We start from the raw sequence: 40,853 nt of genomic DNA, 5'->3' as shown, positions 1-40,853 counted from the left end.
CGGCCCCGCCTGGAGGCCGCCGCGCCCGGGGTGATGCGGGAGTCCCTACGCGGGAGTGCTTCCCTACGGGAAGCGGATGTACGCCGGGGTGGTCAGGAACTCGGAGTACTCGTCCGCGAGCGTGACCTCCTTGAACAGCGCCACGGCCTCGTTGAAGCGCGGCTCGTTGTAGGCGTCGCCCAGCTCGGCGCGGATGTTGGCGAGCTCCTCGTCCAGCAGCCGCTCGACCAGCTCGCGGGTGACCGTCTCGCCCTCCTTGAGCGTCACGCCGTTGCGGATCCACTGCCAGACCTGCGAGCGGGAGATCTCGGCGGTCGCCGCGTCCTCCATCAGGTTGTGGATCGCGACCGCGCCCGAGCCGTTCAGCCAGGTCGCGAGGTAGCGCAGCGCCACGTCGATGTTGTTGCGCAGGCCCGCCTCGGTGATGTCGCCCGGCGTCGCCTTGAAGTTCAGCAGGTCGGCCGCCGAGACCTTGACGTCCTCGCGGAGCCGCTCGCGCTGGTTCGGCCGGTCGCCGAGGACGCCGTCGAACACCTCGCGGCAGACCGGCACCAGGTCGGGGTGCGCGACCCAGGACCCGTCGAATCCGTCGCCCGACTCGCGCGTCTTGTCCGCCCGGACCTTCTCCAGCGCGACCTTGTTGACCTCGGCGTCCTTGCGGGACGGGATGAACGCGGCCATGCCGCCGATCGCGTGCGCGCCGCGCTTGTGGCAGGTGCGCACGAGCAGTTCGGTGTAGGCGCGCATGAACGGCGCGGTCATCGTGATCGCGTTCCGCTCGGGCAGCACGTAGTCGGCGCCCCGGTCCCGGAACTTCTTGATCACGCTGAACAGGTAGTCCCAGCGGCCCGCGTTCAGCCCGGCGGAGTGGTCGCGCAGCTCGTAGAGGATCTCCTCCATCTCGAACGCGGCCGGGATGGTCTCGATCAGGACGGTCGCGCGGATCGTCCCGCGCGGGATCTCCAGGGTGTCCTGCGCCAGGTTGAAGGCGTCGTTCCAGAGGCGGGCCTCCAGGTGCGACTCCATCTTGGGCAGGTAGAAGTACGGGCCCTTGCCCTTGGCGAGCTGGCGGCGCGCGCAGTGGAAGAAGTACAGGCCGAAGTCGAACAGGGAGCCGGACATCGGCTCGCCGTCCACCAGCAGGTGCTTCTCCTCCATGTGCCAGCCGCGCGGGCGGACGACGATGGTGGCGAGCTCGGCGTCGTCCTTGAGGGCGTAGGACTTGCCGCTCCTGTCGTCGGTGAAGTCGATCGTGCGGTCGAGGGCGTCCCGCAGGTTCAGCTGGCCCTCGATCATGTTCGTCCACAGCGGCGTGTTGGCGTCCTCGAAGTCCGCCAGCCACACCTTCGCGCCCGAGTTCAGGGCGTTGATCGTCATCTTCCGGTCGGTCGGGCCGGTGATCTCGACGCGGCGGTCCCGCAGGCCCGGCGCCGGGTCGGCGACGCGCCAGCTGTCGTCGGTGCGGATCTCGGCCGTCTCCGGGAGGAAGTCCAGCGTGCCGCCCGCCGAGAGCCGCTCCTGGCGCTCCTCGCGGGCCTTCAGCAGCTCCTTGCGGCGCCCGCCGAACTCGCGCTGCAGAGTGGCGAGCAGGCCGAGAGCCTCGGGGGTGAGGATCTCGTCGTAGCGCTCGCCCAGAGGTCCCCGGACCTCGACACCGTCGGTCATGGTGCCCGCCCTTCCGTGTGTTCGTACGTCTGCGTGTCGTGCGTCTGCGTGTCGTGCGTCTGCAATGTCGTGCGTCTGCGTGTCGTGCTTCTGCGTGTCCGTACGGCCGCGTGCCCGGCCGCGCCTCGCGGCCACCGCACCCGCCTCCGGGGTCGAATTTCGCCTGGCGAAATTCGACTTCTGTTATGTGGAGTACGCTACTCGCCGGTACGGATCCGGGTCAAAGCGGGGGTCTCTGGAGGAAACTCCCCCCGCCGGGGACGGGATAATCGGGTGACCTGCCGGAGCGCCGCGTGGGACGATCCCTCCGAAGCGCGCGGGAGGACCGCGGGAGCCGCCGGACGGCCCGGACGGGCACATCGCGGGGATGCCGTGGTGCAGCGCGGGTACGAGCCGTCGTGGGGAATCGATCGGGTTCCTACGGCGTTTGACAGAGGGCCTATGACTGAACCTTTCTCTGAACACCGCACCGACGACGTCCTCGACGACCTCGCCGGCCTCGACGCCCATGACGGGGACGAGCCCATGACCGGGGAGCTCGACCTCGAGGAGCGCCGGGCGCTGCGCCGTGTCGCGGGACTGTCCACCGAACTCGAAGACGTCAGCGAGGTCGAGTACCGGAAGCTGCGCCTGGAGCGCGTGGTCCTGGTCGGCGTCTGGACCGAGGGCACCGCCGAGGACGCCGAGAACTCGCTCCGCGAACTGGCGCTGCTCGCCGAGACCGCCGGATCGCAGGTCCTGGAGGGCCTCACCCAGCGCCGCTCCCGGCCGGACGCGGCGACCTACATCGGCTCCGGCAAGGCCCAGGAGCTGCGGGACGTCGTGATCGCCACCGGCGCCGACACGGTGATCTGCGACGGCGAGCTGGCCCCGAGCCAGCTGCGCCACCTGGAGGAGATCGTCCAGGTCAAGGTCATCGACCGCACCGCGCTGATCCTCGACATCTTCGCCCAGCACGCCAAGAGCCGCGAGGGCAAGGCGCAGGTCGAGCTCGCCCAGCTGAACTACCTGCTGCCGCGCCTGCGCGGCTGGGGCGGCAACCTGTCCCGGCAGGTCGGCGGGCGCGCCGCGGGCGGCGTCGGCATCGGCGGCCGAGGCCCCGGCGAGACCAAGATCGAGCTGGACCGGCGCCGGATCCGCACCCGGATGGCCAAGCTGCGCCGCCAGATCGCCGAGATGGGCAAGGCCCGCGACACCAAGCGCGGCGAGCGCCGCCGCAACATGGTGCCCGCCGTCGCCATCGCCGGCTACACCAACGCGGGCAAGTCGTCCCTGCTCAACCGGCTCACCGGGGCGGGCGTGCTGGTGGAGAACGCCCTGTTCGCCACCCTGGACCCCACCGTCCGGCGCGCCACCACGCCGTCCGGCCGGGCCTACACGCTCGCCGACACGGTCGGGTTCGTCCGGCACCTCCCGCACCAGCTGGTGGAGGCGTTCCGCTCCACTCTGGAGGAGGTCACCGACGCGCACCTGGTCGTGCACGTCGTGGACGGCTCCGACCCGAACCCCGAGCTCCAGATCGACTCGGTCCGCGAGGTGTTCCGGGAGATCGGCGCCGACTCGCTGCCCGAGCTCATCGTGATCAACAAGGCGGACGCGGCGGACCCGCTGGCCATCGCCCGGCTGCGCCGGCGCGAGCCGCACAGCGTCGTCGTCTCGGCCCGCACCGGGCAGGGCATCGAGGAGCTGCGGGAGGCCATCGAACGCGACCTCCCCACCCTCGCGCGCGAGGTCCGCGTCCTGCTCCCGTACGAGCGGGGCGACCTGGTGACGGCCGTGCACGAGCGGGGCGAGGTCCTCAAGCAGGAGCACGAGGCGGCGGGCACCGTCCTGCTGGCCCGCGTCCCGGAGGACCTGGCCGCCGAACTCACCCGCTACGAGGACCCGGTTCCCGCCTCGTCCTGACGACCCCTGAGGGCAGGCGGGCTCGGACCGCCTGGCCTCCGGGGGCTTGGTGAACGTTTCAGAGGACCCTCGGGGCAGATCATCGCCCCGAGGGTCCTCTGGCGTTTACGGACGCGAAGTTCTGCGCGGGGCGAGGGCCTGTTCGAGCGCCACGGCGAGCGCCGACCGGCGAGGGCCTGTTCGAGCGCCACGGCGAGCGCCGACCGCTAAGTGTCGGCGCTGGTGCCGACGGCCGGTGCCGACGGCGAGTGCCGACGGCGAGTGCTGACGGCGAGTGCTGATGGCCGGTTACGTCGGCGGCTTAGCTGAACGTTCGCTGGACGGCCCGGACCGTCCTCCGGCTGGTCCGGGCGTTGGAGCCGGGACGCGCGGACATCCGCGTTTGCGACCCGGCGCCCCTTCACGGAAAGCTTCACGAAGCACGGACTCGGAGAACGGGTGCGGTCGTACGATGGTGCGGTCGCACCCGTTCTCTGATCGTTTCCGGAGCCGTCCGGCCGCCGGCAGGTGACAGCTTCTCCATTCCGCTTGACGGGTCTGCCGGAATCCGTACGGTCGTAGGACTAAGGGTGGGGTGATGGCGGCGATGCGGTGCGTCCCGGTATTTGGCGGCTTATTGGATGTTGGGCGGGTTATGGCCGGATGCCAGTCATGGATGACCTGGTCCCACGTCCGGGAACGCCGTCGCCACCGGGGAACTTTCCGGCGGGGCGCGGCGTTGGCCGGGCGAAGGTTGTCCGCCGGGCCTTCAGTGCACTACCGTGACGAAACCGATATCTCCGGTCTCGTTGCTCAAGGTGATCCGCGGATCACCCCTTCCCCCAGAGATGAACCGCCGGCACCCAGTCGGCGTTCCGTATCGAGAGCAGGTGGCCCAGTCCATGGCGTCAGACCGCACGCCGCGCGGCGTTCCCACCCCCACCGGGCGGTGACCCCGTGACGGTCAGGCTGCTCACTAACATCGGACGTCTCTGGACGGGCACCGACGTCTGCAGCAACGCCGCCGTCCTGATCCACGACGACCGCATCGTGTGGGCGGGTCCGGCCTCCGACCTGCCGCAGAGCGTCCCCGGCATCATCGACGACATCGTCGACGTCGACCACGTGGAGAACCTCGGCGGCGGCCTGGTCACGCCCGGCCTCATCGACGCCCACGCGCACCCGGTCTACGCGGGCAACCGCTGGGCCGAACTCGCGATGCGCACCAGCGGCTCGTCCCATTCGGCCATCGCGGCGGCGGGCGGCGGCGTCAACTCCACCGTCACCGTGACCCGCGGAACCGACCCCTGGACGCTGTGCAACGGCGTCCGCGAACGGCTCCGGCAGTGGATCCTCGCGGGCACCACCACCGTCGAGGCCAAGACCGGCTACCACCTCACCCGCGACGGCGAGCTCGCCGACATCCGGATGCTGCGGTCGCTGGAGTCCGAGCCGTCCATGCCGCGCATCCACGCCACCTTCCTCGCCGCGCACATCCTGCCGCCGGAGTACTTCGGCCGCCGCCGCGACTACATCGAGGCCGTCCGCCAGTGGGCCGGCGACGCCGCCGTCGCGGGCGCCGACTCCATCGACGTGTACTGCGACGAGGGGCACTTCACCGCCGAAGAGGCCCGCATCCTGCTGCTGACCGGCAAGCGCAGCGGGCTCAAGGCGCGCATGCACGCCTGCGCCAACGAGCGCGTCGGCGCGGCGCAGGTCGCCGCCGAGGTCGGTTGCGCGTCCGCCGACCTGCTCACCCAGGCCAACGACGACGACGTGAAGGCCCTCGCGCACGCGGGTGTCACCGCGACCGTGTGCCCCGGCAGCTCCCTCAACTCGTCGCGCCCCGCGGCGCCGGTGCGCGCGATGCTCGACCGCGGCGTCACCGTCGCGCTCGGCACCGACCACAACCCCGGCCAGTGCGGCATCACCTCGATGCCGCTGGTCATCGGCCTCGCCGTCGCCATGTACGGCCTGTCGGTCACCGAGGCCCTCCGCGCCGCCACCCTCGGCGGCGCCGCCGCCCTGCGCGTCGGCGACCGCGGGTCCCTCGCCCCCGGCATGCTCGCCGACCTCGTCCTGTGGGACGCCGACCACGAGGGCGCGTTCGCCTGGGCCTTCGGTCTGCGGGCGCTCCGCGTGTGGCGCGGCGGCGTGCCCGTCCAGCCCTGACCGCCGACCGCGCGCCGGATACGGCTCCGGCGCGGTCGCGGTCTCCCGCCGTCCGAGCGCATCCGCTCCGGTTCGACGCTGTCGGACGGTTTGCCCTGTTTCGATCGGCTAGGGGCGGGTGTCCGGGGGTAGCCTCACCCCCATGGGCAGCGCGGTAGCGGTCGTCACGGACTCCTCGTCCCACCTTCCCCCGGACCTCGCCGACCGGCACGACGTCACGGTCGTCCCGCTGCAGCTCGTGATCGGCGGCGAGGTCCGCGACGAGGACCGGGCCGCGACCGCCGAGAGCGCGCGTGTGCTGCGCGAACGCCACCGCGTCACGACGTCCCGGCCGTCCCCGGAACGTTTCGCCTCGGTTTACCGGGCCGCCGCCGACGCGGGCGCCACCGCCGTCGTGTCGGTGCACCTGTCGGCCTCGATGTCGGGAACGGTCGAGGCCGCGCGCCTCGCCGCGACCGGATCGCCGGTGCCCGTCCACGTGGTCGACTCGGGCAGCATCGGCATGGGCCTGGGCTTCGCCGTCCTGTCCGCCGCCTCGGAGGCGCGAGGCGGGGGAACGCCCGCCGAGGTCGTGGCCGCCGCGCGCCGCCGCGCCGCCCTCACGCGCTCGCTGTTCTACGTCGACAACCTCGAACACCTGCGCCGGGGCGGACGCATCGGCGCTGCCGCCAACCTGCTGGGCTCCGCCCTCATGGTGAAGCCGCTGTTGGGCATCTCGGCGGGACGCATCGTGCCGTTGGAGAAGGTGCGCACGACATCCCGGGCGCTGGCCCGGCTGGCCGACCTCGCCGTTGCCGAAGCCGCGGACCGGCCGGTGGACCTGGGCATCCAGCACCTCGCCGCCGCGGCGCGCGCCGAAACGCTCGCCGCCGCACTCCGAACCCGCATCCCGAACGTGGTGGACGTCTACGTGGGCGAAGTCGGCCCGGTCATCGGCGCCCACGTCGGCCCCGGCATGATGGGCGTGGTGGTCGCCCCGCAGCTCTGACACCGAACTGCGTACCGGGGCCTGCCCCGCCATGTACTCCCGCTGTCAGCAGATAGGGGTCATATCGGGGGATTGCTCCGCTAAGCGCGCCTGACTCCGAACAATGAGCCGCATCACGCACACAGAGTCAGCGACTTGGCCAGGAAAAACACGGACGTCCGGAGTTGTGGTTCCGGTCGTCCGAAAAGGAATCCTGAGGCCGAGGAGATCGATCTCGATCGTACCGAGTGAGTAACTTCGCCACCAGGGAGAATGGCGGTTATCCACAGTTCGGGGCAGCGCTTTCACTGGACGCTCACAGCCTCCTAACGTCCTATGCATGGACGTTTTCGACACAGCGGCCCCACCGTCCGCTCACGTGCGCTCAGGCCCCACCCGCCCCGTTTTCCCCACGGCGTCAGACCAAGCCCTGAGTGATTTCTTTGCGACCGAGACGGCCCACGCCGGGGAAGAGGTCGCCGGTATCCACTCCGGCGCGAGCGAGCGTCCCGCCCGGTGGACGGAGGCAGCGGCCGAACCGGGAGCGGACGCGCTGAGGCCCCCGCGCCTGCGCCAGCTGGACGCCGAACCACCACCCGACGCCGCCCCGAGATCCTCGAAACGCCGCCCGGTCAGATCTCCTTCCGCAGTCCGCGATCACCATGACGGCTCTCACTCCGCCGAGCCGGTCTCCAAACGCCTCCTGACCCGCGCCAAGGGCCTCCTGGAGCGCGACCGCCTGGATCCGGGCATGGGCGGTGTACGCGCCCTCGTCATCGTCGGGGCCGTCGCGGTGCTGGTGGCGGTCGGCTACCTGTGGATGGCGCGTCCGCGCCCCGAACCGGTGACGACCGCCGCCGCCACAACACCCTCGTTGTCGGTGACGGCGAGCGGGCCGCCGTCCGGCGTCCCGAGCGGTGGCACCCAGCTGGTGGTCCAGGTGATCGGCAAGGTGCGCCGTCCGGGAGTGCTGACCCTCGCCGCCGGTTCACGGGTCGCGGACGCTCTCAACGCCGCCGGCGGTGTACGCGCAGGCGCCGACACGGGCGCCCTGAACCTCGCCCGCAAACTCATGGACGGTGAGCAGATCGCCGTCGGAATCCGTCCGCCCGCCCCCGCACCCGGGCAGGGCCCGGCCCCGCCCGGCGGCCCGACCTCCGGCGCCTCCTCCGGTTCGTCCGGAGCCTCCGCGTCCCCGCTGGACCTGAACACGGCGACGGCCGAACAACTCGACCAGTTGCCCGGTGTCGGCCCGGTCCTCGCCCGTCGCATCATCGACTACCGCACCCAGCACGGCCCGTTCCGCACCGTCGACCAGCTCCAGGACGTCCCCGGCATAGGAGCCCGCCGCCTGACCGACCTGAAACCCCTGCTCACCGCCCCGGGATGACTCCCTTCCAGAAAACACTCAGCCCCAGCCGCTCGCCCCCGGCGTCCCGCCCTTGACCAGCATCCCCAGGAAGGCTGGACGCGCGCTGTGCTTCAGCTCGGCTGTGCACGCCCAGTGTCCACGCCCGCATATCAACTACTCGCCGGAAGTTCGAGGAGGCCAGCCCGGCCGTACCTGAGCCCAGCCGTCTGCTCCAAGCGTCCATGCCCACGACCACCACTTGCCGGAAGACCCAGCAACCCATCCGGCGGGACCCAAGCCGAGCTGCCCGCGTGGCGCTCATCCCACGAGCCATCGTTCGCCGGAACTGCTGAGGACACCAGGCCGGTAGCGCTCAAGCTCAGCCGCGCCCCACGTCCATGCTCACGAAACCGCCCCTTGTCGGAAGGAGGAAGATGAGGTCACGCAACGAAGAGCCGCCGTCCGACGACCCACCTCTGTCATCCCCGGCAGTCGCCTCCGCCCCCAGGGACGCTTCCGCCTCCGGGGACGCTTCCGCCTCCAGGGATGTCTCCGCCCTGGGCGCCTCCGCTACGAGGGTTGGCTTCGCCTCCCGAGGCGGCTCGGTGACAGCTCGCGGGGTCGCGCTAGAGGAAGACGACCCGGCAGCCGAGGTCGATCTGCGCCTGGTCGCTCCCGCCTTCGGCGCGTGGGCTGGAGCCTTCGTCTGCCTCGGACAGGCCGCATCGACGTGCTACATCCTGGCCGTCGCCTGCGCCCTGGTAGCAGGCGGCCTCCTGCTCCGTGCCCGGCGGAGAGGGGAGAAGGGCAGGTCGCGCGTCTCTGGGAGCGGAGTCCAGAAGGAGCGCAACGTCCATGAGTCGCCATTCGCCGGAACTACCGAGGACGCGAACTCGGCAGCACACGAGTTCAGCCGCGTGCCCTCAGCATCCACCCCCGCTTCCGGGACTTGTGGGGACGGAGGGGGCAGGTCTGCCGAGAAGGAGAGGGAGAGGGATAGGGGCGGCGGTTGGCTCGCGGGGAGCGGCCGTCGTCTCGGTGGAAGGCGTAGGGGCGACTGGAGCGGGGTCTTGGGAGGCTGGGCGGTGGTCGGGGGAGTGGGGCTGCTCTGTGCGGCGGCTTCGGCCACCGGCGTCGGGCTCCGGACGTCCGCCGTGCGGTCGGGGCCGGTGTTCGCGGACGCGCGGGCGCATCGCAGCGCGGCGATGGTCGTCGCCGTGGCGGGCGATCCGAAGGTCAAGCGTGTCGGCGGGCGGGAACTGGTGATCGTCCGGGCGCGGGTCGAGCGCGTCGAGGGACGCGAGGGGCTGGTTCGGACGAGGGTCCCGGTCCTGCTGCTCGCGTCCGGACGGGAGTGGAGCAGGCTGATCCCGAGTATGAAGGTGAGGTGCGCTGGTCGCCTCGTTCCGCCCAAGCATGCGGAGCTGCTGGCGGGGGTCGTCCTTGTTCGGGGGCCGCCGTCCGTGGTCGGGGGACCGTCGGGCCTTCAGCGGACGGCCGGTGCCATCCGCGCGAAACTGAGGCAGGCGGCGAACGTCCTGCATCCGGACGCTCGCGGCGTGCTCCCCGCCATGGTCGTCGGAGACACCTCGCGCCTCGATCCGGACCTCGCCGAGGACTTCACGACGGCCGGACTGAGCCACCTGCTCGTCGTCTCCGGTGCGAACCTGGCGATCGTCGTCGGAGCCGTCCTGGCGCTCTGCCGGATGGCGGGCCTCGGCAGGCGCGGCGCGCCGATCATCGCCGGGCTCGCGGTCATCGGCTTCGTCGTGGTCGCCCGCCCCGACCCGAGCGTGTTGCGCGCGGCCGTCATGGCGACCGTCGGCCTTCTGGCCTTGTTCACCGGCCGGCCGCGCCAGGGAGTCCCCGCGCTGGCCGGGGCCGTGCTCCTGCTCGTCCTGGTCGATCCGGAGCTGAGCCGGTCGTACGGGTTCGCGCTCTCGGCAGCCGCGACCGCGGGCCTGCTCATCCTCGCGCCGCCCTGGCGGGAACGCCTGCGGCGCAGGCTGCCCGACCGGATCGCGGACGCCGTCGCGGTGGCGGTGGCCGCCGAACTGGCGGTGGCGCCGATCCTGGTGATGATGTCGGGCGAGCTGGGCGTGGTCTCGATCGCCGCCAACCTGCTCGCCGACCCCGCCGTGGCACCCGCCACGCTGTTCGGCGCCGCGGGCGCCGTGGTCGCGCCGTTCTCCCCGGGCCTGGCCGGGCTGATCCTCTGGCCGGCGGAGTACCCGGTCCGGTGGATCATCTGGGTCGCACGGACGGCCTCGGCGCTGCCCTATGCCACCCTGCCCTGGGCGAGCGGCGCGCTGGGAGCGGTCGGGCTGCTCACCGCGGGAGCCATCACCGTCGCGATGCTGCGGTCGCGACGTCTGCGCCTCCTGTTCGCCGCCGCGATCGCGGGGACTCTGGCGGGCGTCGTGTGCATGAACGTCCTCGCCCCCGGCTGGCCGCCTCCAGGCTGGCAGCTCGTCGCGTGCGATGTCGGCCAGGGCGACGGCCTCGTTCTGGCGGCAGGACCGGGAAGCGCGGTCGTGGTGGACGCGGGACCGGAACCCAGCGCCATCGACGGCTGCCTGCGCCGTCTGCGTGTCCGGGAGGTGCCGCTCCTGGTGTTGACCCATCCGCACGCCGACCACATCAACGGGGTGCCGGGCGTCCGGCACGGCAGGCGCGTCGGACTGGGCCTGGTCACCCCGCTGGGATTCGGCCGCGAGGCCCGGTTCGCGGGCGGCGTCCCCATACGTCCCGCTCAGCCGGGCGAGACGTGGCATCTCGGAGACCTCTCCCTGACCGTCCTCGCCCCGCCGGTGACCGGACCCCGCCTCACCGCGCAGGGCGACGGAACGATCATTAACAACGCGAGCATCGTCCTGGTCGCGTCCCGGCCCGGGTTCAGCGCGTTGCTGCCGGGCGACGTCGAGACGGAGGCCCAGGAAGCGCTGGTGCCGTCGTTGCCGCACGTCCAGGTCCTGAAGGTCCCGCACCACGGCTCCCGCAGCCAGCACCGCCCCTTCCTGGCCGCCGCCCACGCCTCCATCGGCCTGGTCTCCGTCGGAAAGGACAACGACTACGGCCACCCGTCCCCGCACACCGTCGGCCTCCTCCAGCACCTGGGTGTTCGCGTCCTCCGCACCGACCAGCAAGGAGACATAGCCGTAGTCCGAACCCGCGCAGGCCTGGCCACCGTCGCCCGCCACTGATCCCCCCAGCCGACCGGACGCCTGACGGTACCGAGGGGTGCGCCTTCGTAGGTTCGGCCGTACAGGCCAAGGACGCGCTGGATCTCGGCACGGAAGTCCGGGCCCCGAATGAAGATTCAGGTCTGGTGCTGCCAGCGCTTGAGCGCGTCCTGGCAGAGCCAGCGCCGCACGGTGGACGCCGAGACAGTGTCGGTGACGCGGCGCGCGGCCAGCTCGGCGGCCAGTTCCAGGCACGACCAGCGTGCCAGCGGCGTCCCGGTCTGGGCCGGGAGTTGTCGGGTGTGGGCGCTGAGGGGTGTCGGTGATGTCCTGCGTGCAGGCAGTTCGGCGGCCGGTTCCGGGCGCGTCCAGCGTGCCCGCGTCATCCGGGTCTGGGCCGGAAGTTGGCAGGCCAGGGCCTTGGCCTTGGTGGCCTGCGCGGGGGGTGAGGCGGGCCGGGCGTTCGCTGCGTTTGCTGTCGGGCCGGGCCGGCAGGCCACCGCTGGCGAACCGGTCCCGTCTGGCGCGCAGGGTGTCCGTGTGTGCGGAGTCCTGTGAACGTTGGTTGCCTTCTTCAGCCGTTGCCGGTCGGCGACGGGCAGCAGATGGAACGGCGGCAGGAGCAGGTGAGGCAGACGGGCCGATCGGCGGAAGTGGATCAATGTCATGGGGGGCTTGCTCATGCCGTGTCGTGGGGGAGGGAGTCCAGGGTGCTGAGTTCTTCCTCCGACAGGCGTAGGGAGCCGGCGCTGACGTTCTGGACTAGGTGGTCGAGGTCGCCGGTGCCGGGGATGGCCAGGACGTGGGAACCCTGGTGCAGCGTCCACGCCAGCCGGATCTGCGCTGGGCCGACGCCGTGGGCACGGGCGATCGTGCGCTCCTGCGGGTGGTGGTCGGTGGTCGCGCCGGCGGTGCGTCCGGCGCCGGCGATCGAGTAGAACGGCACGAACGCGATGCGGCGTTCACCGCAGAGGTCCAGGAACGCCCTCTGCTCGCGGGATGCGCCGATACCGTACATGTTCTGGACGCAGACCACCGGCGCGATGGCCTGGGCCTCGGCGAGGTGGTGAGGGCGGACGTTGGACAGACCCAGGTGACGGATGAGTCCGGCCTCGCGCAGTTCGGCGAGCGCGCCGAAGCGTTCGGCGATCGAGTCGGTGCCGACGATGCGCAGGTTCACCACGTCGAGGTGGTCGCGGCCGAGCCGGCGCAGGTTCTCCTCGACCTGGCCGCGCAGTTGCCCGGGGGTGGCGTGCGGCAGCCACCCGCCCGAGGGATCGCGGCCCGGCCCGACCTTGGTGGTGATGACGAGGTCGTCCGGGTAGGGGGCCAGCGCCTGGTTGATCAGTTCGTTGGCCGAGCGCAGCGCCGAGAAGTAGAACGCGGCGGTGTCGATGTGGTTCACGCCGAGCTCGACCGCGCGGCGCAGCACACGGATCGCCTGGTCGCGGTCGCGTGGGACGGCGTCGTCCGCGAACGCCTCACCGTGCTGCGGCAGGCGCATCGCGCCGAAACCGATCCGGTTGACCGTCAGGTCGCCGAGCTTCCAGGTGCCCGATGCCGCTGCGCTGATCGTCTGTGGGGTCATGGCGGGATGATCTCCGCACGGTAGGCTGACCCGCCATCCATTCGTACATGCCTGAATCTGTTGAGGGTGGTCGTCCTGGCGGAGCTGGCGTTCTCGACGAGCGATCTGGCGCAGGTGCGGTTCGCCGTCTCAGCGATGTGGGAAATCGCGCCCAGCTTCCGACTGCTGAGGTCCGGCACTCCGCATCCGGTCCACCGGCCCTGGGTCGACCAGGTACGGCCGCGCTGGGTGGCCGCCGGGCTGGACCGGGGATGGCTCTGCGAGCTGATCCCGCCCACCGCCGGCTACGTCCCCTACTTTCTCAACCCGGCTCCCGCCGGACCGGCCCCCACCCCGGCGGCGGAGCGGGAGGCGATCCTGGCCGCGTCCGCCGACCGGGTACGCCAGGACCTCGACCATCTGGCCCGCCACCAGGGAACCCTCGGCCGCCGGCTACGAGCCCTGCACAACGACCCACAGGGTCTCCTGGGCAAGGTCACAGAGGAGATCGAAACCTACTGGGAACTGGCACTCGCCCCCTACTGGGCCCGAATCCGGGCAGTCCTGGACGCGGACATCCTCCACCGGGCCCGGCTGGCCGCCGAGCGCGGCGCGGGCCACCTCCTCAACGACCTGCACACGTCGCTGAGCTGGGACGACAACGCGCTGCGGATGGCCCGCAGAAAGCAGCCACTGGTCCGCACGACGGCAGGCGCGGGACTGGTGCTGATCCCCTCCGCCTTCACCGGACCAGGGCTGCGCACCCGAACGACACCGCCGGATCCACCCCAACTCGCCTATCAGGCACGCGGTGTCGGCTCACTCTGGCAGGCACGGCCCGTCACACGAACCGACCCGCTCTCCGCCGTGCTGGGCCGCTCACGGACCCTGCTGCTGACCGAGTTGGAGATCCCGGCCTCGACCACGCAACTGGCCCGCCGCACCGGCCTTTCCCCCGCGGGGGTGTCCCAAAATCTCACCGCGCTGCGCAACGCGGGCCTGGTCAGCGCCCACCGCGTCGGCCGTTCCGTCCTCTACGCCCGCACTACCGCAGCCGAAACCCTCCTACAAGCGGCCTCCGCCTGACCTCACGTCGGCCCCCGAAGTCCTTTCAGAGCCGTCCACTCGGTTTTCGGCAAGCAGGCCAGGCTCCTCATCCTCCAAGCTCAACTCTTCACCCGCCATCAGGCGCCAGCAGCAGGTCCTTCCAGATGCCACCCGTGTCGAAGGCCGAGCAGGTCGGAGAGTTGGCGCGTCGTGGCCCCGTCCTGGGAGGGGAGACCGTGTTGGGTCCTGTTTGGGGGCGGGCGCGCGGGGGCCGCTCGTGTCAGAGGCCGGACGCGGCTGGGCCACGCGTGGTGGGGGACCGGGCAGGTGGGGAAAGGAGGTCAGCGGGTGGAGCGGGCGGCGACTATGTCTGACACCGCTTTCTCCAGTGCGTACGCGGGGTCGGCCGCGCCGCCCTTGACCTGGGCGTCGGCGTCGGCGACGACGGTCAGGGCTCGGGCCACGCCGTCTCCGGACCAGCCGCGCAACTGGCGCTGCACACGGTCGATCTTCCACGGGGGCATGCCCAGTTCCTTGGCCAGCGACGCACCCCGCGCCCCGCGAGGTGCACCGCCGACCTTGGCCAGCCCGCGCACGCCCTGCGCCAGCGCGCTCACGATCAGAACCGGAGCCACGCCCGTCGCGAGCGCCCACCGCAACTGTTCCAGCGCGTCCGCGAGCTGCCCCTCGATCGCCTTGTCCGCGACCGTGAAGCCGCTGACCTCGGCGCGTCCCCGGTAGTAGCGGGCGATCGCGGCGTCATCGACCTTCCCGCCGGTGTCCGCCACCAACTGGCTGGCGGCGGCGGCCAGTTCCCGCAGGTCGTTGCCGACCGCGTCCACCAGCGTCCGTGCTCCGTCGGCGGAGATCTTCCCTCCGTGCCGCCGGATCTCGGCACGCACGAAGTCGATGCGCTCGCCCACCTTGGTGATCTTGGGGCAGGCGACCTTCCGTGCTCCGGCCTTGGAGAGCCCGTCCGCCACGGCCTTGCCCCTGGCCCCGCCGGCGTGCACGGCGACCAGCGCGACTTCCGGCGCGGGGTTCTTCACATAGGCCAGGACCTCGGCCGCCAGGTCCTTGTTCAGATCCTGCGACGCCCGCAGCACCAGCACCTTCGCCCCGCCGAACAGCGAGGGCGACGTCAACTCGGCCAGCCGCCCCGGCTCCAGCCCGCCGGGCATCAGGTCGATGACCTCGGTCTCCGGATCGTCCGCCCGAGCCGCGGCGACCACGTCTCCGACCGCCCGCTCGATGAGCAGTTCCTCGTCTCCGACGATCAACGTGATGGCGTCCACTGGCACCCTCCAACAATGCCACACCCCTCCCGCCGCCCTGACCCAACAGCCAGAACGCCCGGCGGGCCGCCCGCGGCCCGTCGGACCAGTGACCAGCCGATCACCGGTGCGCGACGGGGCGTCAGTGGCTACTGGTGAAGGGTGGTGAGGAGGGTGGTGACGGCGGGGTCCTGGGCGCGGTCCGGGTGGTGGACGGTGTGGTACTCGACGGGCGGGAGGTCGGTGATCTCCCGGTGGACGAGGCCCGGAGGAGGCGGGACGCAGCCGTTCACGACGGCCGGTCCGGCGCCCAGGGCGACCAGGTGCAGGATCAGGGGCCAGCCGGACGCCTCGACCGCGACACTCCAGGGGACGTTCGCGGCCCGCAGCGCCCGTTCCAGGGACGTGCGGTGCGGGCCGTGCGGGGGCGGGACGACCAGGGCGCTTCCGGCGAGGTCCCGCAGGGTCAGGGTCCGGCGGGCCGCCAGGTGGTGGGTGGCGGGCATCGACAGGACCTGCGGGAACGTCGCCAGTGGGGTCGCGGTGAGGTCGGCGGGGAGGACGTCCAGGACGGCGACGCCGACGTCCGCGGCGCCGGTCCGGACGGCCGACAGGACGCGTGCGCGGTCGCCGTTGACGAGGCGGACGCCCGTGTCGGAGTGGAGGCGGCGGATGGCGGGGCCGAGCAGGTACAGGTAGGCGCCCTCGCCCGCCGCGAGGACGGGCACGCGGGTCCGGGACGCGCCGTCGAGGCCGGAGAGGAACGCCGACATGCGGTCGTCCAGTTCGCGGGCGAAGCGGGCGAGGCGCTCGCCGTCCGGGGTGAGGACGAGGGTGCGGCCCTGGCGGCGGTAGAGGGGGCGGCCCAGGTCGTCCGCGAGCTTGCGGATCTTGGTGTGCAGGGCGGGCTGCGAGATGTGGAGTTCCTCGGCGGCGCGGGTGAAGTTGAGGCGGGCCGCGAACACGGCGAAGGCGGCGAGCGCGTCGGTCGAGAGCCGATCCATAGGAACAAGCTATAGGAGAGGCGTCAAAAGATAGTTCTACTGGAGTTCTCCGGTCGGAACGCTGGGGGCATGGAACCCAGACTCGGCGTCGACTTCGGACGCGTGATCCAGGGCGGCCCGCTGGCGCCGGGAAAAGCCGACACCGCGTTCCTCGGCGGGACGATGCGCGACGCCCTCGCCTCCCCGCCCAACGAGGGGGCGTTCGAGGCGCTGGAGGAGCTCGTCCGGCTGTTCGGCGGACGCGTGTGGATCATCTCCAAGTGCGGTGAGCGCGTTCAGCGCAGGACCCTCGCCTGGCTCGACCACCACGATGTCGCCGGACGGACCGGGCTCCCACGGCGCAACATCCGGTTCTGCCGCAAACGGGCGCAGAAGGCCGTCCACTGCGCGGAACTGGGCATCACTCACATGATCGACGACCGGGTCGGCGTGCATCGCGCGCTGGCCGGGGTCGTCCCGCACCGCTACCTGTTCGGACCGCAGGACGGTCCCGTCCCCGACGGGCTGCCCAACCCGCTGTCCTGGCCGGAAACGGTCGCGCTCGTCCGCGCCGACTGCCGGGTCAGGTAGCGCACGGGGACGTGCCCGACGAGCCAGACGCCGTTCTCGCTGAGGTGGAACTCGTGGCCGTCCGCCGCCATCTCGGCGGCGGCGACGGCCAACACGACCGGTGCGCCGCGGCGCGCCCCCACGCGCTCGGCCGTGGCGCGGTCGGCGGACAGGTGGACGGCGTGCCGCCCCATCGGCAGCAGGCCCTCGCTCATGATCGCGTCGAGCGCGGGCGCGACCGTCCCGTGGAAGAGGACGGGCGGCGGGGCCGCGCTCGCCAGCCCCAGGTCCACCGGCACCGAATGCCCCTGGCTGGCGCGGATGCGGCGGCCGTCGTAGGCGTAGCGGCGCTTGTCGTTGGCCGCGACGACCTGCTCCAGCTCGGCGCGGGTGATCGGGAAGCCGTGGCGGCGGGCGGCGACGAGCAGTTCGTCCACGTCGGCCCAGCCGTCCGCGGTCAGGGTCAGCCCGATCCGGTCCGGGCGGTGCCGCAGGTGCTTGGCGAGATACTTCGAGATCTTCACCATGCGGCGGTCGTCCATACCCGCCACGGTAGCCGCGCCGCGCCGCCGGGTTCGACCCCCGGGGACGACGACGAGGCCGTCGTCCCCGGGGTGGGGACGACGGCCTCGTCGTGAAAGAGCCTGGGAGGCGGCCTTACTTGGCCAGCTCGGCGGCGCGCTTGGCGATGGCCGACTTGCGGTTGGCGGCCTGGTTCTTGTGGATGACGCCCTTGCTCACGGCCTTGTCGAGCTTGCGGGCGGCGTCACGCTGCGCGGCGACCGCGGCGTCGGTGTCGCCGGCCTCGGCGGCCTCGCGGAACTTGCGGATCGCCGTCTTCAGCTCGGACTTGACGGCCTTGTTCCGCAGGCGAGCCTTCTCGTTCTGCTTGTTCCGCTTGATCTGGGACTTGATGTTAGCCACGTCGTAGTGCCTCAGCCTTGGTTGCGATCCTGGTTCCCGGCGCACGACGGCCGCGCGCCCGAGATTGTACGAACGTTGAACGGGGCGGACGGTGCCCCTAGGCACGACGCTACGCCACACGCAGTCGCACAGCTTACCAATCCACCGCCTCCGCCCAAAACCGAGCCGGGAATCCCGGGCCGTCCGGGGCGGTGCACGGAGCATCCCCGGGGGCATGGGACCATGGAAGGCGGTAGCTGGAGTCTGCCATGTCCTGTCCACCAGTGAGTTTGCGAACGGATCCCGGTGCCTGCGCCTGAGCCCAACAAGACCGACCCCGCGATCATCCGCAACTTCTGCATCATCGCGCACATCGACCACGGCAAGTCGACCCTGGCCGACCGCATGCTGCAGCTCACCGGGGTCGTCGAGGAACGCCAGATGCGCGCGCAGTACCTCGACCGGATGGACATCGAGCGCGAGCGCGGCATCACGATCAAGTCGCAGGCGGTCCGGCTGCCCTGGCGCGGCCCGGACGGCACCGACTACGTCCTGAACCTGATCGACACCCCCGGCCACGTGGACTTCTCCTACGAGGTGTCCCGGTCGCTGGCGGCGTGCGAGGGCGCGATCCTGCTGGTGGACGCGGCCCAGGGCATCGAGGCGCAGACCCTCGCCAACCTGTACCTGGCGCTGGACGCCGACCTGCACCTCATCCCGGTGCTGAACAAGATCGACCTGCCCGCCGCGCAGCCGGAGAAGTACGCCGAGGAGCTGGCCGGGATCATCGGCTGCGACCCGTCCGACGTGCTCAAGGTCTCCGGCAAGACCGGCGAGGGCGTCGCCGAGCTGCTGAACCGCGTGGTCGAGACCGTCCCGGCGCCGGTCGGCGACCCGGACGGCCCGGCCCGCGCGCTGATCTTCGACTCGGTCTACGACACCTACCGGGGCGTGGTCACCTACGTCCGGATCGTCGACGGGCACCTGTCCCGGCGCGAGAAGTCGCTGATGATGTCGACCGGCGTGGCCCACGAGACGCTCGAGGTCGGGGTCATCTCGCCGGAGCCCAAGCCGGTCGGCGGGCTCGGCGTCGGCGAGGTCGGCTACCTGATCACCGGCGTGAAGGACGTCCGGCAGGCGCGCGTCGGCGACACCGTCACCGGCGCGACCCGGCCCGCCGCCGAGGCGCTCGGCGGCTACCAGGACCCCAAGCCCATGGTGTTCTCGGGCCTCTACCCGATGGACGGCGACCAGTACCCCGACCTGCGGGACGCGCTGGACAAGCTGCAGCTGAACGACGCCGCGCTGATCTACGAGCCGGAGACGTCGGCGGCGCTCGGATTCGGGTTCCGCTGCGGCTTCCTCGGCCTGCTGCACATGGAGATCGTCCGGGAGCGGCTGGAGCGCGAGTTCAACCTCTCGCTGATCTCCACCGCGCCGAACGTCGTCTACCGGGTGGTGATGGAGGACGGCTCCGAGCACGTCGTCACCAACCCCAGCGAGTTCCCCGAGGGCAAGATCGCCGGTGTGTACGAGCCGGTGGTGAAGGCGACGCTGCTCAGCCCGTCCGACCACATCGGCGCGATCATGGATCTGTGCCAGTCCCGGCGCGGCGTGCTGCTCGGCATGGACTACCTGTCGGAGGACCGGGTCGAGATCCGGTACACGCTGCCGCTCGCCGAGATCATCTTCGACTTCTTCGACCAGCTGAAGTCCCGCACCCGCGGCTACGCGTCGCTCGACTACGAGCCCGCGGGCGAGCAGGAGTCCGACCTGGTCAAGGTCGACATCCTGCTGCAGGGCGAGTCGGTCGACGCGTTCAGCCAGATCGTGCACAAGGAGAAGGCCCGCGAGTACGGCCTGATGATGACCTCCAAGCTGAAGGAGCTCATCCCGAGGCAGCAGTACGAGGTGCCCATCCAGGCCGCCGTCGGCGCGCGCATCATCGCGCGCGAGAACATCCGCGCCATCCGCAAGGACGTCCTCGCCAAGTGCTACGGCGGCGACATCTCCCGTAAGCGCAAGCTGCTGGAGAAGCAGAAGGAGGGCAAGAAGCGGATGAAGACGATCGGCCGGGTGGACGTCCCGCAGGAGGCGTTCGTCGCCGCGCTGTCCACCGGCGAGTCCTCGTCCAGCGACAAGGGCGGCAAGAAGTAGCCTCTCGCCGCCCGAGCGTCACTGCGGCTCGCCGCCGGTGCTTCTTCTCAGCGGGCGGCGCCTTCCTGTCGTGACGGCGGCTGCTCCGTGGTGGGGCAGCCCGGTCGGCGACGCATCGGACCGTCCCTTCGAGACCGCGCACGGCCGGGTGGACGGGCTGTCCGCGGGGTCAGACGGTTTGCGCCAAAGCGGTGGTGACGCCTCGCCGCGACGGAGACACTGTCCGTTGTGACGCACACCCTCCAGCATCAGGTTCTGGTGGCCGATCTCGTCGTCCCCGTCTGCCTCGCCCGCGACGATGGCCAGGTGTCCAGGACGGCCGCCGGCGCCCGCCTCGCCGACGACACGTGGCTGCGCGGCGACCTCATGGTGTTCCGCGAGGAGCGCGACGGGGACGGGGACGGCCCGGACGCCGGACGTGGCGCGCCGCTGCTGGCCGTCGAGGTCGTCTCCGCCGCGTCCCGCGCGACCGACCTCGGGCCGAAACGCGACCGCTACGAACGCGCCGGCGTCCCCGCCTACTGGATCGTCGACCTGCGCGGCGGCGAGCCGTGCTTCCAGGTGTTCGAGCTGGACGGCTCGGGCCGGTACGCCGAACGCGCCCTGGTGACCTGGGGACGCTCCGCGAAGCTGACCGTCCCGTTCGACATCGAGCTCGCCCCCGACCAGATCTTCGACCGGCCCTCGCGTCGGCTCGCTCCCGGAAGGAAACCCGCCGTGTCCCGTCCGGAGTCCGCCCCCGACGACCCCGCCGCCCGACGCGTCGGCCCCGACCTGCCGGACGTCGAGGACCCGATCCTCGCCGACGCGTTCGGGTACCGCTGGCCGACGGGCGCGGAGAAGGTCGAGCTGTGGGACGGCTGTCCCGTCTTCTACGGCGAGTGGGACGACCGGGACGTCGAGGCCGCCCGCCGCGCGTATCCGGGCCGCGTCGTCCGGCTGGACCAGGACCCCGGCGAGCCCGGCACGATGACCGTCCTGCCCGGCCCCGCCGACTGAGCCGGACGCGGGAGCGCCGGCCCGGGCCCTGGCCCGAGCCGGCGCGGATCGGCCCGAGGGCTGGTTCCCGAGCCGCGAGCGGCTACTTGATGAGGGGCCAGGCGATGACCGCGGGCACCCGGCGGAACTCGCCCCGGTTGGCGGCGCGCGCCGCGTACACCAGGAAGCCCATGATGACCGCCGAGAACAGCACGAGCAGCCACAGGATCGCCGGGAACATCAGGGAGACCAGGCCGCCGACGGCCCAGACCGCGGCGCCCGCGATGCCCATGTTGAGGCCCTGCGCGGCGTGCCGCCGGACGAACGGGTGGCGGGCCTTGCCGAGGTAGACGGCGGCCGGGGCGATGACGGCGACCAGGAACTGCCCGATGTAGGCCATCAGCGCCCAGGTCATGTCGTCGGGACTGACGTCCCCGTAGTGCGTGGGCTCCGGCTCGGGAGCGGCGGCGGGCGGTGCGCTCTGCCAGCCGCCCTGAACGGCGCCTGCGGGCGCCTGCTGCTGCCAACCCTGCGAGGGCTGCTGCTGCCAAGGCTGTCCGGAAGGCTGCTGGTAGCCCTGTCCTGCGGGGGGCTGCTGCCAGCTCTGCGGGGACGGCTGCCCGCCCTGCTGCCACTGCTGGCCGCGCTGCGGCTGCTGCCAGGGGCCGGGTTGCTGCGGAGGAGGCCCGTAGGCCATGCGGTGCGTCCTCTCCGGGGGTGCGGCGAAGGGTGAGCGAGAAGTGTACGACCCTTAGGACGCCGCCGATGTCACGGAGGTTCCGACCCGCGCCCTCCGTCCCGGTCCCGGCTGAACCCCGCTTTCCGCCCCGTTCCGTCCGAACTGCGCCTTCTGCCCCCGCCCATCCGGCACGCGCCTTTGTCGTCGCCCATCCGGCACGCGCCTTCCGCTCCGTCCGGGCCGCGCCTTCGTTCCGGTTCCGGGCGAGGTGCGGCGGGACGTCCCCGGACGGACGGGTCCGGGGACGTCCCGCCGGCGGATCAGGAGTGCCAGAGGACGGCGGACGGTGCGGACGGGGACACCGTCACTGAGCCCGCCCAGGTGAGGCCGGCGCCGGACTGCGGCAGGTAGTCGCGGTCGAGGAAGAAGCCGCGGCGGATCGCGGTCACGGTCGCCGGAGCGCCGTCGTCGCCGGTCCCGGTCGGCTGCCGGACGGCCTCGACCGACGCGACGTCCGCGAGCGTCGTCCCGGCGGGGAGCTCCACGGTCGTGGCGGGCGAGCCGTCCCGGCTGATGGACCAGGACGGCACGGAGTGGTCGGAGCGGTACAGGCGGGACGGGTCGCTCTTGAGCCGCACGCCGAGGCTGACGCCGGGCGCGGAGCCGGTCCCGGTCGGCGCGCCCGTGGTCTTGCTGAACTCCAGGTACAGGTAGGTGCGCAGGTCGCCGACGGCCGGGTTGTCGGGGGACGACGGGTTCTCGATCTTGCCTTCGCGGTCCATCTCCTGGGCGGTGATCCGGTACGTCCAGGGGTTCCGGTCCATGACGTACTCGCGGGCGCGGTCGTCCGGACGCGTCGCCGTCGTGTCCAGCAGGAACCGGAGAGCGGCGTCGGGGGTCACCGTGTCGCACATGTTGTTGTTCATCGTGCAGGTCTGCATGACCGGGTGGTCGCCTTCGTGGCGTCCGGTGAACCTCAGCGTCTGGTGCTCGGGGGCCTGGTAGACGGCGGTGTCGGGGACGCGGTTCCCGGCGGCGTCCACCTCGACCCGGTACACCCACTCGATGTCGGTGGTGCGGCCCCAGCGGGCCATCAGCGCGGGCGTGTCGGTGCCGCCGTCCTCGTTGCTCCAGATCACCGAGTACTCCAGGATCCGGTGGCCGGGCGTCGCGGCGGGGCGGGTCTCGTGCCACGCGACCAGCGGGGCGTCGGTGTAGGCGTTCTGGTACGGGTCGCCGCCGGGCTTCCCGGCCGTGTCGAGCGTGCGGCCCACCACGACCGGGGCGTGCCGCAGCACGAGCTGGTCGTCCTTCGGCTGCCGCACTTTCGGCCTGGACAGCACGACGCGCCTGGCGGCGGGGGCCGAGCCCTTCGCCCACCGGAAGGTGACCGTGTGGCGGCCGTGCCGCACGCCGCCGAGACCGAGCGTGCGCGCCGTCGGGTCGGCGGACGGGACGAGCAGGTCGGTCACGTGCCGTCCGTCCACCGCGACCGACAGCAGCGCCGCCTCAGCGCCCCGGCGGGCCCAGGACACCCCGGGCGCCGCGACGGTGAAGCCGATCACCGCCTCGCCGTCGCGTGCGGCGGTGAACGGGACGGAACGGGCCGGGCCGGAACGCTCCACGACCAGCCCGGACGCGGCGGACGCGGAGGGAGCGGTGACCAGGGGGACGGTGGCGAGTCCGGCCGCGAGGCCGAGGGCGAGGGGGCGCTGGCGAAGGTCCATGAGCCCGGAAGCTAGGCGCGGTTGATTGCGGGCCGGTGAAAGGAAGATCCCCGATGTGTGTCGGCTTCGTGGGGAACCGGCGAACCCGGCGCTTCGTGGGGAACCGGCGAACCCGGCGCTTCGTGGGGAACCGGCGAATCCGGCGCGGTCAGCGGAGGCCGTCGGCGAGGGCGCGCGGGAACGTCAGGGACGCGCCGCTGAACGCGAACGACTCCGGCGCGTCGTGCGGGCGGGTCAGGTACAGCCCCATCGCGGCCACGTGGACGGACGGTCCGCGCTCCACGACCTCGTGCCCGAGCTCGCGGAACAGGCCCGTGACGTCGGCGGCGGGCTCGTCGAGCAGGTCGATGCCGTCCAGGCGGGGACGCAGTTCCGGGTTGCCCGCCCAGCCCGGCGTGCGCCAGGTGGAGACCTGCGCGAGCCGTTCCACGCCGTCCGGGTCGATCTCGGTGGACGCCTCCAGCATGCCGCGGCCGATCTGGACGGCGCGGTGCCCGGCCCAGCCGCACAGGAACCGCGCGCGCGGCGCGGGCGCCCCGCAGCGCTCGGCGATGGAGGCGAGGGTCGTCCAGACGTCGGCGGCCTCGGTGGAGAACAGCAGGTGGTCGTCCGGCAGCACGGCGCCGCGGCCCGGCTGGAAGGTGACCAGGAACGGCGGGACCTCGCCCGGGAACCGCGCCGGATCGGGGTCGCGCAGCGTGACCAGACCCTCCCACTCGACCGGCTCGCGCACCGCGAACCAGGAGATCTCGGCCTCCACGCCGAGCTCGGTGAAGGTCCGGTCGGTGAGCCGCCGGCCCACCATCTCGCGCAGGCCCTCGGCGACCTCGGCGAGGTGCCCGGTCCACCACGGCGGCTCGGGATCCGCGCGGCGGACGCCCGCCTGCCAGCGCGTGCCGGTCCCGGGAAGCCGCTCGTCGCCGGAGCGTCCGCACTCGGAGACGACGGTCCAGGCCCAGCCGTCCTCCCTGCCGCGCAACGTGACACGCGCGGGCACCAGCCCTCGTTCCCATCCCACCCCGCGACCCTATCCGCCCCCATCTCCCCACCGGCCCCCGCCAACGCCCCCGGCCACCGCCAGCGCCGAACGCCGCCGGGTGCTGCTGCTCGTCGGGGGTGGGCGGGGCTTCGGGATGATCACGGCGGGATGTCCGGGGTGTCCCAGGGCGGGACGGGCCGGGTTGGGCGCGACACGGCGGGCCGAGCTTGGCCTGCGCCGACATGTCGGTACCGTCGTCGGGGACGGCCTCGCCAGGGGTTCCGGCCGCCACGGGACGCCGGTTCCGCGTCGGCCGTCCTGCCGCTCCCGTTTCGTCCGGAGGTTCCATCGTGTCCGACTCCGAGCAGGTTCTCCGCAGTCCGCGCGAGCGCCAGGCGGTGAACGGGGCCGTCCGCGCCCTGCGGTCGGCGGCACAGGGTGAGTGGGACAGGCTCGGGCTGGAGTTCCGCGCCACGGTCGGCATCGACAGCGCCACCTTCGAGATCACCGGGCCGGACGGACGCTCCCGGACCGCGATGCCGCCGGGCCAGGCCGTCGGCCGGATGGACGAGCTGCGCCGCGCGATGTACCGGCGCGACCGGGGGGCCTGGTTCACCGCGCGGCTGTGGGTCGAGCGCTCCGGGCGGTTCAGCGTGGAGTTCGACTACAACGGCGAGCCCGACTTCACCCCGCCGCTCGGGGCGTCCGCCTACCGCCAGGACCTGGACCGCTTCCCCCGCGCCGAGGAGCACATCCCCGGCTGGCTGCGCGCCAAGCTCCGCGAGGCCGGTCCGGCCCTCCGCGCCCGCTGACGGCGCCCCCGAGCACGGCCGCGCCGACGCCCCGGTCCGGCCGGCCGACGGCCGCGAGCACGGGGGAGAGCCCGAGTGGCGGTGACGGGCACCCTGAGCAGCACGCCCCAGCGGACTCGAGTAGGACGGGGTATGCCGACCGGCCGGGGGAGGGGGCCGCCGACGAGCCCCGCCAAGACGTGGCGACGGACGGAGCAGGGTGGTGGGGCGGGCAGACTTGAGGGGTGCCCTCGACCCTTCCCGACGGAGATCCGGTTCCCGCCGACGGGACGCTGCCCGGCAGCGCCCTCGCGGGGCTCGGCACGCGCCCGTTCGCGTTCTACGTCCATGTGCCGTTCTGCGTGACCCGCTGCGGCTACTGCGACTTCAACACCTACACGGCCACCGAGCTCGGCCCGGGCGCGAGCCGCGACTCCTACGCGGAGACGGCGGTCGCCGAGGTCCGGATGGCCCGCCGGGTGCTGGGCGACGCGGACCTGCCCGTCGAGACGGTCTTCGTCGGCGGCGGCACGCCGACGCTGCTCTCCCCGGACGACCTGGGCCACGTGCTGGACGTGATCGACAAGGAGTTCGGCCTCGCGCCGGGCGCGGAGATCACGACCGAGGCCAACCCCGAGTCGGTGGACGGGGCGTATCTCGCGCGCCTGCGGGAGGTCGGCTTCACCCGCGTCTCGTACGGCATGCAGAGCGCGCGCGAGCACGTCCTGAAGGTGCTCGACCGCACGCACACGCCCGGCCGCGTCCCCCAGGTGGTCGAGTGGACGCGCGCCGCGGGGTTCGAGCACGTCAACCTGGACCTGATCTACGGGACGCCGGGGGAGAGCGACGACGACTGGCGGGCGTCCCTGGAGGCGGCGCTGGCGTGCGAGCCCGACCACGTCTCGGCGTACGCGCTGATCGTCGAGGACGGCACGCGCCTCGCCGCGCAGGTCAGGCGGGGTGAGCTGGCCGCGCCGGACGACGACGCGATGGCCGACCGGTACCTGATGGCCGACGAGATGCTGTCCGCCCGCGGCCTGCGCTGGTACGAGATCTCCAACTGGGCGCGGGACGCGGACGCCGCCTGCCGCCACAACCTCCTGTACTGGACGGGCGCGGACTGGTGGGGCGTCGGCCCCGGCGCGCACAGCCACGTCGGCGGGACGCGCTGGTGGAACGTCAAGCACCCCGCCGCGTACGCGTCCCGGCTCGCCGAGGGCGTCACCCCGGCGCACGCGCGGGAGATCCTCACCGCCGAGGACCGGGACGTCGAGCGGATCATGCTGGAGCTGCGGCTCGCGGACGGCTGCCCCGTCGACCTGCTGGACGTCGGGACCGTCCGGGACCTGGTCGCGGACGGCCTGCTGGAGCCGGTGCGCGACGGCCGCGCCGTCCTGACCCTGCGCGGGCGGCTCCTCGCGGACGCCGTCGTCCGCGACCTCACCTGACGACTGCACCGGACCGCCCCAGGCCGCACTGGGCCGCCCGACGCCAAGCCGGGCCGCGCCGTACCGAGCCGGTGCCGCCAAGCCCTTCGCAGCGTGCCGAGCTCCGCCCGGGAGGCCGGGCGGAGCTCCCCGATCCGCGGGTCTCAGTGCACCATCGGCCAGGCGAGGAACGCCGGGATGGCGTACCACTCGCCCGCCTCGGCGCGCGAGGTCGCGATGATCACGAACACGAACTGGGCGACCCAGAAGATCACCGCCAGCGGGATCGCGAGCACCGCGGCCAGGCCGAGCGTGGCGAGCGACAGCAGGACCGCGCCCAGCCCCACGATCATGCTGGTGAGCTGGACGTTCAGCGCCTGCGCCGCGTGGTAGCGGACGAACGGCGACCGGTTGCGGTAGACGAGGTGGAAGACGAACGGCGCGATCCAGGTGGCCAGGCCGAGCAGGCCCAGCGTGAAGGCCGAGAACACGGCCGCCGCGGACATCCCGATGAGGCCGCTCAGCTCGACCCATCCGGCCTTGTCGCGCTCCCACGGTGTGACCGGCGGGGGCAGCGGCATGCCGAGTTCGGCCGGCGTCCAGTCGGACTCGCCGACGAACACCCGCCGTCCGAGGCCGGGCGGCGGCAGCGGGTCATCCGCCTCGCCGACGCCGGACGGCCGGCCCGGGATCTCGTGGTCGCGGGTCTCCTGCTCGTGAGCGTCCTGGGTCCGCAGCACACGGACCTCCTGGGCGTGCACGAACACTTCCTGGGCGCGTGCGGGACGGACGAGGACGGACTGTCGCCCCTGCGTGAGTGTTCTGCCGCGGCTGGTCATCTCCTGGCCCCCTCTGGCGCGAGAACACGCGGACACGTCCTACAACCGGTAACTGACCGATTGCTATCCGGTATTCCGCGAGAGCCGGAATAAATGCGACGTTTAGGTAAAAATGCGCAGGAATTCTCGAGTGTGATCACCGACCGGCCGCTTGGCAGGCAGCCAGAAAAGGCCCGGCAGGCCATGCGGCAGGCCGCCCGGGAGGGGCGATCAGAAGGCGTCTACGCCGACGGCGCGGTCACGAAGTCGATGAGCTCCTCGACCCGGCCCAGCAGCTCCGGCTCCAGGTCGGCATAGCTCTCCACCCGGCCCAGGATGCGCTTCCAGGCCTCCCCGGTCTCCATCCGCCAGCCCAGCGCCTCCAGCACGCCCTCCTTCCAGGGGACGCCGCGCGGGACGCGGGGCCAGGCCCGGATGCCGACCACGGACGGCTTGACCGCCTCCCAGATGTCGATGAAGGGGTGCCCGGTCACCAGCACGTAGGGGGAGGAGATCCGGGCGGCGATCCGGCTCTCCTTGGACCCCTCGACCAGGTGGTCCACCAGGACGCCCAGCCGCCTGCCCTCCTGCGGGCCGAACTCCTCGACGATCGCGGGCAGATCGTCCACGCCCTCCAGGAACTCCACGGCCACGCCCTCCACGCGCAGGTCGTGGCCCCAGATCTTCTCGACCAGCTCGGCGTCGTGGGCGCCCTCGACGTAGATCCGCGACTCCTTGGCCACCCGGGCGCGCAGCCCCCGCACCGCGATCGACCCGGACGCCGAGCGCACCGGCCCCGCGGGCGCGGAAGGCCCCGGCCGCACCAGCGTCACCGGCTTACCGTCGATCAGGAAACCCGCCTTGGCCAGCGGGAAGAGGCGGCGCCTGCCGTGCCGGTCCTCCAGCGTCACGCCGAACTTGTCGCAGCCGACGACCGCGCCGCAGAACCCGCTCGCGGGGTCCTCGGCGACCAGGCCGGGTTCGGCCGGGACGTCCGGGATCGTGCCCTTCAGGGGCCGCCGCCAGTCGCCCGCCAGAACGTCGTCACCGTAGTCCTTGCTCCGCACGGGGCACGACAATAACGACTCCCGAACGGTTCGGGAGCGGCCCCCACCGGACGGTCCGCGTCGCGAAACCATGCTCCGGGCGGATCCGGGATGTCCCACCAGGGTCGTACACTTGGCACTCGTAACTATGGAGTGCCAGTACGGGGGCAGGGAGGTGACGACGTGCTCGACGACCGGAAACTCGCGGTCCTGCGCGCCATAGTCGAGGACTATGTCTCCACCAACGAGCCGGTCGGCTCCAAGGCCTTGGTGGACCGGCACAACCTCGGTGTGTCGCCGGCGACCATCCGCAACGACATGGCCGTTCTGGAGGAGCAGGGCTACATCCAGCAGCCGCACACCAGCGCCGGCCGCATCCCCACCGACAAGGGGTACCGGCTGTTCGTCGACCGGCTGTCCACGATCAAGCCGCTCTCCAAGGCGGAGCGGCGGGCCATCGAGACGTTCCTGTCCGGAGCCTACGACCTGGACGACGTGGTCGGCCGCACCGTCCGGCTGCTCGCCCAGCTGACCCGGCAGGTCGCCGTGGTGCAGTACCCGTCGCTGACCCGCTCGTACGTCCGGCACGTGGAGCTCGTGCCGGTCGCGACCGGGCGGGTCCTGCTCGTCCTGATCACCAACACCGGACGGGTCGAGCAGCGGGTGATCGAGACCCCCGCCGAGCTGTCGGACGAGTCGGTCGGGCACCTGCGGGCGCTGCTCAACACGTGCCTGTCCGGCCTGGCGTTCGGCGACGTCCCGGGCGCGGTCTCCGACCTGCCCGAGAAGGTCTCCCCGGAGGAGCGGCCCGCCGCCGCGGCGGTGCTGTCGGTCCTGCTGGAGACGCTGGTGGAGAAGCACGAGGAGAAGGTCGTCTTCGCCGGCGCCGCCAACCTCGCGGCCGTCGACTTCTCCCGCACCTTCCGGGACGTCCTGGAGGCGCTGGAGGAGCAGGTCGTGCTGATGCGGCTGCTCGGCGAGTCCGCGGACTCCTCTACTGTTACGGTTCGGATCGGCACGGAGAACCCCGACGAGGGGCTCCGGTCGACCTCCGTGGTCGCCGCCGGATACGGCGTCGGCGACCTCACTCTGGCCCGCCTCGGTGTACTCGGGCCGACTCGAATGGACTATCCCGGCACGATGGGAGCGGTACGGGCAGTGGCACGCTACGTCGGACAGATCCTGGCGGGGTCGTAGGTGGCCAACGACTACTACGGGACCCTCGGCGTCCGCCGCGACGCCGGTCCGGACGAGATCAAGAAGGCGTACCGGAGGCTCGCCCGCGAGCTGCACCCCGACGTCAACCCGGATCCGGAGACCCAGGAGAAGTTCAAGGAGATCACCCAGGCCTACGAGGTGCTCTCCGACCCCAAGAAGCGCGAGATGTACGACCTGGGGGCCGACCCGTTCGCCCCCGGCGGCGGCGCGGGCGCGGGAGCCGGCGGCTTCGGCGCGGGCTTCCCGTTCAGCGACATCATGGACGCTTTCTTCGGCACCGCGTCGGCCCGCGGCCCGCGCTCGCGGGCCCGGCGGGGCCGCAACGCCACGCTCCGGGTCGAGCTCGACCTGACCGAGACGGCGTTCGGCACCACGCGCGAGCTGTCGATCGACACGGCCGTGGTGTGCGACACCTGCCACGGCGAGGGCTCCGCGCCCGGCTCCCACCCCGAGACCTGCGACATGTGCCAGGGCCGGGGCGAGGTCCAGCAGGTGCAGCGGTCCTTCCTCGGCCAGGTCATGACGTCCCGGCCGTGCCCGCAGTGCGGCGGCTTCGGCTCGATGATCCGCAACCCGTGCCCGGAGTGCTCCGGCGACGGCCGGGTCCGCACCCGGCGCACGGTCAAGGTCAAGATCCCGGCGGGTGTGGAGAACGGCATCCACATCCAGCTCGCGGGTGAGGGCGAGGTCGGCCCCGGCGGCGGCCCGCCCGGCGACCTGTTCCTGGAGATCGTGGAGAAGCCGCACCCGATCTTCGAGCGGGAGGGCGACGACCTGCACTGCACGGTCGGCATCCCGATGACCGCCGCCGCGCTCGGCACCAGCGTCACCGTCGAGACGCTGGACGGCGCGGAGGAGATCGACATCAAGCCGGGCACGCAGTCCGGCGAGGTGATCCGCCTGTACGGGCGCGGCGTCCGGCACCTGAACGAGTCCGGCCGCGGCGACCTGCACATCCACGTCAACGTCGAGACCCCGACGAAGCTGGACGAGGAGCAGGAGGCCCTGCTGCGCAACCTCGCCGCCCTGCGCGGCGAGGAGCGCCCGCCCGGGAAGTTCGCGCCCGGGCAGCGCGGCGTCTTCTCCCGGCTGCGGGACGTCTTCAACCAGCACTGACACGACCGGTACCGATGCGAAGGGCACTCATGGAGCGGGTCCGGGCGCGTGGTCGGGCGCGCCGCCGGGCCGGATGGACGGGGAGCGGCCGGTGAGCGTGCCGGTGTTCCTCGCCGAACCGGGCCGGCTGGAGGGCGACCGCGTCCTGCTGGACGGTCCGGAGGGCCGGCACGCGGCGGCCGTGCGGCGGCTGCGTGCCGGGGAGCGCGTCGACCTCACCGACGGCGCGGGCCTGGTGGCCGAGTGCGTCGTGACCGCCGCCGACAAGGCGTCCCTCGACCTGGACGTCCTGTCGCGGCGGAGGGTGCCGGAGCCCGCCCCGCGCCTGGTGGTCGTGCAGGCCCTGCCCAAGGGCGACCGGGGCGAGCTGGCCGTCGAGACCATGACCGAGGTCGGTGTGGACGAGATCGTCCCGTGGTCCGCCGCGCGCTGCATCACGCAGTGGAAGCCCGAACGCCGCGAGAAGGCCCTGGGGCGCTGGCGCGCCACCGCGCGGGAGGCCGCCAAGCAGGCCCGCCGCGCCCACTTCCCGGTCGTGTCGGAACTGGCGTCCACGGCGGACGTGGAGAAGCGCGTCGCCGCGGCGTCCGCGGCCGTCCTGCTGCACGAGGAGGCCGCCGAGCCGCTGACCGGGCTCCGGCCGCCCGCGGCGGGCGAGATCGTCGTCGTGGTGGGCCCCGAGGGCGGCCTCACCGAGGACGAGGTCGAACGGCTGGCCGCCGCGGGCGGACGTCCGTCGCTGCTCGGCCCGACCGTCCTGCGCACCTCCACGGCCGGCGTCGCCGCCGCGTCCGTCCTGCTGGCCGCCACCGGCCGCTGGTGACCTCGCCGCCGGCGGCCCCGCTGCCGGTGGCCTCACCGCCGGAGTTTCGGACGTCGCGTTCGCCGTCGGCCCGCTCGAGGCCCGACGTTCCCGGCCTGATCAAGAAGCCCGGCGGCTCCGGTCCGCTCAAGACCTGGCGACCCCGGCCCGGTCAGGGGCTGGCGACCGGGGCCTCGGGCACGTGCGTCTCGGGCGTGGTGGTCGGCTGCGGCGGGGGCGTCTCGCTCGGCAGGGTGGGCGGGGTGCTCGACTCCGAGGGCGTCGGCGTGCCGCTCGGCGTCGGGCTGGGCGTCGGGCAGCCGGGGATGCCGGTGCCGCTCCCGGCCGGGTGCTTGCCGGAACCGTGCGAGGGCGGCGAACCCGCCGGGGTCCGGCCCGAGGGGGGCGGACAGGTCGGCGAGACCGTCGACGACACCGGTCCCTCGCTGCTCGGCGGGTGCGGCGTCCCCGACGTCTCGTGCCCGGGGGTGGACGGGGTCTGCATCGGCGGGGGCGAGTCGATCGAGCTCTCGCCCGGCTCGCTCGGCGAGCTGTGGTGGCCGTTGGAGAACGGGCCGTCGTTGCCCATCGGCGACTGGATCAGGTCGAACGTCTCGGGGGCCGAGACGCCGAGCCCGGCGATGGCCACGGCGGCGCCGACCGCCAGGACCGGACGCGTCCAGTTGGCGGTGAACCAGTCCCAGCCGATCCGGCCGGGAAACCGCCGCCGCTCCCGGTCCCGCTCGGCGACGCGGGCACGGATGTGCTCCAGGCCGTCCGTCGAGGGGATGACCCGCTCCGCCTCCGCGTGCAGGGCACGGCGCAGGATCTCGCCGTGCTCGTCGTGGGGGCCCGTGGTCATGAGAACTGCTCCAGAACATTGCGCAACGCGGCCATCCCGCGCGCCGTGTGGCTCTTCACGGCGCCCTTCGAGATGCCCATCGTCGCGGCGATCTCCGCTTCGGACAAATCGGCGTAGTAGCGCAGCACCAGGGCCTCCCGCTGCCGCGCGGGCAGCCGGTGCAGCGCGTCCACCACCGCCGAGCGCTCCAGCTCGCCGATGGCCCCCGCCTCCGCGCTGGGGGCGTCGGGCAGCCCCTTGGGGGCGTACTTCTCCACCACCGCGCGGTGCCGGAGCACCGAGCGCGACCGGTTGACCACCGCCTGCCGCAGGTACGACAGGGCCTTGTCCGGGTCGCGGAGCCGGCGCCAGCCGCCGTGCATCGCGACGAACGCGTCCTGGACGACCTCCTCGGCGGTCCCGGCGTCCCGGACGAGCATGGCGGCGAGCCGGACCAGGGAGCGGTAGTTGGCGCTGTAGAGCGCGGTCACCGCCTGATCGGCGTCCCAGGCGACGGCGACTGCCCCCGCCGTTCCCCTGGCCACGAGGGTCTCGGTCACGTCTGTGGGACGCGCACCCTCGTCGTCCGGTTTACGAAAGGGCATCTTCTGCTGTGCCTCGGTCACCTATCCGCCGCCTTTGCCGTCCCCCACCCCCCACTCGGGCGGTCGCGGGGGCGGGCCGTGACAGGGCGCACCCGACCGGTGCAGGCGCGGCTCGGAGGCACCGGGCCGGGGGGAGCGCCTGACATGGAACCCTAGTCCAGAGGCACGCCGGAATGCGCCGTTCCACCGAAGGTTCCACCATGGGTCGATCAAGGACCTTACCCGCTGGGAATGGCGTTGGTCACGGTCTCTGTCGGCATCGCAGGTCGGAGGGGGAAAAGTCGTCCGGCGGCCCTCGACGGGGCGGCGCGGGGCGTCCCGGAACCGGCCTCGCTAGGATGCGGGCGCCGGTTCACGAGACGGTCGCCGGTTCATGAGACGGAGGACGCATGGAAGCGAGCACGGCCGACTGCCTGTTCTGCAAGATCGTCGCCGGGGAGGTCCCGGCGACGATCGTCCGGGAGACCGGGACCGCGCTGGCGTTCCGCGACATCAACCCGCAGGCCCCGACGCACGTCCTGGTGATCCCCAAGGAGCACCACCCGACCGCCGCCGAACTCGCCGCCGCCTCCCCGGCCCTGCTGGCCGACGTCGTGACCCTCGCGGCCGAGGTCGCCGCCGAGGAGGGCGTCGACGGCACCGGCTACCGGATCGTCCTGAACACCGGGCCGCACGCGGGCCAGACGGTCTTCCACGTGCACGCCCACCTCCTCGGCGGTCGCGGCCTGGAGTGGCCCCCCGGGTAAAGCGCCTGGAGCCCCTGCGGGCAGGGGCGGCGGCAAATCGAGAAGCCGCGCCGCGCGGCGGTCGGTACCATGGAGTCGTGGCCGCCGCAACGACGGCTACGCGATATCCGCGGCGACGAGAAGGCAGGTCCGAGAGGCCGCAAGGCCCGGCTGATGGTCGAATCAACACACCAGGGACGCGATGGCGCCGCGCAGAACGGCGCGCGCTCCCAGATCCGCATCGTGGTGCCGGACGACCACTCCATGGTGAGCCTGCTGGGCTCCCGGGACGAGTTGCTCCACGTGATCGAGAGGGCGTTCCGCAGCGACATCCACGTCCGCGGCAACGAGATCACCGTCACCGGCGCCCCCACGGAGACCGAACTGGTCTCCCGCCTGTTCACCGAGCTGATCGAGCTGCTGAACGGCGGCGCGCAGCTCACCCCCGACGCCGTCGAGCGCAGCCTGGCCATGCTCCGCGCCGGCTCCGCCGAGCGCCCGGCCGACGTGCTGACCCTGGACGTGCTGTCCAGCCGCGGTCGCACGATCCGGCCGAAGACCCTGAACCAGAAGCGCTACGTCGACGCGATCGACAAGCACACGATCGTGTTCGGCATCGGTCCCGCGGGCACCGGCAAGACCTACCTGGCCATGGCCAAGGCGGTCAAGGCGCTGCAGGAAAAGAAGGTCAACCGGATCATCCTGACCCGCCCGGCCGTCGAGGCCGGCGAGCGGCTCGGCTTCCTCCCCGGCACCCTCTACGAGAAGATCGACCCGTACCTGCGTCCGCTGTACGACGCGCTGCACGACATGGTCGACCCCGACTCGATCCCGCGCCTGATGGCCGCGGGCACCATCGAGGTCGCCCCGCTGGCGTACATGCGAGGCCGGACGCTCAACGACTCGTTCATCATCCTGGACGAGGCGCAGAACACCTCGCCCGAGCAGATGAAGATGTTCCTCACCCGGCTCGGGTTCGGGTCGAAGGTCGTGGTGACCGGCGACGTCACGCAGGTGGACCTGCCGAACGGGCAGCAGAGCGGGCTCCGGGTCGTCCAGTCGATCCTGGAGGGCATCGACGACATCCACTTCTGCCGGCTGAACAGCCACGACGTCGTCCGGCACAAGCTGGTGACCGACATCGTGGACGCCTACAACCGGTTCGACGAGTCGCGCGTGGCGGAGCTGAAGCAGGGGGCGGCGCGCGGGGGCGCGTCGCGCAAGCGGGGACGGTAGGACGAAGTGAGCATCGAGGTACTGAACGAGTCCGGCGTGCCCGTGGACGAGCGCGCCATCTCCGACCTCGCCCGGCACGTGCTGGACGGGATGCGGGTGCACCCGCTGGCGGAGCTGTCGGTCCTGCTCGTGGACGAGGAGGCGATGGCCGAGCTGCACGTCAAGTGGATGGACGAGCCCGGCCCGACCGACGTGCTGTCGTTCCCGATGGACGAGCTGCGCCCCGGCCAGCTCGACGGCGGCGCGGGCGACGACGGCGAGCTCGACCCGGGCCTGCTCGGCGACGTGGTGCTGTGCCCGGCGGTGGCCGAGCGCCAGGCCCGGCAGGCCGGGCACTCGACCGAGGCCGAGCTGGAGCTGCTGACCACGCACGGCATCCTGCACCTGCTCGGGTACGACCACGCCGAGCCCGAGGAGCACAAGGAGATGTTCGGGCTCCAGGACGAGCTGCTCGGGTCCTGGCGGGAGAAGAACTCCGCGCGATGACGGCAGGGCAGGGATGGCTGCTGGGGCTGGCGGCCGGCCTGGTGGTCGTGGCGGGGCTGCTGGCCGGGACGGAGGCGGCGCTCGCGCGCATCTCCCGGCACCGCGTCGGCGAGCTGGTCGCCGCGGGCCGCCGGGGCGCGGCGAAGCTGGCCGAGATCGTGGCGGATCCGGCGCCGTACGTGAACCTGGTGCTGCTGCTGCGGATCGGCTGCGAGCTGGTCGCGACGGTCATCGTGGCCGACCTGTGCGTGTCCTGGATGGGCGAGACCTGGCAGGCGTACGTCACCGCGGCCGTCGCGATGATCCTCGTGAGCTTCGTGGTGGTCGGCGTCGGCCCGCGCACCCTCGGCCTGCAGCACGCGGACCGGTTCGCGCTGGCGGGCGCGACGGTGATCCCGCCGGTGGCGCGGGTGTTCGGGCCGCTGCCGCGGCTGCTGATCCTGCTGGGCAACGCGCTGACGCCCGGCAAGGGGTTCCGCGGGGGGCCGTTCGCGACCGAGGCGGAGCTGCGCGACCTGGTCGACCTCGCCGAGCAGCGCAGCCTGATCGAGCCGGACGAGCGGCAGATGATCCACTCGGTGTTCGAGCTGGGCGACACGCTCGTCCGCGAGGTGATGGTGCCGCGCACCGACATGGTGTTCATCGAGCGCGACAAGACGCTGCGGCAGGCGATGTCGCTGGCGCTGCGGTCGGGGTTCTCGCGGATCCCGGTCGTCGGCGAGAACGAGGACGACGTCGTCGGGATCGCCTACCTGAAGGACATCGTCCGCGCCACGCACGAGAACCCGGCGCGCTCCGGCGCGTCGGTGGAGTCGGTGATGCGGACCGCGACGTACGTGCCCGACTCCAAGCCGGTGGACGAGCTGCTGCGCGAGATGCAGGCCCGCCGGATCCACGTCGCGATCGTCATCGACGAGTACGGCGGCACCGCCGGGCTGGTCACCATCGAGGACATCCTCGAGGAGATCGTCGGGGAGATCACCGACGAGTACGACGTGGAGATCCCGCCGGTGGACCGGCTGGACGACGACACCGCGCGGGTGACCTCGCGGCTGCCCGTGGAGGACCTGGCCGAGCTGTTCGACGTCGAGATCGACGTGGACGACGTGGACACGGTCGGCGGGCTGCTGGCGTACGCGCTGGGCCGCGTCCCGATCGAGGGCGCGACGGCGACGGTCGCGGGGCTCCGGCTGCGGGCCGAGTCGCTGGCGGGCCGCCGCAACCGGATCGGCACCGTCCTGGTCCACCGGGAGAAGCCCGACCCGGTCGACGCCTGACCCCTCGCCCCGGCCGCCGTGCCGGGTGCACCGCGCCATTGGCGCCTCTCCTCACCCTGGTCACGCCGGGTTAGATCCTTGTGACGCGCGGGCATGATCGTGTGCGTCCACGTCGGCCGGGGGGCGACCGGCGGCACGGGTTCGGAGGGGCCGATGGCGTGCTCGGTGGGGCGTCGCGTCGTCGCCGCGGCGATCGTCCCGGCGGTGGCGGCGGGCGTGTCCGGCTGCGGGACGGCGCGGCAGGGGGCCGCTCCCGCCGAGGCGGAGGCGAGGGCCCCGGCCGCGCTGGTGACGGCGGCGACCCTGCGCCGGGAGGACGTCCCGAAGGGGTTCCTGCCCGCCGACGACCAGGAGGTCTTCCGGGGGATCCGGCCGTCCGACCCGGACTGCGCGCGGCTGCTGCGCATGGTGGACGGCGCGAGCGGACGCTCCTCGGCGGCGGACCCGGACGTCCCGCAGTCCCATACGGCCTACTACCGGGCGGAACCGGCGGCGACCCTGGTGGAGCACGTGCTCCGGCTGCCGCGCGGGGAGGCGGCCGAGCGCATGGACGAGGTGCGGCGGGCGGTCGCGGCGTGCCCCGCCATCGACCTCGGCCCGTCCGGCGGGGGCTGGGACGGCCGCCGCTTCGACGGGCGCGGGCTCGGACGCGTCCGGCTGACGCACCCGCGACGGCCCCATGACGTGGTGGCCGTCCGGTACACGCATCCGGGCGGAGGCCGCCGGTACGGGCTCGACGCCGTCTTCGCGCGGACGGGCCGGGACTTCCTGGCGCTGGCCGCGCTCGGGGAGTTCGGCGAGCGCGGCGAGAACCGGCTGCGTCGCATGGAAGCGCTGGTGCTGCACCGACTCGCGGACGCCCACGACAGCGCACGGGTCGTCCTGACCCCCACACGCGCCACCGAGGCGTCCGCCGACTCCGCCTCGCCCACCCCGACACCCCAGCCGTAACGGGCCTGGGACGTCCGGGGACGCGTCACGCGTCGTCGCCGCGCGGGCCTGACCGGTGTGAGCGGTTCGGAGATGCCGTGTCGGCCGTCTGCGGCGGTCGAAGTCCCGGCGCGGGCCGCTGCGGGTCAGAGGGTGGCGGTCAGGGTGCCGTCGGGGGCGGCGACGAGGATGGGGGCCTTCCGGCCGAGGTCGCGGACGGCCGCGACGTCGGCGTCGGACGGGGCGCCGGCGGTGACGAGCGCGGCGGCCTCGAGGTCCTCAGCGCCGCTGGAGACCGCCATGGCGACCGCGACCTGGAGCGCCGACAGCTTCAGCGACGGCAGGTCGACGCTCGTCGCGGCGTAGGTGCGGCCGGTCTCGTCGCGCACGGCCGCGCCCTCGGCGGCGCCGGTGCGGGCCCGAGACGAGCGGGCCAGCGTGATGATCTTGGAGTCCTCGGCGTTCAGCTCGGTCACGTCCGCAAGCCTACCGACGGCCGCTCCCCGGGCGGCGGACGGCCGTCGCGGGAGACCGGATGCCGGGGCGGTCGCAAGTCGTTGCGTGGGGCGGTCGCAAGTGGGCGGCAAGTGGGTGGCAAGCGGGGCGGCGCAACCTACGGGTGTTCCGTGAGCGACGTCCTGGGGAGTCCGAGAATGTCCCGTCTGCTGTACCGCCTGGGGAGGGCCGCCGCGCTGCGCCCCTGGCGGATGATCATCGTCTGGCTGGTCGCGGTCGGCGCGCTCTTCGGCCTGGCCGGAGCGTTCGGCGGCGCGACGCACGACAACTACAGGCTGTCGGGGAGCGGCGCGCAGCGCGCATCCGACCTGCTGGCCGACCACTTCCCGGCGCTGTCGGGTGCGGACGCGCGGGTGGTGGTGCGCAACCCGGCCGGACGGGTGGACCAGGACCGGCTCGCGGCCGTGGGAGCCAAGCTGCGCGAGCTGCCGCACGTGGCGGCCGTGGACCCGGCCCCGCCCGGCAAGGGCGGCGCGACCGGGCTGCTGACCGTCCGGTACGACGTGCCGGTGACCGAGCTCGCGCCCAAGGCGTCCCTCGACCGGCTGGAGGGCGCGACCGCCGAGCTCAGGGCCGCCGGGTACCAGGTGGAGTTCGGCGGCCAACTGGCCGAGAACGTGGGCGCGCCGGGCGGGATCGGCGAGGGCGTCGGCGTCGTCGCCGCCTTGGTCGTCCTGTTCCTGGCGTTCGGGTCGGTCGTCGCCGCCGGGCTGCCGCTCGCGGTCGCGCTCGCCGGGCTCGGCGCCGGCGTCTCCGGGATCACCCTGCTCGCCGCCGCGACCGACATCGCGACGACCGCGCCGACGCTCGCGGTCATGGTCGGGCTCGGCGTCGGCATCGACTACGCGCTGTTCATCCTGACCCGGCACCGCGAGGGCCTCGCGGAGGGGCTGCCGGTGCCCGAGGCGGCCGGGCGGGCGACCGCGACGGCGGGGATGTCCGTGCTGTTCGCCGGGTTCACCGTGCTGCTCGCGCTCTGCGGGCTGCTGCTGTCGGGCGTCCCGGTGTTCATGACCATGGGGTTCGCGACCGGTCTCGTGGTCGCCGCGACCGTGCTGAGCGCGCTGACCCTGCTGCCCGCCGTCCTCGGCCTGGCCGGACGCCGGGTGCTGCGCCGCCGGGACCGTGCGGCGGGCGCGGTCGTGCACACCGACGCGCCGCTCGTCCGCCGCTGGGCCGGGCACGTCGGACGGCACCCGTGGGCGTGGCTGCTGGTCAGCCTGGTGGTCCTGCTGACGCTCGCCGCGCCCGCCGCCGGGATGCGGACGTGGCCGAGCGACGCCAGCAGCGAGCCGACGTCCAACACCGTCCGCCGCTCCTACGACCTGCTCGCCGACGGCTACGGGCCCGGGGCGAACGGCCCGCTGCTCGTCGCCGTGGACCTGCGGAAGGTGGACCGCGCGCAGCTGCCCGCGATCAGGGACCGCATCGCGCGCACCGACGGCGTCGTGGACGTCGCGCCGCCGCAGATGTCCCCGGACGGCGCCGCCGCCGTGCTCGTCGCGACCCCCGCGTACGGCCCGCAGGACGAGCGCGGCCCCGGCGTCGTGGACCGGCTGCGCGCGCACGCCCTCCCGGACGGCGCGGAGATCACCGGCCTGACCGCGATCTACGTGGACCTCAACCGCCGCCTGGACGACCGGCTCTGGCCCGTGATCGGGCTGGTGGTCGCGACCTCGTTCGTCATGCTCCTGCTGGTGTTCCGGTCGCTGGTCGCGCCGCTGAAGGCCGCCGCGATGAACCTGCTGTCGATCGGCGCCGCGTACGGCGTGCTCGTCGCGGTCTTCCAGTGGGGCTGGGGCTCGGCGCTGCTCGGGCTGCCGCACAGCGTGCCCGTCTCCAGCTTCATCACGCTGCTGATGTTCGTGGTGCTGTTCGGGGTCTCGATGGACTACGAGGTGTTCCTGCTCTCCCGCGTCCGGGAGGACTGGCTGCGCACCGGCGACGCGCGCGGCTCGGTCGGGTCCGGGCTCGCCGCGACCGGCCGGGTGATCTCCAGCGCCGCGCTGATCATGGTCGCGGTGTTCGCCGGGTTCGCCTCCGACCCGAGTCTGGTGATCAAGCAGATGGGCGTCGGGCTCGCCGTCGCGGTCGCGCTGGACGCCACGCTGGTCCGGCTCGTCCTGGTCCCGGCGGCGATGGCGCTGCTCGGCCGGGCGAACTGGTGGCTGCCCGGGCCGCTCGCCCGCGTCCTGCCCGAGTTCGACCCGCACGGCGCGGCGGCGGAGGAGCCGGAGCGGACGCCGGTGCCCGCCTGACCGCCCACACCGCCGGCTGACCGCACACGACGCCCGCTTGACCGCCCACGGCGCCGACCTGACCCCGGTACACGGCGCCGGCCCGACCGGACACGAGACCCGCCCGACGGCCCGCGAGGCCCGGCGCGAGGGGCGCGGACCGCCCCGGACGCCGGGCCGTTAGGCTTTCGCCCGTGGCGCTGGCGGTGCGGGTTCTGGGGGCCTTCGAGGCCGTGGTGCGCGACCGGCCGGCCGAACTCGGCGGACCCCGCCAGCGGTCCGTGCTGGCCCGGCTCGTCGCCGCGCACGGACGGCTCGTCCCGGCCGACCGCCTCGTCGCCGACCTCTGGCCGGACGGCGCTCCGCCCCGGGCCGCCGCCGGGCTGCAGTCCTTCGTGTCGCACCTGCGGCGCGCGCTGGAGCCGGACCGTCCGCCGCGCACCCCCGCGCGGGTGCTGGTGACCGCCCCGCCCGGGTACGCGCTGCGGCTCCCGGCGGCCGACGTGGACGCCTGGTGCTTCGACGACCTGGTGGAACGGTCCGGAGAGGCCGGCGACCCCGCCGGGGCGCGGGCGCTGGCCGAGCGCGCCCTGGACCTGTGGCGCGGCCCCGCGTACGCGGAGTTCGCCGACCTTCCGTGGGCCGCCGCCGAGGCCGCGCGGCTGGACGAGCTGCGCCGGCTCGCCGCCGAGCGGCG

The 40,853-nt window shown here is 72.9% G+C and carries 36 protein-coding genes; 21 read left to right on the top strand and 15 right to left on the bottom strand.

Annotated features, from left to right (window positions below; translation table 11 throughout):
• Window positions 1–63: 63 nt before the first annotated feature.
• On the bottom strand, window positions 64–1,665 hold the full coding sequence (aceB, locus tag DZF91_RS06365) for a malate synthase A (RefSeq protein ID WP_117356561.1): 1,602 nt from the start codon (window positions 1,663–1,665) through the stop codon (window positions 64–66).
• A gap of 441 nt (window positions 1,666–2,106) precedes the next feature.
• Here aceB and hflX point away from each other — a divergent pair, with 441 nt between their 5' ends.
• The 5 genes from hflX (at window position 2,107) to DZF91_RS06340 (ending at window position 11,242) form a co-directional block, all read left to right on the top strand.
• The gene (hflX, locus tag DZF91_RS06360) at window positions 2,107–3,570 is read left to right on the top strand and encodes a GTPase HflX (RefSeq protein ID WP_117356560.1); all 1,464 of its coding nucleotides are present in this window, start codon (window positions 2,107–2,109) and stop codon (window positions 3,568–3,570) included.
• Between the two features lie 936 nt (window positions 3,571–4,506).
• Window positions 4,507–5,721 (top strand): imidazolonepropionase, encoded by a 1,215-nt coding sequence (hutI, locus tag DZF91_RS06355; protein ID WP_117356559.1) that lies wholly within the window; start codon window positions 4,507–4,509, stop codon window positions 5,719–5,721.
• 142 nt (window positions 5,722–5,863) lie between these two features.
• Window positions 5,864–6,709, top strand: coding sequence for a DegV family protein (locus tag DZF91_RS06350; RefSeq protein WP_117356558.1), 846 nt, complete (start codon window positions 5,864–5,866; stop codon window positions 6,707–6,709).
• Window positions 6,710–7,439: 730 nt separating this feature from the next.
• Entirely contained in the window at window positions 7,440–8,078 is a 639-nt protein-coding gene (locus tag DZF91_RS06345) for a ComEA family DNA-binding protein (RefSeq protein WP_117356557.1), read from the top strand.
• Window positions 8,079–9,124: 1,046 nt separating this feature from the next.
• Complete coding sequence (locus DZF91_RS06340) at window positions 9,125–11,242, top strand: ComEC/Rec2 family competence protein (protein WP_235834121.1); 2,118 nt, start codon at window positions 9,125–9,127, stop codon at window positions 11,240–11,242.
• 116 nt (window positions 11,243–11,358) lie between these two features.
• Here DZF91_RS06340 and DZF91_RS38800 read toward each other — a convergent pair whose 3' ends face one another.
• Both DZF91_RS38800 and DZF91_RS06330 read right to left on the bottom strand, forming a co-directional pair.
• Window positions 11,359–11,607, bottom strand: a complete 249-nt coding sequence (locus DZF91_RS38800; protein WP_147341019.1) for a hypothetical protein — start codon at window positions 11,605–11,607, stop codon at window positions 11,359–11,361.
• A 293-nt stretch (window positions 11,608–11,900) separates the two neighbouring features.
• A complete protein-coding gene (locus DZF91_RS06330) occupies window positions 11,901–12,809 on the bottom strand; it encodes an aldo/keto reductase (protein WP_117356554.1) in 909 nt (302 codons plus the stop codon).
• A gap of 66 nt (window positions 12,810–12,875) precedes the next feature.
• Between DZF91_RS06330 and DZF91_RS06325 the strand changes: the two genes are divergently transcribed.
• Window positions 12,876–13,874, top strand: a complete 999-nt coding sequence (locus DZF91_RS06325; protein ID WP_235834120.1) for an ArsR/SmtB family transcription factor — start codon at window positions 12,876–12,878, stop codon at window positions 13,872–13,874.
• A 302-nt stretch (window positions 13,875–14,176) separates the two neighbouring features.
• On the opposite strand, the gene holA is transcribed toward DZF91_RS06325, so the two are convergent.
• On the bottom strand, window positions 14,177–15,136 hold the full coding sequence (gene holA / locus DZF91_RS06320) for a DNA polymerase III subunit delta (RefSeq protein WP_117356553.1): 960 nt from the start codon (window positions 15,134–15,136) through the stop codon (window positions 14,177–14,179).
• 122 nt (window positions 15,137–15,258) lie between these two features.
• Complete coding sequence (locus DZF91_RS06315; RefSeq protein WP_117356552.1) at window positions 15,259–16,113, bottom strand: LysR family transcriptional regulator; 855 nt, start codon at window positions 16,111–16,113, stop codon at window positions 15,259–15,261.
• A gap of 69 nt (window positions 16,114–16,182) precedes the next feature.
• Here DZF91_RS06315 and DZF91_RS06310 point away from each other — a divergent pair, with 69 nt between their 5' ends.
• Window positions 16,183–16,683, top strand: a complete 501-nt coding sequence (locus DZF91_RS06310; RefSeq protein WP_117356551.1) for a hypothetical protein — start codon at window positions 16,183–16,185, stop codon at window positions 16,681–16,683.
• On the opposite strand, the gene DZF91_RS06305 is transcribed toward DZF91_RS06310, so the two are convergent.
• The gene (locus tag DZF91_RS06305; protein ID WP_117356550.1) at window positions 16,578–17,204 is read right to left on the bottom strand and encodes an RNA 2'-phosphotransferase; all 627 of its coding nucleotides are present in this window, start codon (window positions 17,202–17,204) and stop codon (window positions 16,578–16,580) included. The two genes, DZF91_RS06310 and DZF91_RS06305, sit on opposite strands and share 106 nt — an antisense overlap.
• A gap of 115 nt (window positions 17,205–17,319) precedes the next feature.
• Window positions 17,320–17,586 (bottom strand): 30S ribosomal protein S20, encoded by a 267-nt coding sequence (rpsT, locus tag DZF91_RS06300; RefSeq protein ID WP_117356549.1) that lies wholly within the window; start codon window positions 17,584–17,586, stop codon window positions 17,320–17,322.
• Window positions 17,587–17,871: 285 nt separating this feature from the next.
• Here rpsT and lepA point away from each other — a divergent pair, with 285 nt between their 5' ends.
• Window positions 17,872–19,722 carry a translation elongation factor 4 gene (gene lepA, locus DZF91_RS06295; RefSeq protein ID WP_117356548.1) on the top strand — a complete coding sequence of 617 codons (1,851 nt, stop codon included), beginning with the start codon at window positions 17,872–17,874 and terminating at the stop codon, window positions 19,720–19,722.
• Between the two features lie 228 nt (window positions 19,723–19,950).
• Window positions 19,951–20,721, top strand: coding sequence for a Uma2 family endonuclease (locus DZF91_RS06290; RefSeq protein WP_117356547.1), 771 nt, complete (start codon window positions 19,951–19,953; stop codon window positions 20,719–20,721).
• Between the two features lie 82 nt (window positions 20,722–20,803).
• Here DZF91_RS06290 and DZF91_RS38795 read toward each other — a convergent pair whose 3' ends face one another.
• The 3 genes from DZF91_RS38795 to DZF91_RS06275 all read right to left on the bottom strand — a co-directional run bounded on the left by DZF91_RS38795 (window position 20,804) and on the right by DZF91_RS06275 (window position 24,103).
• Complete coding sequence (locus DZF91_RS38795) at window positions 20,804–21,397, bottom strand: DUF4870 domain-containing protein (RefSeq protein ID WP_147341017.1); 594 nt, start codon at window positions 21,395–21,397, stop codon at window positions 20,804–20,806.
• A 302-nt stretch (window positions 21,398–21,699) separates the two neighbouring features.
• Window positions 21,700–23,106 (bottom strand): hypothetical protein, encoded by a 1,407-nt coding sequence (locus DZF91_RS06280; protein ID WP_117356545.1) that lies wholly within the window; start codon window positions 23,104–23,106, stop codon window positions 21,700–21,702.
• 148 nt (window positions 23,107–23,254) lie between these two features.
• Window positions 23,255–24,103: a hypothetical protein gene (locus tag DZF91_RS06275; RefSeq protein WP_117356544.1), complete on the bottom strand. Its 849-nt coding sequence runs from the start codon at window positions 24,101–24,103 to the stop codon at window positions 23,255–23,257.
• Window positions 24,104–24,435: 332 nt separating this feature from the next.
• On the opposite strand from DZF91_RS06275, the gene DZF91_RS06270 reads away from it, so the two are divergent.
• Together DZF91_RS06270 and hemW are read left to right on the top strand one after the other, a co-directional pair.
• Window positions 24,436–24,897 carry a hypothetical protein gene (locus DZF91_RS06270; RefSeq protein WP_117356543.1) on the top strand — a complete coding sequence of 154 codons (462 nt, stop codon included), beginning with the start codon at window positions 24,436–24,438 and terminating at the stop codon, window positions 24,895–24,897.
• A gap of 224 nt (window positions 24,898–25,121) precedes the next feature.
• The gene (gene hemW / locus DZF91_RS06265; protein ID WP_117356542.1) at window positions 25,122–26,324 is read left to right on the top strand and encodes a radical SAM family heme chaperone HemW; all 1,203 of its coding nucleotides are present in this window, start codon (window positions 25,122–25,124) and stop codon (window positions 26,322–26,324) included.
• A 143-nt stretch (window positions 26,325–26,467) separates the two neighbouring features.
• Here hemW and DZF91_RS06260 read toward each other — a convergent pair whose 3' ends face one another.
• Window positions 26,468–27,043 carry a DUF4870 domain-containing protein gene (locus tag DZF91_RS06260; RefSeq protein ID WP_158587864.1) on the bottom strand — a complete coding sequence of 192 codons (576 nt, stop codon included), beginning with the start codon at window positions 27,041–27,043 and terminating at the stop codon, window positions 26,468–26,470.
• A 320-nt stretch (window positions 27,044–27,363) separates the two neighbouring features.
• The gene (locus DZF91_RS06255; protein ID WP_235834119.1) at window positions 27,364–28,188 is read right to left on the bottom strand and encodes a DUF3097 domain-containing protein; all 825 of its coding nucleotides are present in this window, start codon (window positions 28,186–28,188) and stop codon (window positions 27,364–27,366) included.
• 162 nt (window positions 28,189–28,350) lie between these two features.
• Here DZF91_RS06255 and hrcA point away from each other — a divergent pair, with 162 nt between their 5' ends.
• The 3 genes from hrcA (at window position 28,351) to DZF91_RS06240 (ending at window position 31,324) form a co-directional block, all read left to right on the top strand.
• The gene (gene hrcA, locus DZF91_RS06250) at window positions 28,351–29,364 is read left to right on the top strand and encodes a heat-inducible transcriptional repressor HrcA (RefSeq protein ID WP_117356539.1); all 1,014 of its coding nucleotides are present in this window, start codon (window positions 28,351–28,353) and stop codon (window positions 29,362–29,364) included.
• Window positions 29,365–30,501 carry a molecular chaperone DnaJ gene (dnaJ, locus tag DZF91_RS06245; RefSeq protein ID WP_117356538.1) on the top strand — a complete coding sequence of 379 codons (1,137 nt, stop codon included), beginning with the start codon at window positions 29,365–29,367 and terminating at the stop codon, window positions 30,499–30,501.
• Window positions 30,502–30,592: 91 nt separating this feature from the next.
• Window positions 30,593–31,324 (top strand): 16S rRNA (uracil(1498)-N(3))-methyltransferase, encoded by a 732-nt coding sequence (locus DZF91_RS06240; protein ID WP_117356537.1) that lies wholly within the window; start codon window positions 30,593–30,595, stop codon window positions 31,322–31,324.
• A 151-nt stretch (window positions 31,325–31,475) separates the two neighbouring features.
• On the opposite strand, the gene DZF91_RS06235 is transcribed toward DZF91_RS06240, so the two are convergent.
• Entirely contained in the window at window positions 31,476–32,165 is a 690-nt protein-coding gene (locus tag DZF91_RS06235) for a hypothetical protein (protein WP_117356536.1), read from the bottom strand.
• A complete protein-coding gene (locus DZF91_RS06230; RefSeq protein ID WP_301323450.1) occupies window positions 32,162–32,749 on the bottom strand; it encodes a SigE family RNA polymerase sigma factor in 588 nt (195 codons plus the stop codon). The genes DZF91_RS06235 and DZF91_RS06230 overlap by 4 nt, the downstream gene beginning before the upstream one ends.
• A 389-nt stretch (window positions 32,750–33,138) precedes the next feature.
• On the opposite strand from DZF91_RS06230, the gene DZF91_RS06225 reads away from it, so the two are divergent.
• The 5 genes from DZF91_RS06225 (at window position 33,139) to DZF91_RS06205 (ending at window position 37,424) form a co-directional block, all read left to right on the top strand.
• Window positions 33,139–33,495 carry a histidine triad nucleotide-binding protein gene (locus tag DZF91_RS06225; protein WP_117356534.1) on the top strand — a complete coding sequence of 119 codons (357 nt, stop codon included), beginning with the start codon at window positions 33,139–33,141 and terminating at the stop codon, window positions 33,493–33,495.
• 153 nt (window positions 33,496–33,648) lie between these two features.
• Entirely contained in the window at window positions 33,649–34,710 is a 1,062-nt protein-coding gene (locus DZF91_RS06220) for a PhoH family protein (protein ID WP_117356533.1), read from the top strand.
• 6 nt (window positions 34,711–34,716) lie between these two features.
• Window positions 34,717–35,196: an rRNA maturation RNase YbeY gene (gene ybeY / locus DZF91_RS06215; RefSeq protein WP_117356532.1), complete on the top strand. Its 480-nt coding sequence runs from the start codon at window positions 34,717–34,719 to the stop codon at window positions 35,194–35,196.
• Window positions 35,193–36,473 carry a hemolysin family protein gene (locus DZF91_RS06210; RefSeq protein WP_117356531.1) on the top strand — a complete coding sequence of 427 codons (1,281 nt, stop codon included), beginning with the start codon at window positions 35,193–35,195 and terminating at the stop codon, window positions 36,471–36,473. The genes ybeY and DZF91_RS06210 overlap by 4 nt, the downstream gene beginning before the upstream one ends.
• A gap of 93 nt (window positions 36,474–36,566) precedes the next feature.
• Window positions 36,567–37,424, top strand: a complete 858-nt coding sequence (locus DZF91_RS06205; protein WP_117356530.1) for a hypothetical protein — start codon at window positions 36,567–36,569, stop codon at window positions 37,422–37,424.
• 125 nt (window positions 37,425–37,549) lie between these two features.
• On the opposite strand, the gene DZF91_RS06200 is transcribed toward DZF91_RS06205, so the two are convergent.
• Window positions 37,550–37,879, bottom strand: coding sequence for a cytidine/deoxycytidylate deaminase family protein (locus tag DZF91_RS06200; protein ID WP_117356529.1), 330 nt, complete (start codon window positions 37,877–37,879; stop codon window positions 37,550–37,552).
• Window positions 37,880–38,056: 177 nt separating this feature from the next.
• Between DZF91_RS06200 and DZF91_RS06195 the strand changes: the two genes are divergently transcribed.
• Both DZF91_RS06195 and DZF91_RS06190 read left to right on the top strand, forming a co-directional pair.
• Window positions 38,057–40,177 (top strand): MMPL family transporter, encoded by a 2,121-nt coding sequence (locus DZF91_RS06195; protein WP_117356528.1) that lies wholly within the window; start codon window positions 38,057–38,059, stop codon window positions 40,175–40,177.
• Window positions 40,178–40,350: 173 nt separating this feature from the next.
• Window positions 40,351–40,853: AfsR/SARP family transcriptional regulator (locus tag DZF91_RS06190; RefSeq protein WP_235834118.1), on the top strand; the 503-nt coding region annotated here is incomplete at its 3' end.

Source organism: Actinomadura logoneensis (assembly GCF_003428695.1).
GTDB classification, from domain to species: Bacteria; Actinomycetota; Actinomycetes; order Streptosporangiales; family Streptosporangiaceae; genus Spirillospora; species Spirillospora logoneensis.
The sequence above is the reverse complement of the archived record's forward strand: the minus strand, read 5'-3'. Positions and strand labels throughout refer to the sequence as shown.

Excerpts from the sequence above, each read along its gene's own strand:
- DZF91_RS06230 (WP_301323450.1), bottom strand. The coding sequence starts at position 32,749 with ATGCCCTTTCGTAAACCGGACGACGAGGGTGCGCGTCCCACAGACGTG.
- DZF91_RS06210 (WP_117356531.1), top strand. The coding sequence starts at position 35,193 with ATGACGGCAGGGCAGGGATGGCTGCTGGGGCTGGCGGCCGGCCTGGTG.
- DZF91_RS06350 (WP_117356558.1), top strand. The coding sequence starts at position 5,864 with ATGGGCAGCGCGGTAGCGGTCGTCACGGACTCCTCGTCCCACCTTCCC.
- DZF91_RS06225 (WP_117356534.1), top strand. The coding sequence starts at position 33,139 with ATGGAAGCGAGCACGGCCGACTGCCTGTTCTGCAAGATCGTCGCCGGG.
- hflX (WP_117356560.1), top strand. The coding sequence starts at position 2,107 with ATGACTGAACCTTTCTCTGAACACCGCACCGACGACGTCCTCGACGAC.
- DZF91_RS38795 (WP_147341017.1), bottom strand. The coding sequence starts at position 21,397 with ATGGCCTACGGGCCTCCTCCGCAGCAACCCGGCCCCTGGCAGCAGCCG.
- DZF91_RS06205 (WP_117356530.1), top strand. The coding sequence starts at position 36,567 with ATGATCGTGTGCGTCCACGTCGGCCGGGGGGCGACCGGCGGCACGGGT.
- DZF91_RS06315 (WP_117356552.1), bottom strand. The coding sequence starts at position 16,113 with ATGGATCGGCTCTCGACCGACGCGCTCGCCGCCTTCGCCGTGTTCGCG.
- DZF91_RS06345 (WP_117356557.1), top strand. The coding sequence starts at position 7,440 with ATGGGCGGTGTACGCGCCCTCGTCATCGTCGGGGCCGTCGCGGTGCTG.
- aceB (WP_117356561.1), bottom strand. The coding sequence starts at position 1,665 with ATGACCGACGGTGTCGAGGTCCGGGGACCTCTGGGCGAGCGCTACGAC.
- DZF91_RS06235 (WP_117356536.1), bottom strand. The coding sequence starts at position 32,165 with ATGACCACGGGCCCCCACGACGAGCACGGCGAGATCCTGCGCCGTGCC.
- DZF91_RS06305 (WP_117356550.1), bottom strand. The coding sequence starts at position 17,204 with ATGGACGACCGCCGCATGGTGAAGATCTCGAAGTATCTCGCCAAGCAC.
- DZF91_RS06195 (WP_117356528.1), top strand. The coding sequence starts at position 38,057 with ATGTCCCGTCTGCTGTACCGCCTGGGGAGGGCCGCCGCGCTGCGCCCC.
- DZF91_RS38800 (WP_147341019.1), bottom strand. The coding sequence starts at position 11,607 with ATGACGCGGGCACGCTGGACGCGCCCGGAACCGGCCGCCGAACTGCCT.
- DZF91_RS06330 (WP_117356554.1), bottom strand. The coding sequence starts at position 12,809 with ATGACCCCACAGACGATCAGCGCAGCGGCATCGGGCACCTGGAAGCTC.
- DZF91_RS06310 (WP_117356551.1), top strand. The coding sequence starts at position 16,183 with ATGGAACCCAGACTCGGCGTCGACTTCGGACGCGTGATCCAGGGCGGC.
- DZF91_RS06280 (WP_117356545.1), bottom strand. The coding sequence starts at position 23,106 with ATGGACCTTCGCCAGCGCCCCCTCGCCCTCGGCCTCGCGGCCGGACTC.
- DZF91_RS06220 (WP_117356533.1), top strand. The coding sequence starts at position 33,649 with ATGGTCGAATCAACACACCAGGGACGCGATGGCGCCGCGCAGAACGGC.